We start from the raw sequence: 57,298 nt of genomic DNA, 5'->3' as shown, positions 1-57,298 counted from the left end.
CGCGGTGAGGCTGGACAACTCCACGCGCCGGGCGCAGGAGAGCATTTCGATGACCTCGCGGGTCTCGGGAGTTTCCCGCGACCAGCGGGAGCGGACGATGTCATCAAGGCTGGCGGCGCCGTCGAGCACCACCTTGTCCCGCAGCGTCCAGACCGAATCGGAGAGGACCAGGTTTCCGGAGAGCTGCTGTTCGGTGACAAGGGCTTTGAGCAGCAGTGGATTTCCGCCCACCATCTGGTGGTAGGTGCTGACCAGGGAGGAAGCGACCCGGTGGCCCAGCAGGGACAGCAGCACCTGCCTGGTTTGCAGCTCGTTGAGGTTGCTGAGCCGTACTTCGGTCAGCTTCCGGTCCGTAAGGAGCCAGTGGAAATCAGCCGGAAGGTCGCTGGAGTTTGGGGCGACGGCAACGATCTTCGCCGTGCCGGTCAGCAGGACGTTCAGCAGCACGCCCGCGCTCATGTCGTCGATGCAGGCGGAGGTGTCCAGCGTAATAACGCATGGCCTGCCGGCGGCGTCGCTGCGGATCAACGAGGTGATGCCCCGGAGGATGGCGGTGGGCGAGCCCATGTAGGCCTGCGGGAGCCGGGCCAGCAGGAATGAGAGGCAACCGTACGGGGTGGCGGATCCCGAAGGCCCACTCCGGAGCTGCAGGGACCAGATATCCGGGCCGAGGTCCGCCACGGCGGCGCGGGCAAGGGAGGACTTGCCCACTCCCCTGGGACCGGTGATCACCACTCCCAAGGAGTTTTCGCTGGTCAGGGCGGTGCGGACGGCGTCGAGGTTGGCGCTTCGTGCAGGCATGGACCATTGCTGGCCCTCCGGTGCCCCGGAGGATGGCGTGGGCAGCCCGTCACCTTGCGGCGTTGACCCACGTCCCCAGCTGAGTGGCTCGATTGACATGAACTTTTCCCCTACATCCTGCAATAGCGGGATGTAGCCCCATTGCTCCCCCGCATAGGAAGAAGAGTACCCCGTGCCACAGACAGGGAAACAGGGCCAGAGGGAACTTTTACGATTCCGGCTGGCGTATTTCCGTTTTGGCAGGGTGGAACTTCTGCTGCGCCGCCGTGAGTCCCTCCCGGAGCAGGGACTCTACGGCGTCGGCGGCATCGTCCAGCAGGAAAGGTAATTCCTTGTGTTCCGCGGTGCCGAAGTCGCGAAGGACAAAGTCGGCGGTGTCCATCCGTCCGGGCGGCCGTCCCACCCCGACGCGGACCCGCAGGTAGTCCTTGGTGCCGAGTGCCTTGGAGATGTCCCGCAACCCGTTATGGCCGCCTTCCCCGCCACCGAGCTTGAGTTTGACCGTGTTGAAGGGGATGTCGATTTCGTCATGCACCGCGACGACGTGGTCCGCGGGGATGCCGTAGAAGTTGGCCAGGGCCGAGACGGGGCCTCCGGATACGTTCATGTAGCTCATCGGCTTCGCCAGGACCACCCTGGGGCCGCCGATGCCAAGCCGGCCTTCGAGGACCTGGGCGCGGGCTTTATGGGTTTTGAAGCCGGACCCAATGCGGCCGGCGAGTTCATCGAGCACCATCTGGCCCACGTTGTGCCTGTTGCCTTGGTACTGCGTGCCGGGGTTGCCGAGGCCAACGATCAGCCAGGTGTCAGTCATGGATTCAATCCTAGGGGGATGGCGTGGACAGGATGGCAGCGTCCGGAAGGACGCCCGCCTGCGGACATGGCAGTGGCCGGGCCCCTCGGGGGTCCGGCCACTGCGGGAACTGCGGAGTGGTTACTCTGCTGCGGCTTCTTCTGCTGCGGGAGCTTCCTCTGCTGCGCCCTCGGCGGCAGCTTCGGTTTCAGTTTCCTCGGCGATTTCGACGGCCTCGGAGATGTTCACCACGAGTGCCTCGGCGTCCGTCAGGAGGACGGTGCCCTTGGGCAGGACCAGGTCGGAGGCGTGGATGTGCTCGCCGGCGGCGCGGCCTTCAACACTGACCACGACGGCGGTGGGCAGGTGGGTTGCCTCGGCCTCGAGGGACACGACGGTCAGTTCCAGGTTGTGGACGGTGCCGGGGGCGGTTTCGCCTTCAACGTGGACCGGAACGTCAACCGTGACCTTTTCGCCCTGGCGGACGGTCAGGAGGTCGATGTGCTCGATGATCTGCTTTACGGGATCGCGCTGGATGTCCTTGACCAGGGCCAGGTGGCCTTCGCCGTTGATGTCCAGGGACAGCAGGGCGTTGGCGGTGCGGACCGCGAGGGTGGTGGCCTTGGCCGGGAGGGTGACGTGGATGGGCTCTGCGCCGTGGCCGTAGATGACGGCGGGGATCAGGTTGGCCATCCGGGCGCGGCGGGCGTAGCCCTTGCCGAATTCGGTGCGCAGTTCTGCTGCGAGCTTCTGCTCAGACATGGAAATCTCCTTGAAGACTAAACGGTGTTCAGCAAGGGCGGAGGTCTGGTGTGACCTTCAACGCCGGGCGGCCCGGAGGCGGCCCTTCAAGAAGGCGGTCCCTGCAAAAGGACCTGCAGACCCAGTCGATAACGGAGGCTATGCCCTCCCTCGCCAAGGTATCGCCTAAAAGCCTACCAGTGGGGGGACCATTTCCTTTAATCCGCACCGCCCCTGAGCTCGCAAGCTCAGGGGGCGGTGGGGCGCAGAGCCAGCCGGCTCCTGCCGGCGGGGTCCCGTCAAGTACTGTCCTAGGCCTTGCCGTCGAAGAGGCTGGTGACGGAACCGTCGTCGAACACTTCGCGGATGGCCCTGGCAATCAAAGGCGCGATGGAAAGCACCGTGAGCTGCGGGAAACGCTGGGACGAATTGAGCGGCAGCGTGTTGGTGACCACCACTTCGCGCGCGCCGGACTCGGAGAGGCGCCGGGCCGCGGGGTCGGAGAAGACAGCGTGGGTGGCCGCGATGATGACATCCTTGGCGCCGGCGTTCTTCAGGACGGTGACGGCGCCGGAGATGGTTCCGCCGGTGTCGATCATGTCGTCGATCAGGACGCAGGTGCGGCCCTCGATCTGGCCCACGACGGTCTTGGAAACGGCCTGGTTGGGGACGGTGAGGTCGCGGCTCTTGTGGACGAAGGCCAAGGGCGCGCCGCCCAGCCGTTCGGCCCACTGTTCGGCGACGCGGACGCGGCCGGTGTCCGGCGACACCACGGTGATGTTGTCCGAACCCACGCGGGTCCGGATGTAGTCGGCCAGCAGCGGGATGGCCATCAGGTGGTCAACCGGGCCGTCGAAGAAGCCCTGGATCTGGGAGGTGTGCAGGTCCACGCTCATGATGCGGTCCGCACCGGCGGTCTTGTAGAGGTCCGCCACCAGCCGCGCGGAGATCGGCTCGCGGCCGCGGCCCTTCTTGTCCTGGCGGGCATAGGGGTAGAACGGCGAAACGACGGTGATCCGCTTGGCGGAGGCCCGCTTCAGCGAATCGATCATGATCAGCTGTTCCATGAGGTGGTTGTTCAGCGGTGCGGGGTGGGCCTGGATCACGAAGGCATCGGTACCGCGGACGCTTTCACCGGCCCGGACGTAGATCTCACCGTTGGCGAAGTCGTAGGCATCCAGCGGGAGGAGTTCGGTGCCGAGCTCCTTGGCGATTTCCCTTGCCAGCTCAGGGTGTGCCCGCCCGGAGGCGAGCACCAGCTTCTTCTCGCCGTGCGCCGTAATTTCGCTCATTGTTACTTGCCCTCTTCTGTAGATGCCGGGGTACTTGAGGAGTCAGGGGTGGCCGCCTGGGCCAGTTCGGCGGACCGGGTCCCCGGGCGGTGCGCCGGGACCCAGCCTTCAGTGTTGCGCTGGGCGGCGATGCTCAGCGCCAAGGCACCGGCCGGTACGTCCTTGCGGATCACCGCGCCGGCGCCGCTGTAGGCGCCGTCCCCCACGGTGACCGGGGCAACAAAGACCGTGTTGGAGCCTGTCCGGACGCCCGAGCCGATCACCGTGCGGTGCTTCTTCTCGCCGTCGTAATTGGCTGTGATGTTGCCGCAGCCGATGTTGGTGTCCTCGCCGATTTCGGCGTCCCCGGCATATCCCAGGTGGGACAGCTTGGAGCCGCGGCCGATGGTGACGTTCTTGGTTTCGTAGAAGGCGCCGATCTTTCCTTTTTCACCCAGGACGGTGCCAGGGCGAAGGTAGGTGAAGGGGCCGACGGCGGCGCGCGGCCCGATCACCGAGCCGGAGCCGTGGGTGCGGACCACCGTGGCACCCTCGCCGACTTCGACGTCGGTCAGGGTGGTGTCGGGGCCCACGACGGCGTCCCTGGCCACCGTAGTGGTGCCGTGCAGCTGGGTGTTGGGCAGGAGCCGGACGTCCTCGTCGAGGGTGACTGACGCGTCGATCCACGTGGTGGCCGGGTCCACCACGGTCACGCCGGCACGCATCCATGCTTCCACGGTGCGGCGGTTCAGCTCGGCACCGAGGGCTGCGAGCTGGACGCGGTCGTTGGCGCCTTCCACCTGCCAGCGGTCAGCGGTGACGACGGCGGCAACGCGGCCGCCTGCCTCGCGTGCGAGTCCCAGCACGTCGGTGAGGTATTTCTCCCCCTGGGCGTTGTCGGTGGTCACCTTGGCCAGCGCCTCGCGGAGCACGGCGGCGTCGAAGGCGTAGATCCCGGAATTGACTTCCCGGATCAGCTTTTCGGACTCGGAGGCGTCCTTGTGTTCGCGGATGCCGGTGACGGAGCCGTCCTCACCGCGAAGGATGCGGCCGTAGCCGGCGGCGTCGTCCAGGACGGCCGTGAGGACCGTGACGGCGTTGCCTTCGCGTTCGTGGGTGGCAACGAGTTCCTTCAGCAGGTCGCCGGACAGCAGGGGCACGTCACCGTAGGTGACCACCACGGTTCCAGCCAGGTCCTCATCCGCGTGCAGGGCATGCAGGGCGGCTTCCACGGCGCGGCCGGTGCCGGGCACGTCGTCCTGGTCCACAATGACGGCGTCGGGGTCGAGGGCCGATACATGGCCGGCCACCAGGTCGCGTTCATGGCGCACCACAATCGCAAGGCGCTGGGGGGCGATGCTGCGGGCCGCGCGGAGGGCGTGGCCCACCATGGACAGGCCGCCGATTTCGTGCAGGATCTTGGGGGTACGCGATTTCATCCGGGTACCGGCGCCTGCTGCCAGAACAATTACAGCGGCCGGGCCGGCATTCTCGGGGATCACGTACGGGCTCTCCTTGCTTCGTTGTGCTGGCGCTTGGCGGAACCCCGCGGGCCAAGCCGCCGGGCACCGGGTGCCATCCTCATGATCGCGCCCCGCGCAGCAGTTCCGCCCATAGGATTCGAACCTATACTCCACGGCTCCAAAGGCCGGGGTGCTGCCGTTACACCAGAGCGGACCGTGCCGGAAGACTCAAGCTCCGGGCACAAGTCCCTATTTTGCCACGGGTTCAGGGCCCTGCGCGACACAGGGCGTCCGGCTGCCGTCCGTCCCGCTGAATCCTGCCGCCGGCGGTGGGGCATGATGGGAAGGTGAGCAACAACCTTCCGCGGATGCGGATGACTGGCCTGCAGCGCCGAAGCCAGCTGATCGACGTCGGCCGCGGCCTTTTCGCCGCCCGGGGGCTGGACGGAACCACCATCGAGGAAATCGCTGCCTGCGCTGGTGTGTCCAAACCGGTCATCTACGAACACTTCGGTTCCAAGGAAGGGCTCTACACCGAAGTGGTGGACTGCGAATTCCACATCCTGCTGGATGCCGTCAATGCCGCCCTGACCGAGCAAGCCAAACCCCGCGTCCTCGTTGAGCGGGCGGCCCTGGCCCTGCTCACCTACATCGAGGAACGCACGGAGGGCTTCCGTATCCTGATGCGCGACGCTCCCCCGTCCCAGCCTGAGGGCGCGTTCTCCACCCTGCTCTCCCACGTCACCGCCCGCGTGGAGCACATCCTCTCCGACGAGTTTTCCCGCCGCGGCCTCAGCGGCGAGGACGGAGCCATGTACGCCCAGATGCTCGTGGGCATGGTGGCCATGACCGGCCAGTGGTGGCAGGACAGCCGCCAGCCCGACAAGCAGACCGTGGCCGCGCACCTGGTCAACCTGGCCTGGAACGGCCTGACCGGGCTCAAGAAGGACCCTGAGCTGCAGTCAGAGGGGTGAGTTGTCACCTTCGTGAGCGGGGCACCTGCGTCCGGTCCGGGTCCGCGGCACAGGAGCCCTTCGCCGTCGCTTAGACACAACGCATAGGGGCACCTGCGGTCGCTGGGCGACCTACGGCGCCCGATGCGCCGCGATGCGCGACTACACGAAGGCCTTCTGCACCGCTGGTGCCCGCGTCGCCTTTGTCAGTCGCCGAGGAGTTCGGAGGCTTCCAGCCACTCCATTTCCAGGGCGTCTTTTTCGTCGGTGAGGTTCTTGAGCTGTTTGTTCTGGTCGGCGAGCTTGTCGAAGTCGCCGGCCTCGGTGGTCTTCAGCATCAGGTCATGAAGCTTCTTTTCCTCCTGGTCCAGCTTCTTGATTTGCCGCTCGATCCTGTTGAGGGCCTTGCGGGCCTCGCGCTTCTCGGCCTCGGAGGGTCCGTTGCCAGCGCCACCGCCGGCCTGTGCCTGGCCTGCGCTGGTGACCGGGTTTCCGCCGCCTGTCACTGTTGAGCCGGCCAGTGCTGCTTCGCGCAGTTCGAGGTACTGGTCCACGCCCCCGGGCAGTCCGCGCAGCTTGCCGTCGCCGAGCAGTGCCATCTGGTGGTCGGTCACCCGTTCAAGCAGGTAGCGGTCGTGGCTGACCACCACCAGGGTGCCCGGCCAGCCGTCCAGGACGTCCTCAACGGCGGCGAGGGTGTCGGTGTCGAGGTCGTTGGTGGGCTCATCGAGCATCAGCACGTTGGGTTCGCCCACCAGCAGCCGGAGGAGCTGCAGGCGGCGCCGCTCACCGCCGGAGAGGTCGCGCACGGGTGTCCACTGTTTCTGGTTGGTGAATCCGAGCTGCTCCACCAGCTGGCCGGCCGTGAATTCCTTGCCACCCACGTTGAACGAACGCTTTTCCCGCTCGATGACCTCGATGACGCGCAGGTCAGCGACGTCGTCGAGCTCCTTGACTTCCTGGGTGAGCACGGCGGTGACAACCGTTTTGCCCTGCTTGCGCTTGCCGGCGTCGGGCGTGATCTCGCCGTTGAGCAGCTTGAGGAGGGTGGTCTTGCCCGCGCCGTTGACGCCCACCAGGCCCAGGCGCTCCCCCGGGGCCAGGCGCAGGGTGACGTTGTCGAAGAGCTTCCTGCCGTCGTCGCCCTGGAAGTTCAGGGACACGTTCTCGAGGTCCAGGACGTCCTTGCCCTGGCGGGCGGTGGCCATCTTGCTCAGCGCCATCGAGTCGCGCGGAGCCGGGACGTCCGCGATGAGCGCGTTGGCTGCCTCGATCCGGAACTTCGGCTTTGCGGTGCGGGCGGGGGCGCCGCGCCGCAGCCAGGCGAGCTCCTTCTTGACCAGCTGCTGGCGCTTGCCTTCCACCACGGATGCCATCCGGTCGCGTTCGGCCCGCGCCAGCACATAGGCGGCGTAACCGCCTTCAAAGGGGTCCACGATCCCGTCGTGCACTTCCCAGGTCTTGGTGCAGACTTCGTCGAGGAACCACCGGTCGTGGGTGACTACGAGGAAGGCGCCCTGGTTGGCCCGCCAGCGCGTCTTCAGGTGCCGGGCCAGCCAGGCCACCCCTTCGACGTCGAGGTGGTTGGTGGGCTCGTCCAGCATGATGACGTCGTGGTCCTCGATGAGCAGCTTGGCCAGGGCCACGCGGCGCTTCTGGCCGCCGGAAAGGGCGTGGACGTTGGCGTGCCAGTCGACGTCGGACACCAGGCCGCCCATGATTTCCCGGATGCGGGGGTTGCGGGCCCATTCGTAGTCCGCCTGGTCCCCCACGATCGCCGCACCCACCGTCAGGTCGCCGTCGAGCACGTCGCTCTGGTCCAGGTACCCCACGTTGACGTCGCCGCGTTTGGTGACCCGGCCGGAGTCCGGGGTGGAACGCAGGGACAGCAGGCGCATCAGGGTGGACTTGCCGTCACCGTTGCGGCCCACCATGCCGATCCGGTCCCCTTCCTCCAGTCCCAGGGTGATGCCGTCCAGGACGGTGCGGGTTGCGTAGGAAACCGTGAGGTTTTCGCCGCCAAGAAGGTGTGCCAAAGGGAACTGCTTTCTGCTGCCGGACTGGAAGTGTTAGAGGAGGGTGTCGGAGATGATTCGTGCGCCCGGGACGGGGCCGTGGACGGCGAGTGCTGTCAGGCCGTAGCGCTGCAGGTCCTCTGCGAGGGCAGCGGCTGCCACGGAGTCTTCGGCCAGCAAAGCCACGGTGGGGCCGGATCCGGAGACCATGCCTGCAATGGCGCCATGGGATTCACCGATTCCCAGCGTATCGCGCAGCGCAGGCGAGAGTTCAATGGAGGCACGCTGCAGGTCGTTCACCAGTACACGGCCCAGGGACTCGGCGTCGCCGCCGCGCAGCGCCGCGAGGATCTGTGGATCAACCCCGGCGGGTTCTTCGGCGTCGATTCCCCCGGCGCCGCGCAGGCGGTCCAGGGTCCGGTACACCTCGGGCGTGGAGAGGCCGTAGTCTGCCACCACCAGCACCCAGTGGGTTTGCGCCTTGGCCAGGGCCGGAGACAGTTCGTCGCCCAGGCCGAGGCCGACGGCGGTTCCGCCCAGGAGCGAGAACGGGACGTCTGCGCCCAGTTCCGCTGCGAGGTGTGCCAGTTCCTCACGGGACAGTCCGCTGTTCCAGAGGGCGTCGCAGGCCAGGAGGGTGGCTGCGGCGTCGGCGGAACCACCGCCCATGCCGCCGGCCACCGGTACCCGTTTGGTGATCTCCAGGTGCACGCCGGTGGCGTGTTCGGAAACGTCGGCCATGATGGCGGCCGCCTTGTAGGCCAGGTTGCTGCCGTCCAGGGGGATGTCGACGTCGTCGAGGTCCAGGGTGCTTTCCGGGCTGAGGCTGATGGTGATGCCGGGGGCAGCGGTACTGGTGGCGGCCACTTCCTCATACAGGGACACCGCGAGGTAGACGCTGGCCACCGAGTGGTAGCCGTCCGGCCGCAGCGGCCCCACTGCCAGGGAGACGTTGACCTTGCCGGGTGCCTTGACCCGGACTGTCCTGGCAGCGAAGCGCCCTGCCGCGCTCACGGGCGGTTTTCCCTGGCTTCGGCGATCCGGGCGAATGCTGCAATGTCGATGACTTCGCCGCGCGCGGTGGGATCCACGCCGGCCGCCAGCAGGCAACGCTCGGCTTCCGGCGCTCCCCCGGCCCAGCCGGCCAGTGCGGCACGGAGCGTCTTGCGCCGCTGCGCAAACGCAGCATCCACCACGGCAAACACCTGCTCGCGGGTGGCAGTGGTGGCCGGTGGTTCGCGGCGGGTGAAGGCCACGAGGCCGGAGTGGATTTTCGGGGCCGGCCAAAAGACGTTCATGCCGATCACGCCGGCCTTGCGCATCTGGCTGTACCAGGCGGCCTTGACGGACGGCACGCCGTAGGTCTTGGATCCCGGCCCGGCGGCCAAACGGTCCGCTACCTCGTCCTGCACCATCACCAGGCCGTGCCGCAGGCTGGGGAAATGCTGCAGCAGGTGCAGCACCACGGGAACGGCCACGTTGTACGGCAGGTTGGCCACCAGGGCAGTGGGTTCCACCGGCAGTTCGGTGACTTTCATGGCGTCGGCGTGCACCAGGTGGAATGCGTTGGCGGCGGCCGGCCGCCATTCGTTCACCGTTTCGGGGAGCTTCGCGGCGAGTACAGGGTCGATTTCGACGGCGACGACCGCGGCTGCGGCGTCGAGCAGGCCCAGCGTCAGGGACCCCAGGCCAGGACCGACTTCAAGGACCGTCTCGTCCGGCCCCACGCCCGCGGCCGCAACAATGCGGCGGATCGTATTGCCGTCAATGACAAAGTTCTGGCCCAGGGTCTTGGTGGGCCTGACCCCGATTTCCGCTGCCATCCGGCGAATGTCGGAGGCACCGAACAACGGTGCGGGCACGGCGGGGATCGGTTCAGTCACCTAGGTATCCTATCCCGCGCGGCACGCCGGCCCTTCCGGTTAACGGCGATGGCCGGCCCCGGAGTACCCGGGGCCGGCCATCGCCGTCAGCTGCGCGTTTGTGCCACGCGGATCAGCGGCTGGCCGCCCAGCCGCAGCCCCACGGCGACAGGCCGCGCTGCGCGTAGACGCGGTTGGCGATGTCGATCTGCTGGGCCTTGGTGGCGAGGCTCGCGTTCGGAGCGTAAGCACCGCCGCCGGCGCCGATCCAGGTCTGGATGTCGAACTGCAGGCCGCCGTAGTAGCCGTTGCCGCTGTTGATGCTCCAGTTACCGGTGGACTCGCACTGGGCGATCTTGTCCCACATGGCTTCGTTCATCATGGCCGGTGCTGCCGCGCCGGTGTTGGCACCGGCAGCGGCGGGGGCCGCCGCAGCCTGGACCGCAGGCTTGGCTTTGGTGCCCACGGTGACCTTCTCGGTGACCGGCTGGACTGCGACATTCTCCGACACCAGGGTGCGGGAGGCCTCCCGGCCATCCACGAGCACCAGCTTGAAGGTGCGCTCGATCTTTCCGGCGGATCCGGCCTGGGTCACCTGCTTCTCACCCTTGAGCATGTCTGCGCTCTCGGCGGTGACCGTATCGAAGGGGACGTCCTCGCTGGTAACGGCGGTCTGGCCGGTGTCCACCCTGGAGACCTTGATGACCATGTTGTTCACCACGTTGGCGTTGGCCGGCTGCGAAGACCGGTCGTTGGCGCCGAGGGTCACTCCGGAGTCCTCAAGGACCTTGCCGACCGTAGGGGCGGTGGTGGTGGAGGTGTTGACTTTGCCGTCGGCAACGATGCTGACGGTCTTGGGCGTGGAGATGGAGACGTAGGAACCGGCCGGCGCGAGGGTGGCATCCTTGGGCGCTGACACGGAGGACGCACTTGCCACACCGAGTTCGGTCACCAGGTCCTCGACGTCCTGCGCCGTGGTGTTAACCGTCTTCTCGGCCCCGTCAAGGCTGACCTTGACTTCCTTGGCCTGGTTGATGTTGATGATGGTGCCGTCCTGGACGGTGGCGTCCAGGGAGGGCGAGACGCGGTCGCCGGGCTTCAGGTCCAGGTTGGCGCTCTTGACCACCTGTGCCACTGTTCCACCAAAGGACTGCACGGACGACGCTTGGCCGTCCACGTTGAGCGTGACTGTTTTGTTATTGCCCACGAAGGCTACGAGGCCTGCGACCAGGCCGCAAAGCACCAGCAGCTGGGCGCCAACCTTTATAAAGCTGAACTTGCCGTCCGATGTGAAGAACTTGATCACGATTGCCCGTAACTCTCGGTCCATCCGGGCACGGGGAACGCGCAATAAAATGCCCGGAGCAACCTCGAAAGGAGAGTCCGGGCACCCATGCGCCGCCACACTCCGCGCAGCGGCAAGGCCGATTATTGGTCAAGCCGGACCGGCTGCACGTGGAGTGAAATTACCCGTTGGCCTTCCCCGACCCCGGCTAATAGTTTTCCACTGTAACCGTAGCGTTATAAAGCAGCCAACATTTTTGCATACCAGGTATACAGTCAAGGGTTGAGGTTGAGACTGCGGTCAGGACCAGGATCCGTATGCCCGTGCGGTATTTTCGCTGATTTCGGTGCACAGGACGGCAAGGTCGGAGCCTGTCAATTCTGCCATGGCCCGCACGGTGTAAGGGACCATGTAGCTCGCGTTCGGACGCCCCCGGTGCGGGTGCGGCGTCAGGAACGGGGCGTCCGTTTCCACCATGACTAGCTGCCGGTCAGCGACCGCGAGCGCAGCCCGGAGGTTCGCAGCGTTCTTGAACGTCAGGGTGCCGGCAAAGGACATCCACCAGCCCTGCTCATTGCATGTCCTGGCAAGGTCCTCATCCCCGGAAAAACAATGGAACACCACCCGCTCCGGCGCCCCTTCCTCCCGGAGTACCCGGACGACGTCCGCGTGGGCATCCCGGTCATGGATCTGCAGGGTCAGGTCCAGCCGCTTTGCGATATCGATGTGGCGCCGGAACGAGTACTCCTGGTGCCGCAGCCCCTCGCCTTCCGTGCGGTAGAAGTCCAGCCCGGTTTCGCCGATGGCCCGGATGCGCGGATGCGCGGCCAGCTGTTCGATCTCGGCAAGGGCCGCTTCCAGTTCACCCCGGGCGGCGTAGTGCGGAGCATCGTTAGGATGCAGCGCTACCGCTCCGAGGAGCCGTTCGTCCAGGTCCACCGCTTCCACTGTGAACCGCGAGGACTCCAGGTCGCAGCCAACCTGGACAGCCCCCTGCACCCCGACAGCCGCTGCAGCGTCGAGGGCAGCCTTGATCCCTACCGGCCCCTTTCCTTCCGGGAAGTCCAGGTGGGTGTGGTTGTCCATGACCGGGACCGGCAACGGTTCCGGTGCCGGCGGGAAATCCCTGCGGCGTCCTGCGTCAGGATCGGTGGTTGCCTCTGCGGCAGGCGCCCGGTAGGCGGCGGGAATGGACGAATCGCACATCCAATCAGCCTAGCGGCCCCAGGCTCCCCCATATTTGCCGGAACTCTCTGTCAGGCAGGGCAGTTGTGTTAGTAGTCTGGAACGAACACACGCGCACGCCCACCGAGGGGCGAAGGCAGGCTTGCTGTCACGTCCAGGTGAAACCCGGGCTGAAAGGTTGCCGATGGAACCCCACCGACGCACTGCCAACGATGGAAGCGCACCGAACCTCAACCTGGCCGGCGTCGCCGATCCTGTCAGCCACCTGAACGGCCACAGGCCGGCAGCCATGGAGTCCGGAGCCTTCCACGCAGCCGCGCAACGTATCCTGACCACCGTCAACACGGTCATCGACGGCAAATCCGATGCCGCCAAGCTGGCGCTCACCGTCCTCCTCGCCCAGGGCCACCTGCTGGTGGAGGACGTGCCCGGCGTCGGAAAGACCCTGCTGGCAAAAACCCTGGCCCGAACCATTGACTGCACTGTCAACCGAATCCAGTTCACCCCGGATCTCCTGCCCTCCGACGTCACGGGGGTGTCCATCTACAACCAGGCCTCGAGGCTCTTCGAATTCCGGCCCGGGGCGGTGTTCGCCAACATCGTCATCGGCGACGAAATCAACCGGGCGTCCGCCAAGACCCAGTCCGCCCTCCTCGAGTGCATGGAGGAGCACCAGGTGACGGTGGACGGCACATCCTACAAACTCGATGAGCCGTTCATGGTAGTGGCCACCCAGAACCCCATCGAAATGGAAGGGACGTATCCTCTGCCCGAAGCCCAGCGGGACCGCTTCATGGCCAGGATTTCCATGGGCTACCCGGACAAGGACGCCGAGATCGAGATGCTCGAGACCCACCAGGCGGTCTCGCCGCTGGCGAATGTCTCCCCCGTGGTCACGGCCGCCGATGTCGCCGCCATGATTGCCACCGTCCAGCAGGTGTTCGTGTCGGGTCCCGTGAAGGAATACACGGTGTCACTGGGCAGGGCCACACGGGAGAGCCCGCTGCTGAGGCTCGGTGCGAGCCCCCGGTCCATGCTGCAACTGCTGCGCGCCGCCAAGGCCACGGCAGCCCTGGACGGACGCGATTTTGTCCTCCCGGACGATGTGGCTGACGTGGCGGAGGCCGTCCTGGCGCACCGGATCATTCTTGACCGGAAGGCTGCCGGCGCCGGCGAAACCCCGCACAGCGTCCTGCGGGGCATCCTGTCCCGGCTGCCCGTGCCGCAGGCTGCCGCCGGACAGCCCGACCGGGCCGGGGCCGCCGCCGGCAGCAGGAACCGCTAGGCGAATGCCATGGCCCTCCTGGACAAGCTCCCGCGGCACCTGTTCACCAGGCGCGGGTGGGGCATGCTCGCGGGCGGCGCCTCCGCGCTGGCTGCGGCCCAGGTCATGGGACGCCGTGACCTCCTGACCCTGGCACTGCTGCTGCTTCTGCTGCCCCTTGTCTCCCTCGCGGGCGTCCGCCTCGTCAAACCGCGCTTCCGGGTCTACCGGGAGTTCAACCCCTCACCGGTGGAAACCTCAGCACCCGCCGTGGTTTCCCTCGCGGTGGCCAGGACCGGCCCGGGCAGCGGGCGCGTCGTCATGGACGAGCGGCTCCCGGCCCAGTTCGGCCACCCACCCGCCTTCCGGTTCCCGTCCCGCGCCGCCACCGGCGGCACCAGCCGCTACGAATACCACCTCACCTCCAGGTATCGCGGACAGTTCAGGATCGGACCGGTCACGGCCGAGTTCACCGACCCCTTCGGTCTCTCGCTGCACCGGCGGTCCATTGACGACGGCGACGTCCTCACCGTGACGCCTGCCGCCGTCGTCCTGCCTGCCACAGGATTGGCAGGGGCCCGGGGCAACGACGGCGTGACCGCCACCCGGGTGCGGGCAAACCCCAGCGATGACGACGTGATGACCCGTGAATACCGCCACGGCGACCCGATGCGGAGGGTCCACTGGGCGGCCACGGCCAGGCACGGGGCCCTGATGGTCCGGCAGGAAGAATCCGTGACCACGCCGGAAGCGACCATCATCCTGGACCACCGTTCCGGGGCGTTCGCAGGCGGGCCGGGAACCTCGTCCCCGGGGCTGCGGAGCCACGACGGGCATGCACCGGCCACCAGCGACACGTTCGAATGGTCGGTTGTTGCTGCCATGTCCGTCAGCGCCCACCTGGCAGAACGCAATTACGGCCTTCGCCTCCTGGATGCCGGAGGCGAACCGGCGTTCCTGCACTCGCCGTCGTCCACAGAGCCGGCGGCCGAGGAGTACAACGGCCCGTCCGGCCTGCAGTCAATCGCCGAAAGCCTGGCTGCGATCCACCTCTCCGGCCCGCTCCACCCACGGCGGGACGGCGGGCTCCTGGACAAAAGCGGCCGCGCCGCGGAGCACCGGGCCGCGGGAACGCGGACGCACCCTGGCATCGACCAGGGGCCGCCGGCGTTTGACGACCACTTGATGGACAAGCTCTCCGCGCACCGGATGCGGGGGCCGCTGATTGCAGTGCTGGGCAGGATTACCGGCGAGGAGGCGGCGGCCCTGGCTCCGGCTGCCGCCTATGGCACCGACGCGTTCGCCCTCTTGGCCGTGGAACGTCCCGCGGAGTTCCAGCATGTCCTGGAGGTGCTGCGGCAGGGCGGCTGGCGGGCCGTGGCCGCGGGGCCGAATACCCGGCTTTCTGCAGTGTGGGGCCAGTTCGGCCAGGATCCGGCCCTCCCGGTGGCACCGGCGTCGGAGGTCCGCCGGGGAGCGGGGGTGGCCAAATGACCATGGCACCGGCCCGGCCAACAGGGGCCGGGCAGCAAGCGCACGGCAATCCCGGGGTGCCCGCAGGACGAACGGGCGCGGGCGCCTATCCCTGGGCCATGGCGGCAGCCATCGCGGCGGCAGCCTGCGGAGCTGCGCTGTCCCTGAACGGCGTCCTTCGCGGCTGGAACTGGTACTGGGCCGCCATGACCACGGTGGTGGCGGTGGCCTTCACCATGGCAGCACTACGTTCCGTCCGCGCCCAGCCCCTGCTGGTGACCACCGGCGGGTTCGTGGCCCTGGGCGGTGTGCTGACCCTGACGTTCTTCCGCGGTTCCAGCTTCCTATGGGTCGTCCCCACCGGGGCCACACTGCCGGAACTGGACCGGTTGATCCAGCGCGCTAGCGAAACGGTCCTGGCCGAGACAGCGCCCGTGGCGCCGAACGCCGGAATTGTCATGGTGGTCTGCGCCATACTCGGCCTGGCCGTCATCCTGGTCGATGCCCTCGCAGTGCCGCTGGCCATGCCCGCAGCTTCCGGCGTCGGGCTGCTGGCCCTGCTGGTGGTCCCGGCCATGATCAAACCCCAGAGCGTGGGCGTCGGAAGCTTCGTCGCCACGGCGGCGGGGTACCTGATCATCCTTGCCTGCAGCCAGTGGTTCGCGCCGGACGGCAGGGTGCAGGGCGGATCGGCGCGCAGCCCGGGGCTGATGCGGCGGGCCGCCGTAACCGGCGCCGTGGCCCTGGCCGCCACCCTGGTGTTGCCCCTGGCCATCCCCGGCTTCGACCGTGGCACCTTCCCGCAGGGTTCACGGCTGAACCCATGGGGCGGCTCCACCGGCCTCAACCCGATGATCACCCTGGGCAGCAGCCTGCGCACCCCGGACGGAAGCGGCAGGATCACGTACGCCACCAACTCGCCCGTACCCCTCTACCTGCGCTCGGTGACGGTGGACAATTTCGACGGCGACTCCTGGGGCCCGGATGACCGGACCGGCTCCAGGGTGCCGCTGGACGGCCGGATCGACCCCGGCTATCCGGTCCTCACCGACGAGCAGGTGCGCCTGGTCACCGCCATCGACGCCGGGTCCTTCACCAGCCCGTACCTCCCGGTCCCCTATGCGCCCGAAACCGTCAGCGGCCTCGGCGGACAGTGGACCTGGGATCCTGCCACGCTGAGCATCAAGGCCACTGACACCACCACCCGGCGGCAGGAATACCTGGTGACCTCTGCGGTGCCCAAGCTCACCGCAGCCCTGCTGGCCCAGTCCTCGGGTCCGGCCCGCGGCATCGCCGATGTGTTTACCAGGGTCCCGGGCAACGTGCCGGACATTGTGAAAACCACGGCGCAGAACGTGGCGGGAGGCGCGGGGACCCCCTACCAGAAGGCCATGGCCCTCCAGAAGTACCTCCGGTCCTCCGAGTTCACCTACTCGCTTCAGTCACCGGTGCAGGGCGGCTACGACGGCAACGGGCTCTCCGTCCTGGCCGACTTCCTGCAGCAAAAGAGTGGGTACTGCATCCACTACGCCTCCGCGATGGCGGTGATGGCCAGGCTGGAAGGCATTCCGAGCAGGATTGCCGTGGGTTACGCACCGGGCAGGCTGACGGGGGCCAGCATCACGGTGGCCGGGCAGGGCTCCCTCCCGGAGTACGAGGCCGATGCGCGCGACGCCCATGCCTGGCCCGAACTGTACTTCCAGGGGCTGGGCTGGGTGGCCTTCGAACCGACGCCTTCCCGCGGAGTTGTCCCCGACTACGCCACCGAGGCTTCGGCATCATCCGGTGCCGAGTCCCTGGGCAACAACGACGGACTCATTCCTGACACCGTCCCCGCACCCTCACCGGCTGCCACGGCAACTGCGCAGGCCGTCCCCGGCGCAGGCGGCAGCGGCACCGGCGACGGCGCGCAGTTGATGCCCTGGCTCCTCGGTACCGCCGGAGCCGCCGCCCTGCTGCTCCTGGCCGGAGCCCCGCATATGGTCCGGACCGGCACCCGGTCACGCAGGCTGCACCCCAAACGTCCGGACCTGGCAGTGCCCCTGGCGTGGAGCGAACTGAGGGACCTTGGCACCGATTACGGGCTGCCACCCGGAGAGAGCGAGACGCCGAGGACCTATGCGGCCCGGTTCCGCAGCACGCTGCTGGGCGAGCCCGGCGGCATGGACCGGGACGCCCACGAGGCAGTGGCATCCCTGACCGCGGCCTTCGAACAGCACAGGTACGGCCGTCCCGGCAGTGAAGGTCCAGCCGGTGCGTTGGGCCCGGACCTTGCTGCCGGAGTTGCCGCCGTGGAGGAGTCCCTCCAGGCGAACGCTCCCCGGTCCAGGCGGTGGGCTGCCTCCTGGCTCCCCCGGTCCGTCACGCGCCGCCTGGGGCTGCTGCTGGGGATGCCGTTCAGCGCCGCCGGCCGCGCCATCCGGCGGCTGCCGCGTGCCAGGGCCCAGGTGGGGCCGGCAGCGGACGACGGCGGCAGCAGGTCGCGCGGGGGCTGAACGCAATGTGCCGGCCGGGAAATTTCCCGGCCGGCACATGCAGGTTTCTTGCCGGAATCAGCCGGCGTAAGGGTCAGCGATACCGATGTACTGCGTGTAGAGGTACTCCTCGATGCCTTCCAGGCCGCCTTCACGGCCCAGTCCGGACTGCTTCACTCCACCGAACGGCGCCGCGGCGTTGGAGATGACGCCGGCGTTCAGGCCGAGCATGCCGGTCTCCAGCTTTTCGCCCATCCGGATACCCCGGTTGATGTCCTTGGTGAAGACGTAGGCCACCAGGCCGTATTCGGTGTTGTTGGCCAGGCGGACAGCTTCGTCCTCGCTGCCGAAGGTGATGATCGGGGCCACCGGGCCGAAGATTTCCTCGGACAGGATGCGCGTTCCCTCGGAGACTCCGGACAGGATGGTGGGCTGGTAGAAGTAGCCCGGGCCCTCTACCGGTCCGCCGCCCAGGACGGCCTTGGCGCCGGAAGCGACGGCGTCGGAGACCAGTTCGTGGACCTTGTCCCGGCTCTTGGCGTCGATCAGCGGCCCCACCTTGGATTCGGGCTCAGTGCCGCGGGCGGTGGTCATTTCCTTCATTTTCGCGGCGAACTTCTCCGCGAATTCGGCGGCGACGGACTCGTGGACGATGAACCGGTTGGCAGCGGTGCAGGCCTCGCCCATGTTGCGGAGCTTCGCCGCCATGGCGCCGGTAACGGCGGCGTCCAGGTCGGCGTCCTCGAAGACCAGGAACGGGGCATTGCCGCCGAGCTCCATGGAAGTGCGCAGCACGTTTTCGGAGGCATCGGCCAGCAGGCGGCGTCCAACTTCGGTGGAGCCGGTGAAGGACAGCTTCCGGAGGCGGGAGTCCTTGATCAGGGGTCCGGTGGTAGCTCCGGCCGTGGAGGTGGGAATGACGTTGAGGACACCGGCGGGCAGGCCGGCCTCCTGCATGACGGCGGCGAACAGCTGGGAGGTCAGCGGGGTGAGGTTCGCCGACTTCAGCACCATGGTGCAGCCCGCCGCGACCGCCGGGGCAATCTTGCGGGTGGCCATGGCCAGCGGGAAGTTCCACGGGGTGATCAGCAGGCACGGACCCACCGGTTTCTTGGTCACCAGGAGGCGGGACTTGCCGTCGGGGGAAACGGAGTAACGGCCAAAGGCACGCACTGCTTCCTCGGAGAACCAGCGCAGGAACTCAGCGCCGTAAGTCACCTCGCCGCGTGCTTCGGCCAGCGGCTTGCCCATTTCCAGGGTCATCAGGAGGGCGAAGTCTTCAGCCCGTTCCGTCACCAGGTCGAAGGCCCGGCGGAGGATTTCGCCGCGTTCGCGGGGCGGGACCTTCGCCCAGGACTCCTGGGCTGCCGCGGCAGCATCCAGGGCCGCCGCGCCGTCCTCGGGGCCGGCGTCGGCGATGCTCAACAGCACCTTCCCGGTGGCGGGATCCTCGACGTCGAACGTCTTGCCGGAAGCGGCGTCGCGCCACTCCCCGTTGATGAGCAGCCCGGTGGGAACGGAGGCCAGAAGCCGGGTTTCGCGCTCGGCGGTAACGGCCGGCTGTGCAGTGACAGTCACGATGACTCCCTCGTCGGTAGGGTTTTGGCAGCCCTTCGCCGCGGCCGGAGTGACCGGGATCATGGGGCTGATTAACAGCCAGACTACTGCGGGGCACTGCCATGGTCTACGCCGTTGCGCACTGCGGAATCGCTGCTGCGCTGTGCAGCTGCACAGCGCAGCAGCACAGCGCAGCAGCACGGTTCCGGGAGTGCGCCGGGCGGGCCCTGCGGACCTTAGCGGGCGGCGAGGACCGCGGAGTAGAGTTCCCGCTTGCTGACGCGGACGTCCTCGGCCACGGCGGCCACCGCTTCCTTCAGCCGGATGCCCTGGGCCACCAGTTCGTTGACGGCCGCCACGTGGTCTTCCGGGGTCCCTGCTGCCTGTTCGGGAGCGCCGCCCAGGACCACGGCGATCTCGCCGCGGACCTCGTTGTCCTCGGCCCACTGGAGGAGTTCGCCCACGGTGCCGCGGATGACTTCCTCATATGTTTTCGTCAGCTCGCGGCACACTGCGATCCGGCGGTCCGGGCCGAACCTTTCCCGCAGGGCCCGCAGCATTGCCTCGAGCCGGTGTGGGGCCTCGAAGAACACCATGGTGCGCCGCTCCCCCGCCAGGTCCGCCAGGCGGGAGGCCCGCTCGCCTGCCTTGCGCGGCAGGAATCCTTCGAAGCAGAACCGGTCGGTGGGCAGGCCGGAGAGCGCCAGTGCGGTGAGGACGGCGGATGGCCCCGGAACAGCGGTGACGGGGAGTCCCGCCGCGATGGCCCCCTCCACCAACCGGAACCCGGGGTCCGAGACCGCAGGCATCCCGGCGTCGGTCACCATCAGCAGCGTGCTGCCTGCACGCACCTGGTCCAGGAGCTCGGCCGTCCGGGTGGCCTCGTTGTGCTCGTGGTAGCTGATGATGCGGCCCGCAACGGCGACACCCAGGCTTTGGACCAGGCGGTGGAGGCGCCGGGTGTCCTCCGCCGCCACGATGTCCGCCGTACCCAGCAGTTCCACCAGCCGGGCGGAGGCATCGCCCGTGTTACCGATGGGAGTGGCGGCAAGGACAATCCGCCCCGCCGTCGCAGGGCCGGGCTCGGGAAGGGTGCTGGGGTTCGGGTCCACCCACCAAGCCTACTGCCGCCGGGTCTTCCAGCCGCAAAAGGTAGCATGGGGCTCGTGACGCAGACCTCGACGCGGCCCGCCGGGGCCGGGAAACCCAGCCCGGCGGCATCTTCCGGCGGAACCGCCACCACTGCGGCAGGGCCCGCGGGGACCGCTGCCAGGGCCTGGATCAGCCGGCCGGACCAAGCGTTCACCGTCGAAGCGCTCACGGCGAGGCTCATCGGCACCGCTACCTTGTGGCGGGAATATCCCGCATCACTCCGGCTCTGGTTCATCCTGGTTCCGGTCCTCACGGCGGTAGTCGCCGGCCTTCTCCGCTTCATCCGCCTCGAAGTGCCGCACAAGCTGGTCTTCGACGAGACGTACTACGTCAAGGATGCCTATTCCTACCTCATCAGCGGGTACGAACGCAGCTGGCCGGACAAGGCCAACGATTCCTTTAACGCCGGAAATCCGGACGTCCTGCTGAACACCCCCGAATATGTGGTCCACCCGCCGGTGGGCAAATGGATGATCGCGGCCGGCATGTGGCTCTTTGGGCCGGAGAACCCCTTTGGCTGGCGCTTCGCCGCGGCCCTCACGGGCACCCTGACCGTGCTGCTGGTCTCACTGATCGCCCTGAAACTGTTCCGCTCGCTTCCACTGGCCGGCGCCGCAGGGCTGCTCCTCGCCGTCGACGGCCACCACCTGGTGATGTCCCGCACCTCGCTCCTGGACGTCTTCCTCACGTTCTGGGTCCTGGCTGCCTTCGGGGCACTGCTGATGGACCGCGATGACGGGCGCCGCCGCCTGGCCCACCGGCTGGCCCGCGCCGCCGCCGCGAACGGCGGCCAGCCCCCGGCCCGGGCGCTGCTGTCCGGACCATGGCTGGGCGTGCGCTGGTGGCGGGTTGCCGCCGGGGTCTGCATGGGACTGGCGGTGGGAACAAAATGGTCGGGCCTGTTCTTCCTGGCCGGCTTCGGCATCCTCACGGTGCTGTGGGACCTCAACGCCAGGCGTGTGGCGGGCGTCCGCGGCTGGATCAGCGGCGGAGTCATCCGGGACGGTATCCCTGCCTTCCTTGGGGTGGTCCCCGTGGCAGGGATCGTCTACTCGGCCACCTGGACAGGCTGGTTCCTGTCGGACAACGCCTACTTCCGCCACTGGGCGGAAAGCAACCCGTCGGCGGAATGGGGCTGGCTCCCCGACTCCGTCCGGTCCCTCATCCACTACCACCTGGAAGCGTACAAGTTCCATCAGGGCCTGAGCTCCGAGCACCCCTACCAGGCCAGCGCCTGGAGTTGGCTGGTGATGGGGCGGCCCACGTCATTCTTCTACGAGTCCCCGCCCCAGGGCACCCCCGGCTGCGACGTGGAGAAATGCACCTCTGCCATCCTGTCCGTGGGAAACCCGCTGGTCTGGTGGCCGGCCGCCATTGCCTTGGTGGTCCTGCTGTTTTGGTGGGCCGGACGCCGGGACTGGCGTGCCGGAGCGGTGCTCGCCGGCGTCGCCGCGGGCTACCTGCCGTGGTTCATGTATCCCGAGCGGACCATGTTCTACTTCTACGCGGTGTCCTTTGAACCGTTCCTGGTCCTTGCCCTGGTGTATTGCCTGGGACTGGTCCTGGGCCGACCGTCGGATCCCCCGTGGCGCCGGCGTTCCGGGCTGTACCTGGTGGTCCTGTTCCTGGCAGCGGCAGTTCTGCTGTCGGCCTTCTTCTACCCGATCTGGACCGCCGAAGTGATCCCATACGTCGACTGGAAGGTGCGGATGTGGATGCCATCCTGGATCTAGGGCAGGATGGCAAGGGAGACCTGAAGGAGCCGCTGCCGCGGCGCGGCAGCGGAAACGGAGACCTGCTGTGAGAGAAGCGAGCACGGAACTGCTGGTTGAGCTTGACGCCAACAGCAATGTGACTGACCTGCTGCTGGAGCAGCACGCCGCCAACCCGGCCCACGCCCTGTACCGGCGCAAGGGGCCCAACGGCTGGGTGGATGTCTCCGCGCAGAAATTCCTGCAGGACGTCAGCGCGCTGGCCAAGGGCTTGATCGCCGGCGGCCTGGAACCCGGCGACACCGTGGCGGTGATGTCCCGCACCTCCTACGAGTGGACGCTGGTGGACTTTGCCATCTGGTTCGCCGGCGGCGTGACCGTACCTATCTATGAAACATCGTCCGCCAGCCAGGTGCAGTGGATCATCCAGGACGCAGGGGTCCGCCGGGTCTTCGCGGGCGATCGCGCCACTGTGCAGCTCGTCAGCGGCGTGGTGGCCGGTTCGGCCGAGCTTAGGGACCGCCTGGTCAACGTGGTGCGGATGGATTACGACGGCGAGGCCCCGGACCTTGCCAGCCTCGCCGCTGCGGGCACGGGAGTCAGCGACGCCGAGCTGGAGCGCCAGCGGAGCCGTGCAGCGCTGGCCGACCCCGCCTCGCTCGTATACACCTCGGGCACCACGGGCAAACCCAAGGGGTGCGAGATCACGCACGGAAACTTCGCCCTGGTGGCCAAGAACATCGTTGCGTTTTTGCCGGAAATCCTGCAGAAGGACCAGGCCCGCACCCTGATGTTCCTGCCGCTGGCCCACGTGCTGGCGCGGGCCGTCCAGGTGGTCTGCCTCGCAGCCGGGGCAACACTGGGGCACACCCCGGGCGCGGCGCAGCTCCTAGAAGACCTTGGGACGTTCCGGCCCACCTTCCTGCTGGTGGTGCCCCGTATCTTCGAAAAGGTCCGGGCAACGGCAGCGCACAAGGCCGCCGTGGCAGGCAAGGGCAAGTTGTTCGATGCCGCAGCCGCCGCCGCCATCGAGTACTCCCGGGACCAGGACCGGCAGAGCCGCGGCGACGGTCCAGGCCCCGGCCTGCTCAGCAGGGCCCGGCACGCGGTGTATGACCGCCTGGTCTATCCCCGGCTGCGCCAGGCTTTGGGCGGAGAGGTTGGATATACCGTCTCCGGCGCCAGCCCCCTGGCCTCCGATGACGCACACTTCTTCCGTGGCGTGGGCATTCCCGTTCTCGAAGGTTACGGACTGACCGAGACCACGGCGCCCTGCACGGCCAACACCCCGTCCCGGACCAAAGTGGGAACCGTGGGGATCCCCGTCCCCGGCACCACCATCCGGGTCGCCGAGGACGGCGAAATCCTGGTCAAGGGAATTGGCGTGTTCAAGGGCTACCACAACAACCCCGCAGCCAATGCTGACTCGTTCGTGGACGGCTTCTTCCGCACCGGTGACCTGGGCTCCCTGGACAGGGACGGCTTCCTGACCATCACAGGCAGGAAGAAGGACCTGCTGGTGACCGCCGGCGGCAAGAATGTAGCGCCGGGACCCTTGGAGGAGCAGATCCGCACCCACCAACTGGTGGGCCATGCGGTGGTGGTGGGCGACGGCAAGCCCTTCATTTCAGCCCTGCTGACCCTGGACCCGGAAGGGGTTGCCAACTGGCGGTCAGAGCGGGGACTGCCCCCAATCCCCCTCACTCAAGCTGCCGTCGACCCCCAGGTACTGGCCGCCCTCCAGGAGGCGGTGGACCTTGCGAACCGGATGGTGTCAAAAGCCGAATCGGTGAGGACCTTCAGGCTGCTGGATGCCGAGTTCACCGTGGAGTCCGGGCACCTGACGCCGTCCCTCAAGTTGAAGCGGGCCGCCGTGGTGACGGAGTACCAGGCGGAGATCGCCAAGATCTACGGCTGATCCACCATTTCCGGCTCCGCCGACGCCTTCCTGGCCTCCGGCGCAACGCCGCGGCGGCGCCGGGTGGGCCACGTAAGCACCAGCGTCACGATGGACGCCAGGAGGACCAGGCCCGCGATGGCGATGCCGGCGTCGATCCAGAACTGGCTGGGGAAGAGCCTGATCAGCGTGTCGTCCAGGCTGAAGGTCCAGGACCCGTCGGCAAAGAAGACGCGGTGGAATTCGGTGAAGAACTGCTGCCAGCCCAGGGCCGCCAGTGTGCCCAGGCCCAGGATCAGGACCAGCGTGATGATGGATCCCGCGAAGAGCCCGCGCCGGATCCCGCCGGTGCTGCGCCGGCGCAGGTACAAAATAGCGATCAAGGCCAGGAGCAGCAGCAGCGCACCCGCGCCGAAGGTGGAGAGGATGACCGCCTTGACGTCCGCCATGTGGCTGACTTCGCCGTCCTTGAAGAGCTTTTCCCCGCTGCGCTGCACCAGGTCGCCCAGGTACCTGGGGCCGGCCCAGTTGAGGAGGTAATCGACGGCGTAGGAGCCGTAGGTCATCCGGTCGTCGGTGCTGAAGCCGTAGCCGTCGCCGGGGAACCCGGGACGGTTGTACTCCACCCAGAGGAAGAGCGGGGTGGTCACCGCACGGACGGCAAGGATCAGGAGGATGAACGGGTAGATGATGGCGAGCAGAACCTGCATGAAGCGCGGTGCTACGGGCTTGGCGTTCGCGGCGCTTTCACGCTGCGCGTTGCGGCGCTCCACTTCCTCTTCGGGGGGACGGACGTGCAGGGCGGAGGTGGGAAGGGGTTCCTTGAACACCGGCGAGCCGGGGCTTCCGGCCGGCTCATCCGCTGAAGAGGCGGCAGCCGGAGACGCGGCCGGACGTCCGGCTGCGTTGCTTCCGGGGGCGGAGGATTCGACGGCGGCCTCGGCGGCCTTGCGGTGGGCCCGGGTTTCCGGCTGCGGGGCTTCGCCCTCTGCCGCAGGTTCCTGGCGTCCGGCCTTGTCCCGGCCGGCTTCTTCCCCGCGGGGTTTGTCACCGCGGGGTTCTTCCCCACTGTTCTTGTCCCCGTCAGCAGGCGTCAGCCAGGAGAACGCGGGCTCGTCGGAATCCCCGGACGTATCCAGCAAAGGCTCCGGCTGCGGCGCAGCGCTTTTGGCGCGGACCGGTGTTTCGTCATTCACAGCAGCGTCACTTCCGTTGGGTTCCGCACCGGTTCCATTCCGCCGGCACGATTGATTCTGCTGACGAGCCTACCGTCCGGAACTTCTGCTGGGCGAGGAACCACCCCGGCAGGATTACAACGATTCAGGCAGCGATTTCCGTGTAGCCGGCATCTTCCCGGCGGAGGTCTCCGCGTTCCCCGGCGAGGAAAGCGCGCCTGCCCCACACCAGGACGTATGTCCAGTACGCCGCGAGAACTGCCGCGCCGATGCCAATCCTGGCCCAGGCAGGGAGCGGACTCGGAGTGACAAACCCCTCCACCAGCCCGGAAACGAACAGGACCAGGACCAGTCCCAGTGCCACCGTTACCAACGACCTGCCTTCTTCCGCCACCGCCCGACCCCTGGTCCGTGGACCGGGGGCGACCATGGCCCAAAAGATCCGCAGTCCGGCGGCAGAGGCGACAAAAACGGCGGTCAGCTCCATCAGCCCATGAGGCAGGATGTAGCTGAAAAAGACGTCGGACTTACCGGCGGCGGCGAAGATTCCGGCCGCAATGCCCACTCCCTGGGCGTTCCCGAACAGGATCATCGGTACCCAGACCCCGGTGATTCCCAGGGCCACGGCCTGCGCGCTGATCCAGGCGTTGTTGGTCCACACGGCGCCGGCGAAGGACGCTGCGGGGTTTTCCGAGTAGTAGTTGATGAAGTCCTGGTCCACGTACTGGGCGGCAGCGGACTCGGATGCCACGGCCCTCAGCGCGTCCGGCGACGTCCCGATCCATGCAGCGTAGGCGGCGGCGCTGAGGACGAAAGCCGTTCCGCAGGCCAGGGTGAGCCACGTGAGCCGGTACAGCGCGGCGGGCAGGGCCGCCACGAAGAACCTGGCGAGGTCGGCCATCGCGTTGGAACGTGCCCCGGTAAAGCGGGTCCTCGCCTGGGCCAGCGTGGCAGAGAGGGAAGCGGAGAGGCCGCCCTCCGGGGCCATGGAGCGGACCAGCGACAAGTGGCCGGACGTTGACTGGTACAAGGTCAGCAGCTCATCCGACTCGGCGCCGGTGAGCCTCCGTTTGCCCGCAAGCTCCTGCAGCCGCGCCCACTTGTCCGCATTAACGGCGGCGAAGGCATCCATGTCCACGGCTACAGCCTAGCGGGCGGCACTAGACTTTGACCGTCCGCACCGTCGGATGGTCCACATCATCAGCCTCGGAGGGCAGGGACGCAGTATGAGCCAGATCATCACCGGCGAGGCCGTGGTCCTCGAGCTTCGGCCCGCGGGCTTTGCCGCCCGGGCACTGGGCCTGGCCATCGACGTCGTTTTCCACGTGGTCCTGCTCGTGCTGATCATGCTTGGCCTGGCCGCCGCCGGCAGGGACCTGGACGATGCAGCCGCGCGTGCCCTCGGCCTGGCCGCCGTCGTCTTCTGCCTGGTGGTGGTGCCCGTGGCAATGGAAACGCTGACCCGGGGCCGGTCGCTCGGGAAACTGGCCACGGGCCTGCGGGTGGTGCGTGAGGACGGCGGTGCCATCCGGTTCCGGCATGCCGTGATCCGCGGGCTGACCGGATTCCTCGAAATCTACCTGACGTTCGGCGGGCTTGCCCTCGCCGTGGCACTCTTCAACGACAAATCCAGGCGGCTCGGCGACCTGCTCGCCGGCACGTACGCCGTGCGAAGCAGGGTTCCCGCCGAAGCGGCCGTCCAGGTTTTCGTGCCGCCCTACCTTCAGGCGTGGGCGGCCGCGGCGGACATCGGGCGGATTCCCGACGCCACTGCGCGCAGGGCCGCCCAGTTCATCCGCCAGGCGGGCCGGATGGCTCCGCTTTCAAGGGCCGGCATGGCGCGGGCTATCGCCGAGGAACTGTCAGCCCACGTGGCCCCGCCGCCACCGCCGGGGACGGGTCCGGATGACTACGTGGCCGCCGTCGTCGCTGAACGCCGGAACAGGGAATTCACGAGGTTGCTGCAGTCACGCCGGCGGAACACGGAGACGGGACGGCGGCTGCAGCGGTTGCCGTTCGCCGAGTGACTCAGTTGTCGTACTCGCTCCAGGGAATGTTCCAGTCGCCATACCCGTCGGTATTCGCCGCGTAGTCACCCTCTGTGTTGATGATCTGGACGACGTCGCCGGTTCCCATGTTGTCGAACACCCAGGCTGCCCCGTCCGGAAGGAACCCGATGCAGCCGTGGGAAACGTTCGCGTTGCCGATATACGGATAGGCGGACTCCAGCGCCTGGTGGATGTAAGCCCCGCTGAGGGTGAGGCGAATGGTGTATTCGACGTCGGCCTCACCGTAGTAGGCGGGATCGTCCGGCTTCAGGCCGATGCTTGCAGCCCTGAAGTGGTCAAACCGGTTCTTCTCCATCAGCACGGCATATCCCTTGGCGGAGGGGAAGCGTTTGTCCCCCATGCTCACGGGCAGCGTCTTGATGGCCTGGTCGTTGACGCTCAGCGTAAACGTGTGGGCCGTGGCGTCCGCGATGGCCACCTTCTTGTCGCCGATGTTGACGTTCACTTTTTTATTGAAGTTGGCGATCTGGCCGTTTCCAAGGTCGACGCCGAAGAGCTGCATGTCCATGGTGATCGTGGAGTTCGCCGCCCAGAAGTTCTCGGGACGGTAGCGGACCATCGTGTCGCTGTACCAGTGGAACGCCCCGGCCTGTCCCGACGTCGTGGTGATCTTGATGGCCTTCTCCACGGCGGCGCGGTTGGTCACCGGCTCGCTGAAAATGATCTGCAGGGGCTGGCCGACGCCCACCTTCATGCCGTTCAGGGGGTAGATGGCGGCGTCCGCCTCATGTGAGCTGGAGACGGTGTTGAAGGACTGGGTGGTGCTGGTCTCCCGCCCTGCACTGTCCTTGACCACGTAGGTGTAGCTGTACTCGGTGTTGAACTCCAGAGGCGCGGTGGCGGACCATGAGGTCCCGCCGGCGTCGATGCTTCCGTCGATGCTCTTCCCCGCGATGCTGGCCAGGGTGACGCGCTGGATGATCCCGTTACCCACCTTCAGGGAAACGGGCGCGGCGGGATTGACCTGCTTGGCGCCGTCGACAGGTGCGGCGTCGACCTTAACCGGCGGGACGACGGGCGATGCGATGCCCGGCGATGTGCGCAGCGCGGAGCCTGCCTCCGATTCAAGGGGCCCACCTGCAAGTCCCGGAGCGACCGCGGCAAAGACCCCGCCCACGGCAGCCAGGATACAGACGGCAGCCACGGCAACGATTTTCTTGGCAGTCCCCCGGCGGCGGGGCTTTACATCAGGCTCCATGTTTTCGATCCTACGTGCAGAAAATAACAGGCCCGGGCACGTTGCGTGCCCGGGCCCTTACGTCTCAGTAACGATAATGCTCGGGCTTGTAGGGGCCCGCGACGTCAATGTCCAGGTATTCCGCCTGGTCCTTGCTCAGTTCAGTGAGTTCAACGCCCAGGGCGTCCAGGTGCAGCCGGGCTACCTTCTCGTCGAGGACCTTGGGCAGGACGTAGACCTTATTCTCGTACTCGTGCTGGTCCCGCTTGGTCCACAGCTCGATCTGGGCAATGGTCTGGTTGGCGAACGAGTTGCTCATGACGAACGACGGGTGGCCGGTGGCGTTGCCGAGGTTGAGCAGCCTGCCTTCGGAGAGGACGATGATGGAGCGCTCGGCGTCCTGTCCCCCGTCGAAGACCCACTCGTGGACCTGCGGCTTGATCTCAACCTTCTTCACGCCGGGGATCCGGGCAAGTCCCGCGATGTCGATTTCGTTGTCGAAGTGGCCGATGTTGCCCACGATGGCCTTGTTCTTCATGCCGGCCATGTGTTCGGCCAGGATGACATCCTTGTTGCCAGTGGTGGTGATGAAGATATCGCCCTGCGCCAGGACGGACTCCAGCTTGGCCACCTGGTAACCGTCCATGGCTGCCTGGAGTGCGCAGATGGGGTCGATCTCGGTGACGATCACGCGCGAGCCCTGGCCGCGAAGGGCCTCGGCGGCGCCCTTTCCGACGTCGCCGTAGCCGCAGACGACGGCGACCTTGCCGCCCATGAGCACGTCCGTGGCCCGGTTGATGCCGTCGGGCAGGGAGTGGCGGATGCCGTACTTGTTGTCGAACTTGCTCTTGGTCACCGAGTCGTTGACGTTGATGGCGGGGAAGAGCAGCTTGCCCTGGTCTGCCAGCTGGTAAAGGCGGTGGACGCCGGTGGTGGTTTCCTCGCTGACGCCCTGGATCGTGGCGGCAGTGCGGGTCCACTTCTGCGGGTCTGCGGCGAGGGATCGGCGCAGGACGTCAAGGAAGATGCCGTATTCCTCCGAGTCCTCGGGGTCCGCGGAGGGAACATTGCCCACGGCTTCGAACTCCACGCCCTTGTGCACCAGCATGGTGGCGTCGCCGCCGTCGTCCAGGATCATGTTGGGACCAAGCTCGGGGTTGGCCTCCGCGCCCGGCCAGGTGAGGATCTGTTCGGCGGTCCACCAGTATTCCTCAAGGGTCTCGCCCTTCCAGGCGAACACGGGCACGCCCTGGGGATCCTCGACGGTGCCCTTGCCCACCACGACGGCTGCGGCGGCTTCGTCCTGGGTGGAGAAGATGTTGCAGGATGCCCAGCGGACCTCGGCGCCCAGCGCAGTGAGGGTTTCGATCAGGACGGCGGTCTGGACCGTCATGTGCAGGGAGCCGGCAATCCGTGCGCCCTTGAGCGGCTGGGACGCGCCGAACTCCTCACGGAGGGACATCAGGCCCGGCATTTCGTGCTCGGCAAGGCGGATCTGGTGCCGGCCGGCTTCGGCCAGGGAGATGTCGGCAACTTTGTAGTCAAAAGTCATGGGTGGTCCTTTGCTTGGTCCGGGTCCTGGTCCAGTCCCCGTGCTGCTGTTTCTGTGCGTGCGGAGGCGGCTGAACTAGTGCTCTGCCGCCTCGGGGTCGTGCTGGTCGGAACCTGCCGAGGCTGCTGCAGCCAGCAGCTCCGGAGGCAGCAGCAAAGGGATCCCGTCCTCGATGGCGTACCGGTTCCTGACGCCCGTATCCCCGGCGGCAGTGGCCACCAACTCCTCCCCCTCCTGGACCAGGGGCGAGCCGGTCACGGGGCAACGCAGGACGGACAACAGCTCGGGACTGATCTTTGGCATTTGTTCATGCTCCCTGGCGGGCGCGCTCGCGCCGGTAGCGGAAAAGATGTGCAGCCTCCAGCCTACCGCCAGATGGGGCTCAGGAAGGTTCCCGGAGGACCCGCAGGTGCCCCCGACGTGCGCCTTCAGTGCCGGCCGGAGCTTCCAGGGCGGAATGGTGTGCCCGCTGGGCGGGGGCCTGGGGCTCCCGAGGGAGGGCGGCGGCGTCGCGGACAGCGTTGGCCAGCGCCAGCAGGTCATCGGGTCCAGGCTGCTGCGGGGTGGACGGCATGGCCAGCCTTAGTACTTCCCAGCCGCGGGGCACCGTCAAAGAGTCAGCGTGCTGCTCGCAGAGGTCGTAGCAGTGCGGTTCGGCGTAGGTGGCCAGCGGACCCAGGACGGCGGTGGAATCGGCATACACGTACGTCAGGGTGGCTACCGCCGACTGGCGGCAGGCAGACCTTGAACATTGACGGATAGCTCCCACGACATCACAGACTACCCCTTCCCCGGCGAAAAGCCGCGCATTGCCGCCCAGGCCGACGCGCCCCCAGGGAACAGCGGATGTATCGCGTAAATCCTTCCCCGGGTTTACAGTCGATGTATGCAGTCATCGAACCATGAATCAGGTTTTTCGGTCCGGTTGGCTGACCCGGATGCCCCTGTGGCAACGGGTACGGAGACCAGTGGCAGGAGCTTCTCCCGGCGGCGCCGGAACCGCCATGGGCGTGGCCTCCGCGGCGAGGTGATGCTGCCCACCCACCCCGGATACCGGACCCGCGCCGACCGCTTTGACGACATGGTGCTGGACTCGGCCCAGCGGCTGCACGACATCTGGGGCAAGACCCTGGACGGCGTGCGGTTCGGCGTGGATGAAATCCCACCGGAGCTGGAACAGCTTGCAGCGACTGCGTCCACTCCGCCCATGGGCTCCTACACGCCGGCCGCCGATGGGGACGGCCCCACGATCACGGTGTACCGGCGGGTGGTGGAGCAGGCGTGCTCCAGCGTCGAAGAACTCCAGGACCTGGTCCACGACGTGGTGGTGGAACACACGGCGGAGATGCTTGGCGTTGCGCCGGAAACATTGGATCCGGTCTACCGCCGCCGCTACTGACGCCGCGGCCCGCACGACGGGCTGCCCTGCATCGCCCTTGCTAGTAGCCCAGGCTCACAGGGACGGTTTCCTGCCCGGCTGCAGCAGCCAGGAATGCCAGGGCCGAAACGTCGTTTCGGCCTTCCTGCCCCACGAGCACCGATCCGTAGGCGGCATCCCCGGACGCAGACACCGCATAGCCAACCACGTCCGCTCCGTCAGCCTGGTCGGGAATGCTGATGGAAGCTGTGGTTCCCCCGGCGATGTCGGCAGTGGCCGCGGCACGCACCTTTCCGTCGGCTGTGATGGGCGAGTACGTGATGGTGGCCCTGGAGTCCAGGACACCGAACACCAGCTGGCGTTGGCCGCCCTTGGGGACCGGCACCACATGCTGGCTGCCCAGCCGCACGGCCGATGCCGCCCAGGCCACATCCGAAGGCTGACCGGGCTGGAGGCCGCGGCTCATCCGGGCGGCGGCAAGGAAGGAGACGTCGGAAGAGGCGGCCACCGTGTACTGGCCGGCGGGTACCCCCGCCAGGGAAACCTCAGTTGTTGAACCGGCTTTTGCGGTAATGACGCCGCCGGACGGAAGCGCGTGCTGGCCGTCGCGTCCGTACAGCTTGATCTCCACCACAGCATCAGAGGCGCCGGGCACTGTCAGTTCCAGGGCGGGGCCCGCGTCCCGGTAGCCGGGCTGTGCCGTCAGGGAAGCCAGTCCGGCAGGGTCCTGGATGTCCACTCCCGTCATCACCTGGCGGACGCCGGGGGCGGTCCCCGGGCTGATGTAGTCCACGCCGCCGGGAGTGAGTCCGCGCAGGAAGCTCTGCTGGATGGAAGCTGCGACCGGACCACCGGCGCTGCGGACGTGGACGCTGAGCTGGGACTCGTTGGGGGCGAGCCCGGCGAGGACCACGCTGCGGGTGGTGCCGGGGGCAACCAGCAGGCCACGGCTGCCTGGTGCCTGGATCTGGCCGCGGCCGCCGAACAATTCAAGGCTCACAGTGGCTGGCGTGCTGGAGGGGTTGGTCAGCGCGAGCACGGAGGTGCGGCCGACCGTGGTGCTGGCACCAGCCAGCCACTGGTCATTCGAGGGTTGCCCGCAGGTTGCGGCGGCACTGCCCTGCAGGTCGCCGTCAGTGGCCGTATATTTCATGGCGCCGGCGGCCGAGGCGTTCTGGTTCGCGACGGCGTTCGCACTCAGGACGTTGACCTGGTCCACGGTCCGGTCTGCCACCACTCCGGCGAGGAGCTCCTGCGGGGCCGCGGCAGTTGGGGCCGGCCCCGGGTCCTTGGCAATTTCGACGGCGGCCGTCCCGTCCAGGTGCGCCAGCCGGCTCCCCGGCAGCACGCCGCCGGCGCTCAGCACCGCGGCGCTGACCCTGGTGGCGGCGGTGGCCGACTCCGGCCGGAACTGGGCATCCGTCCCTGCATCCGTACCTTCCAGCAACCGCGCAGGGCCGGGGCACACGCCGACGCTGGCCCCCGCGGGGACGGCAGCTTTGGCTACGGGCACCGTGCGGCTTGAAGCAGGCTCTGCCACGAGCGAGCCGGCCGCGACCACGGCCCCGCCGCCCGCGAGGATCAGAACGCCTGCGGCCACCCCGGCGATCGCGGCTGCCCGGCTTTTCCCGCCCGGCAGTCGCGTGGCGCCGCGGCCTGGGCTTTTCCGCACCTTGCCGGTCCCGGGCACGCCAGCGGTGGCTTTGCCGGCTGAACCGGGCTTTTCCGCGGACGGCTCCTGTCCGCCGGCCTGTGGCTGCCCGGCAGTGTCCGGTGTCCCGGCGTCGGGAATTCCGGCCTCCGCGGCCTCCGGGATTCCGGCGCCTTCCTTGGCCTTGGCCTTGCCGGCCGGTGGAGTGTGCTCATGCATGTTGGTGTTCCTTACGCAGGGAGCCCTCGTCCCGTGAGAGGCCGGTCCGCGGCCGCCGGGCCGGCATGGGGATTGCCAGGATGACGGTCAGCCCGATCACCGTGATTTGTCCGGCGGCCGCCCAGAACGACCAGGGGTTCTCGTACCGGACCGTCAGTTGGCCCGTAGACGCAGGCAGGGTGAATGCCTGTGACCAGCCTGAGGTGGTGGAGGTCAGTTTCCGCCCGTCGAGCCAGGCGGTCCACCCGGGATCGGCACGCTCGGCGAGGACCACCAGCCGGCCTTCAGGCCCGGCGGGGACGGCTGTGTCTACGCCTTCGGCACCGGACGCCACCAACGCGGTGGCCGTGCCGCCTGCATCGACAATGCGGACCCGGTGGGCGACGTCGGCGGCCTGGGTGCCGCGCTGGTTCAGCGGGCTGATGCGCCACAGCCAACCGACGTCGGTCTGTCCCACGGCCACCATGCCAGGGACAGCGTCCATGCGGCTCGCAGTCAGCTGGGCTGCGGTGTCGGCGGAGCGCAGCACCACGAAGCCGACGCCGAGTTGTTCGAGGTCGGAACGGGGGTCCACGCCCTGGCCTGCCACCATGGTGGCCACAACGCGGCGGACGGCTGCGGTGACGTCGTCGTCGTCGCGTACTTCTTCTGAACCGGGGCCGCCGATGATGTTCCTGGCGGAGGCGATGGCGGAGAGACTGTCCAAAGTGGTGCCTGCCCCGCGCATCAGAGAGGCGTTGAAGGTCCCGTCGTCACTCGTACTGAGGAGGAGGGTCCGCGTTTGCTCGGGTCCGGTACCGCGGTCGACGGCGGTGGCGGGAAGGGAGCGGCCGGTGGCAGCCTCCACCAGCCGCGGAACGCCCAGCGCTCCCCCCTCCGGGGAAGCTGCCGGAGTTGCGCCGGCGGCAAGGCCCTGCGTTGCCGGCGCGGCGGCCGGGGTGGCCGGACGCAGCAGGTTCTGCGCGGACCAAACGGCCATCCCTGCCAGCGGTCCGGCCAGCACCAGCACCAGGGCAACTGCCAGGCCGGCGCGGGCCGCGGTCCTGGTTTTCACCCCGGCACCGGAGGTCCGGTCCGCAGCGGCCAGGAGCTGCTCCCACCCCAGCAGTGCCGCGGCAAGGAGGGTAAAGGAAGCGGCGGACACGGCAGGTCCCGGGAACGGCGCCACGATGACATTCTGGTTCAGTCCGGTGGCCACGTGGCCCGCGAACCAGCCGCCGGCCAGGGCAATCATCGAAGCGGTCCAGAACCACCTGGCAGTCCGGGCCCGGCGTCCTGCGCTGAAAATCCCCACGACGGCAAGGACCAGCACCGGCCCGGCAATGAGCACGGCGAGCAGCAGGGCCCAGGGCACCGGCCCGCCCGCAAAGGCCGTGAGTCCGTGGAGGCCGCCGGCGGGAGCGAACGACAGGGGTTGGCCCATGAGCTGCTGCCACAGTGGCGCTGCCTCGAATCCCAGCGGGAGGCCCGGGTCTGCCAGAAGGGCACGTGGCCTGTCGAGGGTGGACAATGCGAACGGGACGAACAGGGCTGCGCTGGGCAGCAGGGCCCACCACACCGTTCGTCCGCGCCGCCCCAGCAGGACACCGCACAGCACGATGACGAGGGTCGCGGGAAGAAGGAGGGAGGGCGCAGACGCGGTGGTGACCGCCAGTGCCAGGCCCGCAGCGGCAGCGGCTGTCCACGACGGCACACCGTTGATGCCCGCCTTGGCCGGGAGCTGCTCGGGGGCCGGGTAGCCGGGCGCCGCGGTGGCGCTGAACCGTCCGTGGCCAACGGCCGAGCCCGTGGCCCGCAGCAGGCCAAGCACCACCAGCGGCAGCATGATGTGGGCCACCAAGGCACCTGCCCGGCCCTGGTTCAGTGCGGCCTGGAGTGCCGGCGCGGCAGCCCAAAAGAGGGCGGCTGCGAAACGGAGCCGCCGGCGTTCGGTGACGCCGCCGGCGGCGAACCAGCCGGTGAGTCCGGACAGCGGAGCACCGAGCAGGAGCAGCCAGGCCATGGCAGCGTTGGCATCTCCTCCCCCGGCGAGGCCGATAATCCAGAGGACGTAGTCGAAGGGATCGCCGTGGCCGGGAAGGCCCGCTCCGAGGCTGATCCACCAACTGGAGGCGTTGTGCCAGATGTCCCCGAGGCCTGCCGAGACCGGAATCAGGGCACCGCCGGAGACGGCGCCGGCACGGAACAGTCCTGCCAGCGCCAGAAGCGAGGCCACTGACGCGATGATGACGGCGGCCAGGGCACCGTTGCCTACCCAGCCGCGCTTGCTGGTGGCCAGGGCCGCGAAGTCGTCCGCGGCGTCGCCGGTGGGCTGGTGTGCGAGCGGATCCTGGACAAGGTGGTCCGCGCCTGCCCCGTCCGATCCCAGCGCCTCCATCAATGACCGGCGGTGGCTCCACACCTCCCGGCGGGGGGTCTGGAGCTTGCGGATCACGGACCGGCGGATGCGCCGCGTGCGTTTTGCCGTCCTCCGGGCCTTGGCCACGGCCCGGGGCCGGCCCAGTGCCGCGCAGGTGGCGAGGAGCTGGGAAATGCCATGCCCGGGATCTTTGACCACGATGCTCAGGACAAGCTTGAAGAGGCTGCCGAGCAACGCGCCGATGCCGTGGACAGGCACCATCCAGAGCGGGCTGTGCTTCAGGCGGAGGTGGACCTGCGCTTTTCGGGCGGCTGACGGGTTCCCCAGTGCATGGGGCCGGTGCGCCACGTGGAACATCCGGGCCGCGGGAACCACCACCACGCGGTGGCCGGCAAGCCGGTTCCGCCAGCAGAAGTCGACGTCGTCTCCGCTGCCCGGCAGTGCGGGGTCGAAGCCGCCCAGTTGTTCCCAGACATCCCGCCGCACCAGCATGCCGGCAGAATTCACCGCGAAGGTGTCCGTTCGGCCGTCGTACTGGCCCTGGTCCATCTCATCCGCGTCGATGAGGGTAAGCCTCTCGGCCCAACGGCTGGTGGAAAGGCCCACATCCATCAACTTCCGCGGCGAATGCCAGTCCAGCTGCTTGCAGCCGGCGACAGTAACCGATGGGGCCCGCTCCACGGCGCCCAGGAGTTCCGCGAGTGCTTCCGGCGCCGGCGCCGCGTCGTCGTGCAGGAGCCAGATCCACTCGGTCCTGCCGGAGCCGGCATTTTCATCGAAGGGCACGAGTGCGGCGAGCGCGGCGGAGACAGCGGAACCCATGCCGCCCTTGCCCCGGGCATGGCTGACAACGGCGGCCTCCCCTAAGGACCGGCTGAGCAGGCTGTACGAATCGTCGCCGGAACCAGCGTCCACGCCGACTGCGCGGTCAACCGGGCGCGTTTGGGCGGCCAGTGCCGAAAGGGTTCTGGGCAGATAGGCACTGCCGTTGTGGGCAACCACAACGGCAGTGACATGGACATCCTGAAGAATTAGATTGCTCGCTTCCTAAGCCGCCGGCGCTCACGCTCGGAAAGGCCTCCCCAAATGCCAAACCGTTCGTCATTGGCCAGCGCGTATTCGAGGCACTGGGACCTCACGTTGCACGCGCCGCAAACCTTCTTGGCGTCGCGTGTTGAGCCGCCCTTTTCGGGAAAGAAGGCTTCCGGGTCGGTCTGGGCGCACAAAGCGTCCGTCTGCCAGCCGAGCTCGCCTTCGTCATCGAAGTCCTGTTGCAGCGGCAGTCCAATCCATACTGGCTGGACAGTCCCGGCGGCGGCCAGTTCCATGGGCGGATCAAGGTCGTCCTCCGGCTCGGCGCCGCCGTCCAGGAGGGCTTCATGCGCCGCGAGGAACGCGGTGGCCTGGTCCTCGAGGACACTGGTGGAATTCCTGTTATACCTCTCCGCAGCATCAGGATCTGCGGGATCCACGTACCAGTCACTGGGCACCCCCCGCGCACGGTACTTTGCCGTTGCCTGACCGGCCACGACGGCATCTTCCTGGATACGCTCTGCTTGCCCCACGGCGACCCTCCTGATGTTTCAGCCATTGCCTGGATACGTGGACACTCGGTTGTGTGCCGGTATTTACGCAATTGCTTTAGTTACCTAATTACACGTGTGTAACTAGGGCTAGTCAAGCCGTTGCCGGGATAATAGACAGTCGCTGTTCAGAAGTTTGCGCACGCCACGCCCGGGATTTTTGCCGGCCCGGGCGTGGCGGGAGCCGGGACCGGTCCGGGGTGGGCCGAAAACCCGTCAAACGCACGGCCTGGCGGGGAAAATACCCGGTCTTGGGTAAAATAGCAAGCAAACTTAGCAACGGCAGTGATTAACATCACTTTGGTTGCCGCGCCGTTCAACCGAAGCGGTCGACGGGTGACCCTGTCATGGCGGAGTGGCAGGATGAACCCATGACGACAACCCCCGCAATTGACTTGATGGGCACCCTGCGCTCGGGCAACTCAACGGCACCACGGCTTACCTGGTATGGACCCGATGCAGAGCGGGTGGAGCTCTCGGGACGGGTCCTGGACAACTGGGTCGCCAAGACCAGCAACCTTCTGCAGGACGAGCTGGACGCCGAGCCCGGCATGCGGCTGCGGCTCGCTCTTCCGGCGCACTGGAAGGCGATGGTGTGGGCGCTGGCGTCCTGGCAGCTCGGCCTGGAGACAGTGTTCGACGGCGGTCCGGCGGATTTCCTTGCCACGGACGACCCTGCGGGGGCCACTGGACAGTACGACGCCGTCATTGCCGTTGCACTTCCGGCACTGGCGATGCGGTGGCCCGGAGACCTTCCCGCCGGCTGCCTTGACTACGCTGCAGAGGTGCGTTCCCACGGGGACGTGTTCATGGCGCACACCAACCCGGATCCGGAAGGATGTGCCGTCCGCACCAGCGAAGGACGTGCTGTCGCCCACCGGGACCTGTTGAGCGGCTTTGCCGTGAACCACGAGGAGGGCGCCAGGGTGCATGTCGCTGCGGACCGGGGGCTTGAATCAGCGTTGTCCAGTGCACTGGGGGCCTGGCAGCGGGACGGCTCGGTGGTGCTGACCCATCCCGCCGTGGCGGTTACCGACAAACTGCGGGCGGACGAACGCATCCACGGCAGCTGACCGCCGCGTACGGCTAGGCTTGCGGGCCGCCGTCCACGCTGGTGGACGCTGGACGCTCCGCAGTGCGGGCGGACTCCCGGTGCGGGTGGGCTTCGATGATTTCGTGGTCGTGGGAGAATTCCGGCTCCTGGTCCAGCTCCTGGTTGAAGACCAGGAAGCGGTAGGCAAAGAAGCGGACAACCGTGGCTACCAGGATGCCCGCCACGCCCGCCAGGAACAGCAGGTTCTTGTTGTCGATGCCCATGCCGTACTTGGCCAGCGCCGTAAAGCCGGTGGAAATACCGATGCCTATGCCGTTAATGATGACGAACATGACAAACTCGCGGAGCACGTTGGCCTGGCGGCGGTGGCGGAAGGTCCAGAAACGGTTGGCCACCCACGAGAAGATGGTGGCAACGGTGGCACCGACAAAACGTGCCTTCGCCTCGCTGTCCGACATGGGGCCGTGCATGAGGTAGTAGGTCAAGCCGTTGTCGATGACGAACGCCACACCGCCCACCGCCCCGAACTTGGCCACTTCACGCCAAAAAAGTGAGGCGAGCCCCCGGATACGATCTGCAAGTGCGCTAAACATGACCCTCCATGGCCTGACGAACTGTGGGCCACGTGGCCAAAGCTCCATTTTAGCCCCCAAACCTTTGAGCTGCCCGGGAGAAGTTGGCCACCTGGGCTCCGCCGGGCGGAAATCGGGGTGGCCCGCCGGGTTGCAAAAGCGGGATTGGGCCCGTCTTCGGTAGTCTGGCACATGTGACTTTTCCAGTGATAGGCGTGGTTGGCGGCGGCCAGCTCGCGCGAATGATGGCCCCTGCCGCTACAGCACTCGGCTTTGAACTCCGCGTCCTCGCCGAGGGCGAGGACGTCTCGGCGGTGTCGGCCGTACCCGCCACTCCGGTAGGTGACTACAAGGACCTGCAGACGCTCCTGGACTTCGCCCAGGGCCTGGACGTCATGACGTTCGACCACGAGCACGTGCCGACCGACCACCTCCGCGCCCTGCAGGACGCCGGGGTCAACGTCCAGCCCGGGCCGGACGCCCTGGTCCATGCCCAGGACAAGCTGGTGATGCGTGCCGCCATCGACCGGCTGGAACTGCCCAACCCGGCTTGGGCGTCGGTGGCGGACGTTGCTGACTTGGTCCGCTTCGGCGACGAGACCGGCTGGCCCGTAGTCCTGAAGACCCCCAGGGGCGGCTACGACGGCAAGGGAGTCCGGATCGTCGCCTCTGCCGAAGAGGCTGCAGAGGCCGCAGACTGGTTTGCCGCCATGAGCCCCCTGCTGGCCGAAGCGAAAGTCGAATTTACCCGCGAACTCTCCGCGCTCGTGGCGCGGACCCCCGATGGCGAGGCACGGGCCTGGCCCGTGGTGCACACCATCCAAGTGGACGGCGTCTGCGATGAGGTGATTGCTCCCGCGCTCGAGATCCCGCTGGAAGTTGCCGCCGCCGCGGAGGATGCGGCACTGCGCATCGCCGCCGAACTGGACGTTACCGGCGTGCTTGCGGTGGAACTGTTCGAAACCCCTGGTTCGGGGGCGGGCTTCTTGATCAATGAACTGGCCATGCGGCCCCACAACACCGGCCACTGGACCCAGGACGGTTCCATCACCAGCCAGTTCGAGCAGCACCTTCGCGCGGTCCTAAACCTGCCGCTGGGCGCCACCGATGCCCTGGCTCCCGTTACCGTCATGAAGAACTTCCTGGGTGGCGACAACCAGGACCTGTACGCCGCCTACCCCATGGCACTGGCTGCCGAACCGGCGGCCAAGGTCCACTGCTACGGCAAGTCCGTGCGTCCGGGACGCAAGATCGGCCACGTCAACCTGACAGGCAGCTCCACGACAGAGGTTGATTCGGTCCGCCGCCGCGCCACGGCCGTGGCCGGCATCATCCGTGACGGGCGGGTCACCACCGACGAACCTTCCGCGATTTTCGAGGAGAACGCATGAGCGCCGAAGCCACCCCAGCAGCCGGTACCGCGGCGGGCCCCCTGGTGGGCCTGGTCATGGGCTCCGATTCGGACTGGCCGGTCATGGAGGCCGCGGCGGACGCCCTGGCCGAATTCGGCATCCCGTTCGAGGCGGACGTCGTCTCCGCCCACCGGATGCCCACGGAGATGATCCGGTACGGCCAGACGGCGCACGAGCGTGGCCTTCGGGTCATCATCGCGGGGGCAGGCGGCGCAGCCCACCTGCCTGGCATGCTCGCCAGCGTCACGCCACTGCCGGTGATTGGCGTCCCCGTTCCGCTGAAAACCCTCGACGGGATGGACTCCCTCCTCTCCATCGTCCAGATGCCGGCGGGCGTCCCGGTGGCCACAGTCTCCATCGCCGGAGCCCGGAACGCCGGGCTGCTGGCTGTGCGGATGCTGGCCGCCGGCACCGATGAACTCGCCGACTCCCTGCGGGCGGACCTCATCGACTTCGCCGCGGACCTGAACGCAGTGGCGTCCCGGAAGGGGGCGAACCTTCGGCAGAAGGTCAGCGAAGTCTTCCCAGGCGGCTCGAGCCCCCTTCGGGGCAGCCGTTAGGGCGCCCGGCATGGCCAGCAGCAGCAGCGTCCTCCACACCGGCTCCGGCCCGTCACTGTCGGACCCGGTCCGCTACCCCGTCAGCGCCTCACCCGAGGTCCGCACCAAGCGGGCTTTCGTCCTGGTCCTGCTGACGCTGCTGGTGCCCGGCAGCGCCCAGCTCGTGGCAGGCGACCGCAAGCTGGGCCGGACGGCGCTCCGCGTCACGCTCTCCGTGTGGGCGGTCCTTCTCCTGGCACTGGTCCTGTTGCTGCTGAACCGGAGCCTGGTCATCAACATCGTGACCAACCCCATCACGTCGCTGCTGCTGGTGGTGGTGCTTGCCGCGCTGGCCCTCGGCTGGGCCCTCCTGTTCCTGAATACCCTGCGGCTCATCCGCCCTGTCCTGTTGGCACCGCGGGCCCGCCCCGCCGTCGGCATTGCCCTGGTCCTGGCCCTGGTCCTGGGCAGCGGCTCGGTGGGGTACGCCGCCTACCTGCTGAATGTGGGCCGCAACGCCATCGGCAACATCTTTTCGTCCGGGCCCGCCATCGAGCCCGTGGACGGGCGCTACAACTTCCTCATGATGGGCGGCGATGCAGGCGATGACCGCACCGGCCGCCGGCCCGACAGCCTCTCCATCCTCAGCGTGGATGCCCAGTCCGGCCAGACCGCCATCATCTCCGTCCCCAGGAACTTCCAGAACGCCCAGTTCAGCGAAGGCTCCCCCATGCGGGCCCTCTACCCGGACGGCTACAACTGCGGTGACGAGTGCCTGATCAACGCCATCAACACCGAGGTGACCAACGAACACGCGGACCTGTACCCGGGCGTGGAGGACCCCGGCGCGCAGGCCACGATGGAAGCCGTCTCCGGCACCCTGGGCATGAAGATCCAGGCCTACGTCCTGGTCGACATGGAGGGGTTCTCCACCCTGATCGATGCCATGGGCGGCATCAAAATCAAGGCCGGCGGCTGGGTTCCCATGAGCGGCTACTTCGACGAGGCCACCAAGACCCACGGCATGCCCCTTGGCTGGATTCCCGCCGGGGACCAGACCCTCAACGGCGCCCAGGCCCTCTGGTACGGCCGGTCGCGCGAATACGTTGACGACTACTCCCGCATCCAGCGCCAGCAGTGCGTCCAGCAGGCCATGCTGAAACAGCTTGATCCCGCCACCCTGCTGTCCAAGTTCGAGGACATTGCCGGCGCCGGGACCAAGGTGGTGGAGTCCAACATCTCCTCCGCCCAGCTGGGGAGTTTCCTTGACCTGGCCATCAAGGCGCGGGGCAAGGACGTCAAACGGCTGACCATCGGGCCGCCGGACTTTGACGCGTCGTTTTCCACGAACCCCGACTTCGACCAGATCCACGAACGCGTTGACCAGCTGCTGGCATCGGCCTCCGCCAAGGGTTCACAGTCGGCCGGCATTGCCGACGACGTGATGGCCCTTGCCCAGGCAGGCGCCGGACACGTCCAGGCCGCCGGGCCCGTCCCGGCCACCCTGCCGGCCGCGGGCAACGCTGTCCAGCAGCCCTCGCCGTCGGACTTCACGCCTGTGACCACCACGCCCGACGGTGAGCCGATCACCGAAGAAATGCTGACCCAGCTCAAGCTGGAGGGCAACGAAGAGGCCATCCGCCAGCTCGTGGCCACCAACGGGCAGTGCGCCCCGCTGTAGCGGCCACCCGTCAGCTCGTGGCCACCAACGGGCAGTGCGCCCCGCTGTAGCGGCCACCCGCCATCTCCCACCCACCAAGGAACGGAACGGTTTTGTACGAGATTGAGAACGTCCTGCGTGACTACGCCTGGGGTTCGACGACGGCCATCGCCTCACTGCTGGGGCGCCCCGAGTCGGGGCGTCCGGAGGCCGAACTGTGGATCGGTGCGCACCCTGATTCGCCGTCGGTGGCGCACCTGCCCGGGGACGGAACCCCGAGCCCGCTCGACGCCCTGATCGCATCCGACCCGGAGCATTTCCTGGGCGCGGACTCCGTGGCCGCTTTCGGGCCCCGGCTGCCCTTCCTGGCCAAGATCCTGGCAGCCGCGCAGCCGCTTTCCCTCCAGGTGCACCCGAGCCTGGAACAGGCCCGTGAGGGGTTCGCCCGCGAAAATGGCGCCGGCGTGGATCCGCACGCACCGCACCGGAATTACAAAGACGACAACCACAAGCCGGAGATGATCTTCGCCCTCACGCCGTTCGAGGCCCTCTGCGGGTTCCGGCCGGTCGCCGAAACCCGGCGGATCCTGCAGCACATCGCAGATGCCTTTCGCAGGACCGCCCAGGTCCCCGCGCTGCTCCAGGCCCTCCTTGGGGATCTCGCCGCCACGGACGAAAGCGCAGGACTCCGCCGCGCCTTTGAGCGGCTGATCCGCGGCGGCCAGGGCGTTTCGGAGGAAACAGCGCTGGTGGTGGCGGCCCTGGTGTCCGGCGCTTCCCTCGAGCCCTTCCAGGCAGAGCTGGGCACCGTCATCAGCCTCAACGAAAAGTATCCCGGCGACCCCGGCGTCCTGATCTCGCTGCTGCTGAACAGGATTTCGTTGAAGCCGGGGGAAGCGGTCTACCTTCCGGCCGGAAACGTGCACGCCTACCTGCACGGCCTGGGCGTGGAGGTCATGGCGTCCTCGGACAACGTCCTGCGCGGCGGCCTGACCCCCAAGCACATCGATGTCCCGGAGCTCCTGAAGACCATCGACTTCCACCCGGTGGCCGTTCCAATGCTCACCGCGGAAAATTCCGTGCTGGACCAGGAACTGTTCCGGCCCCCTTTCGGGGAGTTCCAACTGCAGCGCATCGAGCTGGGGCCGGACGCCGGTCCCATCCCGCTGGCGCAGGCAGGCGCCGCAGTGGTCATCGTGGTGGCCGGCGCCGTGTACCTCGATTCCCCCAAGGGCGACCTGGAGCTGGCGCAGGGCGGCAGCGCGTTCATTGCCGCGGCCGAGGCCCCTGTCAACGTCCACCGGGTGGCTGGCAGCACCGGGCCGGCCCTGGCCTTCGCGGTGACCACCGGGCTCTAGCACCTCGGGCAGCCGCAACGGCAAAAAGGGCGACGGCGGCACTTCCGTAAGTGCCGCCGTCGCCCTTTTTTGGCCTTGCCCGGGCTAGCCCTGCAGCTGGTTGCCCGGACGCAACTTTCGAACCAATGGGCGGACCTGCCCGGCTGCGCCTTTGAGCAGCCGGCGCGCCTGCTGGAGGCCCTTGCGCGCCAGCGGCATGGCCTTGGCGTAGGCGGGGTAGAACGGCGACAGCGGCCGCTCCCAGGTCCCCAGGAGCATGTTTTCGTGCTTGGCGAACTGCTTCTTGAAATCGGAAATGCCGTCGTTCAGGAGGCCGTTGAAGTCGTACCGGCTGCAGCCGTCTTCCCGCATGGCCTGCAGGGCCGCCCACTTCACGCCGTAATTCACCCGCTGCTTCTGGCCTTCGGCGGAGACGCCGCCGTAGAGCTCGAACGCGGTGGCGGCACTGCGCGAAAGCCAGGTGAAGGCCAGCATCTGCTCGCCGTCGAACGCGGCGATGATCGGGGAAGAGTCGCCCAGGTTCCGGAAGATGTCCCGGTAGTACTGGTCCTCGTGGATGCCGAAGCCCGCGCGCTCGGCGGTCTGGTGGTAGATGGCCAGCACCTGGTCCAGCTCGGATTCGTTCTTGACCTTGCGGAACTCAACATCGCTGCGCATCGCCTTGCGGATGTTGGCCCGCGTGGACTTGGACATCTCCGCCATCAGCTCGTCGTCGGACCGGGTGAGGTCCAGGATGAGCGTGCGGGGAATGAGGACGGTGTTGGTGGACTCGCGGAAACCGGCGGCGGCCACGGCGCCGGCAAACGCGGAGTCCTTGTCCCAGTCCGGTTCGATGCTCAGGGCCACGCCCCGGTGGCGGAGGGCGGCGTGCTCGGCCAGCCGGTTCAGGACCACCTGCGCGTTCTCCACGGAGCACATGGGGCCCCGGGGAATGTAGGCCAGAGCGCGGAAGGGGACGGGAAGCCTGCGGACCAGGAGCTGGGCGCAGCCGATGGTTTCGTCGCCGTCCTTGACCAGGACCCGGTCCACGGACCAGCCGTGGGCGGCCTTGGTCTCGCCCCAGCCCCACAGCTGCTGCGGATGCCCCTGGAACCGGTCAACGTGCTCGTCCCAGAGGGCGCGGTCAGTACAGGGCACAACAGCAGGAATCATGGCTTAAACCCTATACCAAGGCTTAACGCCAAAGCCCCCGGCGCGTTTGAACTGGTCCCCGGAAGTTGGACTCGTAAATGTGCGAGTTCCACTTTAACGGCTGGCGTCGGCTGTTCGAGGAAGTCCCCGTCCGAGTCGGACGGGGACTTCTTCCTTATACTCTTCCCCGTTTAGAGGTCCTTTAGGGCGCCGATGAACGTGGCAGGCTAGCTGCCTCTCGTGGCAAGCCTTGGCTGTATCAATTGTTGTTGCGGACGAGAAAGTTCGGCGCCTGTCGGCTCCAGCCGGCCTCGTTCTTCACTGATTCCAAGCTGCTCTCTGCAGCCGCAGGAACTACTAACCAACCTGCCTCAGTTCTATCCGGGGTCTCGATTTTGAGGCCGTAGGACTCGAAGCTCTTCAATAGTGTGCATCCCAGCGATTTGCTTTCCCCTCGGGCATCGACGGGAATCATGCAGATCGTCTTGCCGGCGGTGGCGCCATTTGTGATCTGTTCCGGGGCGGGGGCACCGTAGTACCTGATCGTTGCGCTGTGTCCCAGGAGCCTGGTCTGGGACGGGTCAATACCTGTATTGGCTAGAACCGGCAGGGCTCCGGCAGGCAGCTTATCCACTTCCTGCTGAGCCTTGGTCAGTGATTCGATGATTCTCGAAGCGTCTTCCGATCGGTCCTCGGGTGTTAGAGCCAGTGCCAACGCACCAAGAACTAACCCACCCGCGAGAGCGCCGGCGCCTACCCGCAGACCCAGTCGTTTCCGAGTACTTGCCGATGAATCTTGCGGCCGCAGGTGTTGAAAGTGGGACCGCTGACCCTGAGCACGCTCGCGGTTCTTTACTGCCTTCGGCATTTCTATTAGCTGCTGTCGGAGCGCATCACTGCGGTCAGTCTGGAACTGTTGTGATCTCACCATGTTCTCCCCTCGTGAAGTGAGTGATCATGACGTGGCTCAGGTGAATCCAGTTGCCCGTACAAGGCACCGAGCCTGGTCTTCGCGCGGTGCAGGCGGGATTTCACGGTTCCCTCTGCAACACCGAGGGCCACGGCGGCTTGCCGCAGGCTTAACCCCTCAATCACACACAAAGTGATGACGTCGCGATCCTGAAGCTTGAGGCGCGAGAAAGCATCCCGCAAAGTCCTGGCCTCCGACTCGCGCTCGGCAGCATCAACAACTTCATCGGCGATATCCGCCGTCAGGGCCGGTGGCGGAAGCTGTTCCAAGAAGGACCTGTAACGTCTTCGCTGCCGATTGTGATTCCGGATCGTGTTATTTGCCGTGACCAGTAGCCAGGCAACGATGCTGCCGTTGACGATGCGCACGTACTCCCGCCGGCGCCAGGCTTCATAGAAGACGATGGCCGTGATGTCCTCCGCAGTATGGGCCGATCCAACGACCCGCATTGCATGCGTGAGCACCCTGTCCCGATGACGATCGAAAAGGGCCCCGAATGCATCACCATCACCGTTTACCGCGAGCAGCCACAAGGCCTCATCCGTGTCATCTGATCCCCCACTCATACTTCATAGTGTCCGGATCATCGGAATGGTTCCATCTTTTTGTGAGAGAAGGTCCTAGTCCAGCTGTGCTGACTGACCGGGACTTACGCCGCGATCGGCTCTTTACAGAAGTGCCCGTCCCCCTTGGGACGGCCACTTCTTCGTTGCTCGGTGTCGGCCTGGCCAACTTCGATGTACTTTGAGTCTGTCTCTTAGTCTTCATTTGACCTAAAGGGTGTTTGCGCGTGTGGAACGACTTTTTGACAGTGCCATCACCAGCCGGATTCGTCTTACTTCCTGAGAACGGGTGGGAAGCGCTGGTACTCGCCGTCGCTGGCCCTGGCTGTGGTGTCCGCAGTCCCAGACGCAGTGTTCAAAAGGTGCTTCCAGTTGTTGTGACAACCGCAGGCTCCACGACGACGACCAGGAGCGTCCCTTTCACGGATCAGGACCAAGAGATTATTGACGATTTTCTCGATGAGTACCTTGTGGCAGCGGGGTTTGAGCCTCGGCCGAGGGGCTATGACTGGTACTTGCGGTTGCCCAATGGAATCGCGTCTTTAGACGAACTAAGCGTTCTCCTCAACGCCGCTCTGGCTGCGGAAGATGCTGGCGGTCATCCATCCCAAGTCCGTTCTGTGTTTGAAAGAGTTATCGCGAAGCTTTATACGCAGTGAGGGTCCCTATGCGAAGCATCCCGTTCAAGTGTGCTGAAAAGGACCTATGCCGCAAGCATCTGAGCACGATACTGTACTGGGCTCCTGCCCTTCAGCTTGGTTGAAATTCTCTCTTCGTTATACCAGCGGATGTATTCGTGCAGTGCTGCTGTTAGGGCTTCGGTGTTGAGGAATCGGACACGGTGGAAGAGTTCTTCCTTGAGGTGTCCGAAGAAGTTTTCCATCACGGCGTTGTCATAGCAGTTGGCTTTGCGGGACATTGATTGGACTGCGCCGGCGTTCGCCAAGAGGCCCCGCCACGAGATGTGCTGGTACTGGAACCCCTGATCCGAATGCACGAGGGGTTGCTGCCCAGGATCCAAGCATGTCAGGGCTGCACGCAGTGAACTGTTAGTCAGATCCAGGTTCGGGGATGTGCTGATGCTGTGGGCAATAATCTGCCGGTCGAATAGGTCCATTACCGGCGAGAGGTAGAGCTTGCGGTCTCCGACACTGAACTCTGTCACGTCAGTTACCCACTTCTGGTTTGGGGCAGTGGCGTCAAACTTCCTGTTCAGGAGGTTGGGTGCGATGATGCCCGCCTCGCCTTGGTAGGAGTTGTAGCGCTTCCTGCGTCGGACTTTGCAGAATAGGCCGAGTGTCCGCATCAACTTCAGCACGGTCTTTTTTGCGACTGCCCAGCCGAGATTGAGCAGTTCACTGTGCACACGCCGGTGCCCGTATCGGCCATGGTTCTTCTTGAAGATGTCCCTGATCGAGGTCTTGAGCTCCTCTTGCGGGTCAGGGGCTTGAAGGCGCGCCTGGTGATAGAAAAACGTGGATCGTGCAAGGCCTGAGACCTGAAGAAGAAGCGGCAGCGGGAAATCAGCCTTGAGGGCGATGAGGGCCTGGACCTTCACCTTTGTTTTTGAGCCCTCAAGGCTCGCAATTTTCCCAGATATGCGACTTCGGCCCGTAGGCGTTCGTTCTCCCGCCGCAATTTTTCCAACTCGGATACCTCAGCCGGCGGCGGGGAATCGGGCTTCCGGGGTCTGCCCTCGGGCTTGGGACGTAAGGCGTCCACGCCTTCACGACGGTAGGTACGCACCCACGACTTGAGAAGCACGGCCGAAGATAAGCCGGCCTCTTCCGCCAAGGCCGGTGCAGTCTCACCAGCAAGGAACCGTTTCACCAAGGCGAGCTTGAATTCGAACGTGTACGACTGAGCAGGCTTCGTCACCAGCGCACCTTGACCATGGATCCTCCACCGCCGATACAGCCTCTTAACAGGCCCACTAGACTCACGAGACACACCCAGCATGGTGGCTGTCGCCGTGTAAGCAAGGCCTTTCTCAAACCACGCTACAGCCGTCGCGCGCTGATCGGCCGACAAAGAACTACTTGAACGCAAAACTGCTCCCCGGAAGTCGAAACTGAATTTTCAGTCCAACTTTCGGGGAGCAGTTCAGTTGTGCGCCAGGGGCTTTCAGTCAACGGGGACCGCGGGTCAGTTCTTGCGGGCGTAGCCTTCCCACTTGCTGGCCTGGTGCTCGCCGTCCACGAAGCGGATGGTGCCGGACTTGGAACGCATCACGATGGACTGGGTCAGGACCTTGTCCTTGGAGTAGCGGACGCCCTTGAGCAGGTCGCCGTCCGTGATGCCGGTGGCGGCGAAGTAGCAGTTGTCGCTGGAGACGAGGTCGTTGGTGGAAAGCACCCGTTCGAGGTCGTGCCCGGCGTCGATGGCCTTCTGCTTCTCTTCGTCGCTGGTGGGCCACAGGCGGCCCTGGATGACGCCGCCCAGCGACTTGATGGCGCAGGCCGCCACGATGCCTTCGGGGGTGCCGCCGATACCCATCAGCGCGTCCACGCCGGTGCCGGAGCGGGCCGCGGCAATGGCGCCGGCGACGTCGCCGTCCATGATGAATTTGGTGCGGGCACCGGCCTCGCGGATTTCCTCCACGAGCGGGCGGTGGCGGTCACGGTCGAGGATCATGACGTTGAGCTGGTTGACCTTCACGCCCTTGGCCTTGGCGATCAGGTGCAGGTTCTGCTTGACCGGCAGGCGAAGGTCCACCATGTCGGCGGCCTCGGGGCCGGTAACCAGCTTTTCCATGTAGAACACGGCGGAGGGATCGAACATGGAGCCACGCTCGGCGACTGCCAGCACTGCCAGGGCGTTGTTGATGCCCAGGGCGGTCAGGCGGGTTCCGTCGATGGGGTCCACTGCGACGTCCACCTCGGGGCCGGTGCCGTCACCAACGCGCTCACCGTTGAACAGCATGGGCGCTTCGTCCTTCTCGCCCTCGCCGATCACCACGACGCCGTTGAAGTGGACGGTCTGCAGGAAGGAACGCATGGCGTCGACGGCGGCGCCGTCGGCGGTGTTCTTGTCGCCGAAGCCAACCCAGTGGCCGCCGGCAATGGCCGCAGCCTCGGTGACGCGGACAAGCTCAAGGGCAAGGTTGCGGTCCGGCTCGTCGTGGCCCACGGCAAGCGACGGTGAAATCGTGGAGTACTTCTGGGTCATGGACGCTGGTGACACGTGAACCTCTTCTTCGAGTGGCGATCATTGAACCCGCCCGCCGGTGCAGCAGGACGGTGATTCCTCTGTTACCGATCATAGTCGCGGCACCGCGCCGGGGGCGGCCCGTGACGCAACCCCGCAATGTGCGTGGCAGCCCGGGGCGGACTGCCGGCCGGGCCCGAATGGAAGTCCCGCTCCGGGATGGGCGACTATAGAGGGGTGAACGACATGCAGGAAGCCACCAATCCCAGCTCAGGCCCAGCCCGGCCCGACGGCCGCCCGGGCGCCGCGGACAGCAGTGCTGATACCCCCGTGAAGCCCGTCATTCCGGCGGCAGCGGCCAAGCGCGCCAACGCTTCGGTGATCGGCATGATCATTGCTTTGGTGCTCAGCATCGCGGCGTTCCTGCCTGTTGTGCTCATGAACCCGCAGCCGAAGAGCGAGGGCTACCGCCCGGACATCGACGTGGCGTCCGTGGCGCGGAACGCGGCGGATGTGGCCGGATTCACACCCGTCGCGCCGGACACCGGCAACGCCTTCCGCGCGAATTACGCCCGGTGGGAAGCGGGAACGGGCAGCGGAGTCCCCACCTGGGAGGTTGGCTATGTCACCCCCAAGACGTCGTTCATCGCTTTGGTGCAGACCACGCACGCCAATCCCACGTGGCTGCTCCAGCAGACAAAGAACGCTCCTGTCACCGGCTCACGGAACGCCGGTGGCCAGCAATGGGAACTCCGGGACACCGGCAAGGGCGAAAAGGCGATGGTCCTGAACTACCGGGGCAGCACCGTCATCCTCTTCGGCGCAGCCCAACTGGACGAATTCGCAACCCTGGCGGCCGCCGTCGTCACTTCTCTCGACGCCAGCCCCGCCGTCACAGTTTCCCCTTCCACCACTGCCGCGCCTTAACGTAGTAAGCATGGCTACTAACCTCACACCTGCACTGGCGTGGCGCCGCCTGCGCGAAGGCAACGAACGTTTCGTAAACGGCGGATCCTCCCATCCGAACCAGAACGCGTCACGGCGCTCGGAACTGGTCGAGACCCAGAATCCGTTCGCGGTGATCTTCGGGTGCTCCGACTCCCGGCTCGCCGCCGAAATCATCTTCGACGTCGGCCTCGGCGACGTCTTCGTGGTCCGCACCGCCGGACAGGTGATTGACGACGCCGTCCTGGGCTCCCTGGAATACAGCGTCGCGGTGCTGGGGGTGCCGCTGATCGTGGTCCTTGGGCACGACAACTGCGGCGCCGTAACCGCCACCAGGGACGCCGTGGAGACCGGTGAAATGCCCGCAGGCTTCATCCGCGACCTCGTGGAACGCATTACGCCTTCCGTCCTGACGTCCCTGCGGAACAACCAGCCCGAGGTCAACGACATGGTGGTGGAGAACGTCAAGCAGATGTCCCATCGCCTTGCGGACAGCTCGCGTGTGATTTCCACCGCAATCGAGGAGGGCCGGACCGCGGTCATCGGCCTGTCGTACCGCCTGGCAGAGGGCCGCGCCGACCTTGTTTCCGGAATCGGCGAGCTCTAGGAACCCTGCGCCGGCGGCCCAGCCGGCCGCCGGCAATGCTCCCTTAACGGTTTTCGATGGGGCGCCCGGGAGCCATAAGCTAGCCCCATGACTTCCACTGAAGAGTTCCGCATTGAACATGACACGATGGGCGAAGTCCGCGTCCCCGTGAACGCACTGTACCGCGCGCAGACGCAGCGGGCAGTAGAGAATTTCCCCATCTCCGGCAAGACCCTGGAGCGCACCCACATCGAGGCGCTGGCACAGGTCAAGAAGGCTGCCGCCCAGGCCAACGCTGAACTGGGCGTGCTCGACGGCGAGCTGGCCAAGGCGATTGCCGATGCAGCCGATGAGGTGGCCGCCGGCAAGTATGACGGCGACTTCCCGATCGACGTTTTCCAGACCGGTTCCGGCACGTCCTCGAACATGAACACCAACGAGGTCCTGGCAGAGCTGGCCACGCGCGCACTGAAGGCCGCGGGCAGTGACAAGGTTGTCCACCCCAACGACCATGTCAACGCTTCGCAGTCCTCCAACGACGTGTTCCCCACGTCCGTCCACGTGGCCGCCACCTCCGCGCTGATCAACGACCTCATCCCCGCCCTGGGCTACCTGGCAGAGTCGCTGGAACGCAAGGCCGTTGAGTTCAAGGACGTCGTCAAGTCCGGCCGCACCCACCTCATGGACGCCACCCCGGTGACCCTGGGCCAGGAATTCGGCGGCTACGCCGCACAGGTCCGCTACGGCATCGAGCGCATCAACGCCTCGCTCCCCCGCGTGGCAGAGGTTCCCCTGGGCGGCACGGCCGTGGGCACCGGCATCAACACCCCTGCAGGCTTCCCCGAGCGCGTCATCGAGCTGCTCGCCACGGACACCGGACTGCCGCTGACCGAGGCCCGCGACCACTTCGAGGCACAGGCCAACCGCGACGGCCTGATCGAGGCGTCCAGCCAGCTGCGCAACATCGCCATCTCCTTCATGAAGATCAACAACGACCTTCGCTGGATGGGCTCGGGCCCCAACACCGGCCTGGGCGAGATCGCCCTCCCGGACCTGCAGCCCGGCTCCTCGATCATGCCCGGCAAGGTCAACCCGGTGATCTGCGAGGCCTCCATCATGGTGGCCGCACAGGTCATCGGCAACGACACCGCCATCGCATGGTCCGGCACCAACGGCGCCTTCGAGCTCAACGTCGGCATCCCGGTGATGGCCGCCAACCTGCTCGAGTCCATCCGCCTGCTGGCCAACACCAGCCGCGTCATGGCGGACAAGATGATCGACGGCATCACCGCCAATGTGGAGCGCGCCCGCTTCCTGGCCGAGGCCTCCCCCTCGATCGTGACGCCGCTGAACAAGTACATCGGCTACGAGAACGCCGCCAAGATCGCCAAGACCGCCGTCAAGGAGGGCCTGACCATCCGCCAGGCCACCGAGAAGCTCGGTTTTGTCGGCGAAGGCGAGGGCAAGGTTTCCGAGGCCGACCTCGACAAGGCACTGGACGTCACCACCATGACGGCCCCGGCACACAAGGCGTAAAGCACTCAGCGCCCGACGGCGGCCGGCACCTTTCGCACGAAAGGCGCCGGCCGCCGTCGCACTTTAAGGCAACATCAGCTCGGACTCCAGAAATTTGCACTTCGGGGTACTTAGTGCAAAAATTTACTTTGTGACTGATAGTGCAACTTCTGACGGCCTGCGCGAGCGCAAGCGGACGGCCACCCGGACCGCCATTACCTCCGCCGCCCGCGCCCTAACCTCCGAAAAGGGCCTCAACGGCTACACCGTGGAGGAAGTCTGCGAAGCGGCCGGGATTTCGCGCCGGACCTTCTTCAACTACTTCCCCACCAAGGAAGACGCCATCATCGGCCACGCCGAGGACGACGTTCCGGCCGATGTCATCGAGGAATTCGTGGCCGGTGCCGCCGGCTCCCGTGCCGGCGAAATTTCGCCCACCCTGTTCAGCGACCTCGTCCGGCTCTCCCTGCGCCTGGCCGAAGGAATGACGGAGTCCGAGGAAGAAACCCGGCAGCTGATCGGGGTCGTCAAAAAGGAACCGCAGCTCATCCTGAAAATCATCGGGGTCACGGAACAGCGCGAAGCCCAGTTCGCCCGGGACGTCGCCAGGCGTGAAGGCCTGGCGCCGGACCACCCAGTGGTGCAGATGGCAGTGGTCCTGCTCAGCACCATCGCGCGCAAAAGCAGCATGGCCTACTTCTCAGACGGCAATACCCGCAGCTACCCGGACCTGCTGCTGGAGAACATCTCCGCCGCCAGCCTCCTCTTCTCCCAACCATTCGACAGCACGGCCACCGCCGCAGAAGGACAATCATGAGTACCGCCACCACCAAGGCGCCGGCAGGGCCCCTGCTGCTGACCCAAAAGCGCATCTGGATCATCTTCTCTGCGCTGATCGCCGGCATGCTGCTTTCCAGCCTGGACCAGACCATTGTCTCCACGGCCATGCCCACCATCGTGGGCAAGCTCGGCGGGGTGGAGCACCAGGCCTGGATCACCACCGCCTACCTGCTGGCCACCACCATCGTGATGCCGATCTACGGCAAGTTCGGTGACATCCTGGGCCGCCGCAACCTCTTCCTGGTGGCCATCGCGCTTTTTACCCTCGCATCCGTGGGCTGCGCCCTGGCCGCCGACTTCTGGGGGTTCGTCATCTTCCGCGCCATCCAGGGCCTGGGCGGCGGCGGCCTCATGATCCTCTCGCAGGCGATCATCGCCGACATCGTTCCCGCCAAGGAGCGCGGGAAGTACATGGGTCCGCTCGGTGCCATCTTCGGCCTCTCGGCCGTGGCCGGCCCGTTGCTGGGCGGCTTTTTCGTGGACCACCTGACCTGGGAGTGGGCGTTCTACATCAACATCCCGGTGGGCCTTGCCGCCTTCGCCATTGCCTGGTTTGCCTTGACCCTGCCCAACAAGAAGGCCGAGAAGCGGATCGACATCCTTGGCGTTGTCCTGCTCTCTGCCGCCACCACCTGCCTGATCTTTTTCACCGACTTCGGCGGCAAGAAGGACGAGGGCTGGGACTCCCCCCTCACCTGGGCATTTGGTGCGGGGCTGCTGCTTTCTGCCGCCGCGTTCGTCATGGTGGAGCGCCGCGCCGAGGACCCCATCATCCCGCTGAGCCTGTTCCGGAACCGGATCTTCATCAATGCCACCGCCATCGGCTTCACCCTGGGCCTGGGCATGTTCTCCGCCATCGCGTTCGTCCCCACGTTCCTGCAGATGTCTTCGGGTACGTCCGCTGCAGAATCCGGCCTCCTCATGCTCCCCATGATGGCCGGCCTTATGGGCACCTCCATCTACTCGGGCATCCGGATCTCCAAGACCGGCAAGTACAAGATGTTCCCCATCCTGGGCGCCGTCTTCACCATGGCGGCCATGCTCTGGATGACCACCCTTGCCGCCAGCACCCCCATCTGGGTCATCTGCCTGCAGCTGTTCGTCTTCGGCGCCGGCCTGGGCCTGATCATGCAGGTGGTGGTCCTGGTGGTCCAGAACTCCGTACCTGCCGACCAGATCGGCACCGCCACCAGCACCAACAACTACTTCCGCGAAGTGGGGGCCGCCATGGGCGTGGCCGTCTTCGGGTCCATCTTCACCACCCGCCTCTCCGAGGCCCTGACCAGCGCCTTTACCGGCGCGGGGGCCTCCGCCGAGCAGGCCGGGCAGTCCACCCGGACCCTGGACCCGCAGGCACTGAACCAGCTCCCCGAACAGCTGCGGGACGCCATCGTGAATGCCTATGCCGACTCCCTGGCGCCCGTGTTCTGGTACCTGCTCCCCTTCATCGCCATCGCGCTGCTGCTGGCCCTCACGCTGAAGCAGATCCCTTTGTCGGACACCGCCGGTATGGTGGCCCGTGGTGAGGCCGTGGGCGGCGAGGAGGCAGAACGGCTCGCCGCCGGGCTTCCCGCCGCCGCTGCCGGGGACGCGGAAGCCGGACGTGACGGGGACGTTGTGAAGGACGACGACGGCGAGCTGGTTTCCCAAGGCCGCTGACCGGCGTCGGACGCCTTACTTGGCCCCTGGCCAGCTGTGCGCCAGGCGCACGGCGGGGCCGGCGGGAAGTGACCAACAGGGTCGCCGCAATCTTTGGGGGTTGCGGCGCCCCTGTTTTATTCAGGGTGTGCCGCTGCTGCGGCTAGGGCTCGAAGTGGACTGCTGCGGTGGGGGCCAGCGCCTGCCGGATGCTGGTGAGGTGCCCGGGCATCAGGTCGGGAAGGTCATCAAGGGTAAACCAGCCGACAGCAAGGGATTCGTCGTCGTTGACCCTGGCTTCGCCGGAGACGTAGCGGCACAGGAACACCACGTCCAGGAATTCGCAGACGTCACCGTTGGGATACGTGACCGGCCCCACAGCGCCAACCGACACCACGCGCTCTGCCTCGGCCACCACAGCCGTTTCCTCGAAGATCTCACGGACCAGCCCTCGTGCCGGCTGCTCGCCGGGGTCGAGCATGCCGCTGACCAGCGCCCATTGGCCGTTGTCAGCCCGCTGGGCCAGCAGGATCCGGCCGGCGTCATCCACCACCACGCCCCGCACGCCGGGAACCCAGATGGGATCGTTGCCAATCTTCTTGCGCAGCTTCAGGACGTATTCGGGTGCAGGCATAGGGCCAGCCTATCCAACCCCCGGGGGTCGCTTCCCGTGAGTCAGGCGGGAAGCAGCATGGCCCCGGCGGCTCCGGCAAGCATGAACGGCCCGAACGGGATGGACGACTTAAGGGTTCCCTTCCGTGCCGCGAGGAGGGCCAGGGACCACAGGCCGCCCAGCAGGAAGGCCAGGAAGGTTCCGGCGAACAGGTGCACCCAGCTCAGGTAGCCCAGGTACATGCCCAGCACTCCTGCGAGTTTGACGTCGCCGAACCCCATGCCGGGCGGGTATACAAAGCGGAGGACGAAGTAGAACAGCCACAGGATCCCCGCTCCCGCCACCACGCGCACGGCCGGGGTGGAAAGGAAACCGGCGCCGGCCCCCGCATCCGGGAGCGGGCCGGCCCAGGCGACGGCGGCTGCCGCCAGCAGGAGCACGCCGGCCACCGCATAGGACGGAAAGACGATCCGGTTGGGCAGGAGGTGGTGCCGGACGTCGATGACGGTCAGCCGGACCGCCATCACCGCGAAGTAGAGGCAGGCCGCCAGAACCAGCCAAAAGGCCAGCGGGGTGTGCTGCCAGAGTTCACCGAGTCGTCCGATCACCCCTCGGATGCTACTGGATCACACCATTCCCGCCGTAGCGCGCCCGCGTAAACTGTGGATATGTCGACCTGGGACTCACGGCGCAGCCCGGCTCCGGACCCTCCTGCCGCCCCGGCGGACCTTCCCGCCGTGTTCCGGAACCTGTGCCGGTCCTCTCCCTGGAAGTGGCAGTCGCTGCGGTTTGAGTACTGGGACCAGGCCTTTGCGTCGGCCCCCGCCCCGGGCGCCACGTTCGTCCGCGCCTGGCTGCGACGGCCGGGCGCTCTCCGCCTGGAAAGCCCTGAGCGGCTGGTCCTGCACAGCACCACGGGTATCAACGATTCCCGCGACGTTTTCTATGTAAGCGCCACACGCAAATCCTGGCTCCTCCCTCCGCACCTGGTCACCCCCGTCTATGACGACGGCGGGCTGGTACGCCGCCGTCCGGAGGCAGCCTACGGCGAGCCCGGCTTCGGCAACGGACGCTTCTCGGCGGCGCTGGATCCCGTGGAGCTCGCCGGCAACGCCCCGGTGCCCATCGAGTTTCCCGGCAGCAACGCGCTGGACATCCGGGAGGTGCGGTACTCCGACCACGAGGGCCGGACAGTCCTTGAAGCCGTGGTGGCCCCCAACGCCGCGTACCGCCCCGCCGATCCAGCCGCTCCCCTGTGCCTGCCCGGCAGCTCCCTCCTCCGCGTGGACGTGGACACCGGTGTCTGTGTGTCCAGCCAGTCGCTGGAAGCGGAAACGGAAGGATATGGCCACTGGATCCGGATCATCGCCGTGGACGAGTACATGCTCGATGACCTGTTCCTGGCCCAGTCCATGAACCTGACCGATGTCCGCCGGCACATCAGCTGGGACATACCGGCCTGAACGTGACAGGCTGCGTCCGCGCCCGTCGGCTAGGTGTATTGACCACGGAGGTTAGGAACATGCGGCGTGGTTAGGTGACAATAAGAAGACCTCCAAGTGGAGTGGGGCTTGTCTAAGAGTCCGATCCACAAGGAGGTCTTCAATGTCCCATGCTAACGCGCTTCTGACGCCGAAGGGACGGCTCCGGCTGGCCCGGTGCATCGTCGATGACGGGTGGCCGCTGCGCCGTGC

General features: G+C 66.8%; 50 protein-coding genes and 1 tRNA gene (1 of these 51 cut by a window edge). 20 read left to right on the top strand and 31 right to left on the bottom strand.

The features are described from left to right. The 6 genes from AC1DIP_RS15735 to AC1DIP_RS15710 form a co-directional block, all read right to left on the bottom strand. On the bottom strand, positions 1-900 hold the 5' portion of the coding sequence (locus AC1DIP_RS15735; RefSeq protein WP_477734271.1) for a helix-turn-helix transcriptional regulator. Its footprint begins 1,836 nt before the window's first position; only the first 900 of its 2,736 coding nucleotides appear in the window; the start codon lies at positions 898-900; the stop codon falls past the left edge of the window. Positions 901-1,009: 109 nt separating this feature from the next. Continuing rightward, entirely contained in the window at positions 1,010-1,615 is a 606-nt protein-coding gene (pth, locus tag AC1DIP_RS15730; RefSeq protein ID WP_476210067.1) for an aminoacyl-tRNA hydrolase, read from the bottom strand. Between the two features lie 120 nt (positions 1,616-1,735). After that, positions 1,736-2,356, bottom strand: coding sequence for a 50S ribosomal protein L25/general stress protein Ctc (locus AC1DIP_RS15725; protein WP_476210065.1), 621 nt, complete (start codon positions 2,354-2,356; stop codon positions 1,736-1,738). 290 nt (positions 2,357-2,646) lie between these two features. Then, the gene (locus AC1DIP_RS15720) at positions 2,647-3,627 is read right to left on the bottom strand and encodes a ribose-phosphate diphosphokinase (RefSeq protein WP_188569849.1); all 981 of its coding nucleotides are present in this window, start codon (positions 3,625-3,627) and stop codon (positions 2,647-2,649) included. 2 nt (positions 3,628-3,629) lie between these two features. Next, positions 3,630-5,108 carry a bifunctional UDP-N-acetylglucosamine diphosphorylase/glucosamine-1-phosphate N-acetyltransferase GlmU gene (gene glmU, locus AC1DIP_RS15715; RefSeq protein WP_476210063.1) on the bottom strand — a complete coding sequence of 493 codons (1,479 nt, stop codon included), beginning with the start codon at positions 5,106-5,108 and terminating at the stop codon, positions 3,630-3,632. A 103-nt stretch (positions 5,109-5,211) separates the two neighbouring features. Beyond that, positions 5,212-5,283: transfer RNA gene (locus AC1DIP_RS15710), tRNA-Gln, on the bottom strand. 133 nt (positions 5,284-5,416) lie between these two features. Between AC1DIP_RS15710 and AC1DIP_RS15705 the strand changes: the two genes are divergently transcribed. Beyond that, positions 5,417-6,043: a TetR family transcriptional regulator gene (locus tag AC1DIP_RS15705; protein WP_476210062.1), complete on the top strand. Its 627-nt coding sequence runs from the start codon at positions 5,417-5,419 to the stop codon at positions 6,041-6,043. A gap of 185 nt (positions 6,044-6,228) precedes the next feature. Here AC1DIP_RS15705 and AC1DIP_RS15700 read toward each other — a convergent pair whose 3' ends face one another. The 5 genes from AC1DIP_RS15700 to AC1DIP_RS15680 form a co-directional block, all read right to left on the bottom strand. After that, positions 6,229-8,058 carry an ATP-binding cassette domain-containing protein gene (locus AC1DIP_RS15700; protein WP_476210060.1) on the bottom strand — a complete coding sequence of 610 codons (1,830 nt, stop codon included), beginning with the start codon at positions 8,056-8,058 and terminating at the stop codon, positions 6,229-6,231. A 33-nt stretch (positions 8,059-8,091) separates the two neighbouring features. Then, positions 8,092-9,051 (bottom strand): 4-(cytidine 5'-diphospho)-2-C-methyl-D-erythritol kinase, encoded by a 960-nt coding sequence (locus tag AC1DIP_RS15695; protein WP_476210058.1) that lies wholly within the window; start codon positions 9,049-9,051, stop codon positions 8,092-8,094. Continuing rightward, on the bottom strand, positions 9,048-9,920 hold the full coding sequence (gene rsmA, locus AC1DIP_RS15690) for a 16S rRNA (adenine(1518)-N(6)/adenine(1519)-N(6))-dimethyltransferase RsmA (protein ID WP_477734270.1): 873 nt from the start codon (positions 9,918-9,920) through the stop codon (positions 9,048-9,050). Before rsmA ends, AC1DIP_RS15695 begins: the two co-directional genes overlap by 4 nt. 112 nt (positions 9,921-10,032) lie before the next feature. Continuing rightward, positions 10,033-11,229, bottom strand: coding sequence for a transglycosylase family protein (locus AC1DIP_RS15685; RefSeq protein WP_477734269.1), 1,197 nt, complete (start codon positions 11,227-11,229; stop codon positions 10,033-10,035). A gap of 255 nt (positions 11,230-11,484) precedes the next feature. Further along, positions 11,485-12,390, bottom strand: a complete 906-nt coding sequence (locus AC1DIP_RS15680) for a TatD family hydrolase (protein WP_477734268.1) — start codon at positions 12,388-12,390, stop codon at positions 11,485-11,487. A gap of 163 nt (positions 12,391-12,553) precedes the next feature. Between AC1DIP_RS15680 and AC1DIP_RS15675 the strand changes: the two genes are divergently transcribed. The 3 genes from AC1DIP_RS15675 to AC1DIP_RS15665 are packed head-to-tail and all read left to right on the top strand — an operon-like array spanning position 12,554 to position 17,601. After that, positions 12,554-13,654, top strand: a complete 1,101-nt coding sequence (locus tag AC1DIP_RS15675) for an AAA family ATPase (protein ID WP_477734267.1) — start codon at positions 12,554-12,556, stop codon at positions 13,652-13,654. A 9-nt stretch (positions 13,655-13,663) separates the two neighbouring features. Continuing rightward, a complete protein-coding gene (locus AC1DIP_RS15670) occupies positions 13,664-15,127 on the top strand; it encodes a DUF58 domain-containing protein (protein WP_477734266.1) in 1,464 nt (487 codons plus the stop codon). After that, a complete protein-coding gene (locus tag AC1DIP_RS15665; protein WP_477734265.1) occupies positions 15,124-17,601 on the top strand; it encodes a transglutaminase TgpA family protein in 2,478 nt (825 codons plus the stop codon). The genes AC1DIP_RS15670 and AC1DIP_RS15665 overlap by 4 nt, the downstream gene beginning before the upstream one ends. A 57-nt stretch (positions 17,602-17,658) precedes the next feature. Here AC1DIP_RS15665 and AC1DIP_RS15660 read toward each other — a convergent pair whose 3' ends face one another. Next, positions 17,659-19,158, bottom strand: coding sequence for an NAD-dependent succinate-semialdehyde dehydrogenase (locus tag AC1DIP_RS15660; protein ID WP_387559850.1), 1,500 nt, complete (start codon positions 19,156-19,158; stop codon positions 17,659-17,661). Positions 19,159-19,373: 215 nt separating this feature from the next. Then, complete coding sequence (gene rsmI / locus AC1DIP_RS15655; protein WP_476210046.1) at positions 19,374-20,249, bottom strand: 16S rRNA (cytidine(1402)-2'-O)-methyltransferase; 876 nt, start codon at positions 20,247-20,249, stop codon at positions 19,374-19,376. Positions 20,250-20,294: 45 nt separating this feature from the next. Here rsmI and AC1DIP_RS15650 point away from each other — a divergent pair, with 45 nt between their 5' ends. Further along, on the top strand, positions 20,295-22,022 hold the full coding sequence (locus tag AC1DIP_RS15650; protein ID WP_477734264.1) for a dolichyl-phosphate-mannose--protein mannosyltransferase: 1,728 nt from the start codon (positions 20,295-20,297) through the stop codon (positions 22,020-22,022). 67 nt (positions 22,023-22,089) lie between these two features. Beyond that, positions 22,090-23,919: an AMP-binding protein gene (locus tag AC1DIP_RS15645; protein WP_476210043.1), complete on the top strand. Its 1,830-nt coding sequence runs from the start codon at positions 22,090-22,092 to the stop codon at positions 23,917-23,919. Here AC1DIP_RS15645 and AC1DIP_RS15640 read toward each other — a convergent pair. Then, entirely contained in the window at positions 23,910-25,094 is a 1,185-nt protein-coding gene (locus tag AC1DIP_RS15640; protein WP_477734263.1) for a TIGR01906 family membrane protein, read from the bottom strand. The genes AC1DIP_RS15645 and AC1DIP_RS15640 overlap by 10 nt on opposite strands. Positions 25,095-25,218: 124 nt before the next feature. After that, the gene (locus AC1DIP_RS15635) at positions 25,219-26,211 is read right to left on the bottom strand and encodes a stage II sporulation protein M (RefSeq protein ID WP_477734262.1); all 993 of its coding nucleotides are present in this window, start codon (positions 26,209-26,211) and stop codon (positions 25,219-25,221) included. A gap of 88 nt (positions 26,212-26,299) precedes the next feature. Here AC1DIP_RS15635 and AC1DIP_RS15630 point away from each other — a divergent pair, with 88 nt between their 5' ends. Next, positions 26,300-27,100 (top strand): RDD family protein, encoded by an 801-nt coding sequence (locus tag AC1DIP_RS15630; protein ID WP_476210038.1) that lies wholly within the window; start codon positions 26,300-26,302, stop codon positions 27,098-27,100. Position 27,101: 1 nt separating this feature from the next. On the opposite strand, the gene AC1DIP_RS15625 is transcribed toward AC1DIP_RS15630, so the two are convergent. The 4 genes from AC1DIP_RS15625 to AC1DIP_RS15610 form a co-directional block, all read right to left on the bottom strand. Continuing rightward, on the bottom strand, positions 27,102-28,340 hold the full coding sequence (locus AC1DIP_RS15625; protein WP_476210037.1) for an Ig-like domain-containing protein: 1,239 nt from the start codon (positions 28,338-28,340) through the stop codon (positions 27,102-27,104). Positions 28,341-28,404: 64 nt separating this feature from the next. Continuing rightward, on the bottom strand, positions 28,405-29,871 hold the full coding sequence (gene ahcY / locus AC1DIP_RS15620) for an adenosylhomocysteinase (protein WP_477734261.1): 1,467 nt from the start codon (positions 29,869-29,871) through the stop codon (positions 28,405-28,407). A gap of 75 nt (positions 29,872-29,946) precedes the next feature. Then, on the bottom strand, positions 29,947-30,174 hold the full coding sequence (locus AC1DIP_RS15615; protein WP_476210034.1) for a Trm112 family protein: 228 nt from the start codon (positions 30,172-30,174) through the stop codon (positions 29,947-29,949). A gap of 79 nt (positions 30,175-30,253) precedes the next feature. Continuing rightward, positions 30,254-30,640: a DUF3499 domain-containing protein gene (locus AC1DIP_RS15610; protein ID WP_477734260.1), complete on the bottom strand. Its 387-nt coding sequence runs from the start codon at positions 30,638-30,640 to the stop codon at positions 30,254-30,256. Positions 30,641-30,757: 117 nt separating this feature from the next. Here AC1DIP_RS15610 and AC1DIP_RS15605 point away from each other — a divergent pair, with 117 nt between their 5' ends. Next, the gene (locus AC1DIP_RS15605; RefSeq protein WP_477734259.1) at positions 30,758-31,270 is read left to right on the top strand and encodes a metallopeptidase family protein; all 513 of its coding nucleotides are present in this window, start codon (positions 30,758-30,760) and stop codon (positions 31,268-31,270) included. 40 nt (positions 31,271-31,310) lie between these two features. On the opposite strand, the gene AC1DIP_RS15600 is transcribed toward AC1DIP_RS15605, so the two are convergent. From AC1DIP_RS15600 to AC1DIP_RS15590, 3 genes are read right to left on the bottom strand one after another with little or no spacing between them, the layout of a single operon-like run. Next, the gene (locus AC1DIP_RS15600) at positions 31,311-33,119 is read right to left on the bottom strand and encodes a DUF5719 family protein (RefSeq protein ID WP_477734258.1); all 1,809 of its coding nucleotides are present in this window, start codon (positions 33,117-33,119) and stop codon (positions 31,311-31,313) included. Beyond that, entirely contained in the window at positions 33,112-36,480 is a 3,369-nt protein-coding gene (locus AC1DIP_RS15595; RefSeq protein WP_477734257.1) for a glycosyltransferase, read from the bottom strand. The genes AC1DIP_RS15600 and AC1DIP_RS15595 overlap by 8 nt, the downstream gene beginning before the upstream one ends. A 29-nt stretch (positions 36,481-36,509) precedes the next feature. Beyond that, positions 36,510-37,043, bottom strand: a complete 534-nt coding sequence (locus tag AC1DIP_RS15590) for a WhiB family transcriptional regulator (protein WP_476210027.1) — start codon at positions 37,041-37,043, stop codon at positions 36,510-36,512. A gap of 389 nt (positions 37,044-37,432) precedes the next feature. On the opposite strand from AC1DIP_RS15590, the gene AC1DIP_RS15585 reads away from it, so the two are divergent. Next, the gene (locus tag AC1DIP_RS15585) at positions 37,433-38,134 is read left to right on the top strand and encodes a TIGR03089 family protein (protein WP_477734256.1); all 702 of its coding nucleotides are present in this window, start codon (positions 37,433-37,435) and stop codon (positions 38,132-38,134) included. A gap of 13 nt (positions 38,135-38,147) precedes the next feature. Here the strand turns inward: AC1DIP_RS15585 and AC1DIP_RS15580 are convergent, their stop codons facing one another. Continuing rightward, positions 38,148-38,708, bottom strand: a complete 561-nt coding sequence (locus AC1DIP_RS15580; protein ID WP_476210023.1) for a GtrA family protein — start codon at positions 38,706-38,708, stop codon at positions 38,148-38,150. A gap of 173 nt (positions 38,709-38,881) precedes the next feature. Between AC1DIP_RS15580 and AC1DIP_RS15575 the strand changes: the two genes are divergently transcribed. The 4 genes from AC1DIP_RS15575 (at position 38,882) to manA (ending at position 43,656) form a co-directional block, all read left to right on the top strand. Further along, positions 38,882-40,078 carry a 5-(carboxyamino)imidazole ribonucleotide synthase gene (locus tag AC1DIP_RS15575; protein ID WP_476210021.1) on the top strand — a complete coding sequence of 399 codons (1,197 nt, stop codon included), beginning with the start codon at positions 38,882-38,884 and terminating at the stop codon, positions 40,076-40,078. Continuing rightward, on the top strand, positions 40,075-40,659 hold the full coding sequence (gene purE, locus AC1DIP_RS15570) for a 5-(carboxyamino)imidazole ribonucleotide mutase (protein ID WP_476210020.1): 585 nt from the start codon (positions 40,075-40,077) through the stop codon (positions 40,657-40,659). Before AC1DIP_RS15575 ends, purE begins: the two co-directional genes overlap by 4 nt. A gap of 10 nt (positions 40,660-40,669) precedes the next feature. Next, a complete protein-coding gene (locus AC1DIP_RS15565; protein ID WP_477734255.1) occupies positions 40,670-42,319 on the top strand; it encodes an LCP family protein in 1,650 nt (549 codons plus the stop codon). Positions 42,320-42,411: 92 nt separating this feature from the next. Next, complete coding sequence (gene manA, locus AC1DIP_RS15560) at positions 42,412-43,656, top strand: mannose-6-phosphate isomerase, class I (RefSeq protein ID WP_476210017.1); 1,245 nt, start codon at positions 42,412-42,414, stop codon at positions 43,654-43,656. 84 nt (positions 43,657-43,740) lie between these two features. Here manA and AC1DIP_RS15555 read toward each other — a convergent pair whose 3' ends face one another. From AC1DIP_RS15555 to AC1DIP_RS15545, 3 genes are all read right to left on the bottom strand, one after another. Then, positions 43,741-44,808, bottom strand: a complete 1,068-nt coding sequence (locus tag AC1DIP_RS15555; protein ID WP_476210016.1) for a peptidoglycan bridge formation glycyltransferase FemA/FemB family protein — start codon at positions 44,806-44,808, stop codon at positions 43,741-43,743. Positions 44,809-45,046: 238 nt separating this feature from the next. After that, the gene (locus AC1DIP_RS15550) at positions 45,047-45,655 is read right to left on the bottom strand and encodes a hypothetical protein (protein WP_476206143.1); all 609 of its coding nucleotides are present in this window, start codon (positions 45,653-45,655) and stop codon (positions 45,047-45,049) included. A 56-nt stretch (positions 45,656-45,711) separates the two neighbouring features. Next, positions 45,712-46,323 (bottom strand): RNA polymerase sigma factor, encoded by a 612-nt coding sequence (locus AC1DIP_RS15545; RefSeq protein WP_285245880.1) that lies wholly within the window; start codon positions 46,321-46,323, stop codon positions 45,712-45,714. A gap of 224 nt (positions 46,324-46,547) precedes the next feature. Here AC1DIP_RS15545 and AC1DIP_RS15540 point away from each other — a divergent pair, with 224 nt between their 5' ends. After that, positions 46,548-46,979 carry a DUF5956 family protein gene (locus AC1DIP_RS15540; RefSeq protein WP_476206145.1) on the top strand — a complete coding sequence of 144 codons (432 nt, stop codon included), beginning with the start codon at positions 46,548-46,550 and terminating at the stop codon, positions 46,977-46,979. 44 nt (positions 46,980-47,023) lie between these two features. On the opposite strand, the gene AC1DIP_RS15535 is transcribed toward AC1DIP_RS15540, so the two are convergent. The 3 genes from AC1DIP_RS15535 to glpX form a co-directional block, all read right to left on the bottom strand. Continuing rightward, entirely contained in the window at positions 47,024-47,878 is an 855-nt protein-coding gene (locus AC1DIP_RS15535; RefSeq protein ID WP_477734254.1) for an IS3 family transposase, read from the bottom strand. Further along, the gene (locus AC1DIP_RS15530; protein WP_477734253.1) at positions 47,875-48,198 is read right to left on the bottom strand and encodes a transposase; all 324 of its coding nucleotides are present in this window, start codon (positions 48,196-48,198) and stop codon (positions 47,875-47,877) included. The genes AC1DIP_RS15535 and AC1DIP_RS15530 overlap by 4 nt, the downstream gene beginning before the upstream one ends. Before the next feature lie 267 nt (positions 48,199-48,465). After that, positions 48,466-49,488 carry a class II fructose-bisphosphatase gene (glpX, locus tag AC1DIP_RS15525; protein ID WP_210411426.1) on the bottom strand — a complete coding sequence of 341 codons (1,023 nt, stop codon included), beginning with the start codon at positions 49,486-49,488 and terminating at the stop codon, positions 48,466-48,468. Between the two features lie 225 nt (positions 49,489-49,713). On the opposite strand from glpX, the gene AC1DIP_RS15520 reads away from it, so the two are divergent. The 5 genes from AC1DIP_RS15520 to AC1DIP_RS15500 all read left to right on the top strand — a co-directional run bounded on the left by AC1DIP_RS15520 (position 49,714) and on the right by AC1DIP_RS15500 (position 55,012). Further along, a complete protein-coding gene (locus AC1DIP_RS15520; RefSeq protein WP_477734302.1) occupies positions 49,714-50,394 on the top strand; it encodes a DUF4245 domain-containing protein in 681 nt (226 codons plus the stop codon). A 10-nt stretch (positions 50,395-50,404) separates the two neighbouring features. Further along, the gene (locus tag AC1DIP_RS15515; protein WP_476210014.1) at positions 50,405-51,019 is read left to right on the top strand and encodes a carbonic anhydrase; all 615 of its coding nucleotides are present in this window, start codon (positions 50,405-50,407) and stop codon (positions 51,017-51,019) included. An 87-nt stretch (positions 51,020-51,106) separates the two neighbouring features. After that, the gene (locus AC1DIP_RS15510; protein ID WP_476210012.1) at positions 51,107-52,534 is read left to right on the top strand and encodes an aspartate ammonia-lyase; all 1,428 of its coding nucleotides are present in this window, start codon (positions 51,107-51,109) and stop codon (positions 52,532-52,534) included. Positions 52,535-52,664: 130 nt separating this feature from the next. After that, positions 52,665-53,330: a TetR/AcrR family transcriptional regulator gene (locus AC1DIP_RS15505; RefSeq protein ID WP_477734252.1), complete on the top strand. Its 666-nt coding sequence runs from the start codon at positions 52,665-52,667 to the stop codon at positions 53,328-53,330. After that, positions 53,327-55,012, top strand: coding sequence for a DHA2 family efflux MFS transporter permease subunit (locus tag AC1DIP_RS15500; protein WP_476210009.1), 1,686 nt, complete (start codon positions 53,327-53,329; stop codon positions 55,010-55,012). Before AC1DIP_RS15505 ends, AC1DIP_RS15500 begins: the two co-directional genes overlap by 4 nt. Positions 55,013-55,154: 142 nt before the next feature. On the opposite strand, the gene AC1DIP_RS15495 is transcribed toward AC1DIP_RS15500, so the two are convergent. Beyond that, positions 55,155-55,625 carry an NUDIX hydrolase gene (locus AC1DIP_RS15495; protein ID WP_477734251.1) on the bottom strand — a complete coding sequence of 157 codons (471 nt, stop codon included), beginning with the start codon at positions 55,623-55,625 and terminating at the stop codon, positions 55,155-55,157. Positions 55,626-55,666: 41 nt separating this feature from the next. Beyond that, positions 55,667-56,212, bottom strand: coding sequence for a prepilin peptidase (locus AC1DIP_RS15490; RefSeq protein WP_476210006.1), 546 nt, complete (start codon positions 56,210-56,212; stop codon positions 55,667-55,669). A gap of 60 nt (positions 56,213-56,272) precedes the next feature. Here AC1DIP_RS15490 and AC1DIP_RS15485 point away from each other — a divergent pair, with 60 nt between their 5' ends. Further along, the gene (locus AC1DIP_RS15485) at positions 56,273-57,067 is read left to right on the top strand and encodes a hypothetical protein (protein ID WP_476210005.1); all 795 of its coding nucleotides are present in this window, start codon (positions 56,273-56,275) and stop codon (positions 57,065-57,067) included. Positions 57,068-57,298: the final 231 nt, after the last annotated feature.

This window comes from Pseudarthrobacter sp. 05T312, from assembly GCF_056396685.1.
This window is presented reverse-complemented; position numbering and strand designations above follow the sequence as displayed.

What these genes read in the sequence shown, in the direction of transcription:
- AC1DIP_RS15670 (WP_477734266.1), top strand. Translation starts at nt 13,664, where the DNA reads ATGGCCCTCCTGGACAAGCTCCCGCGGCACCTGTTCACCAGGCGCGGG.
- AC1DIP_RS15520 (WP_477734302.1), top strand. Translation starts at nt 49,714, where the DNA reads ATGCAGGAAGCCACCAATCCCAGCTCAGGCCCAGCCCGGCCCGACGGC.
- AC1DIP_RS15685 (WP_477734269.1), bottom strand. Translation starts at nt 11,229, where the DNA reads ATGGACCGAGAGTTACGGGCAATCGTGATCAAGTTCTTCACATCGGAC.
- AC1DIP_RS15720 (WP_188569849.1), bottom strand. Translation starts at nt 3,627, where the DNA reads ATGAGCGAAATTACGGCGCACGGCGAGAAGAAGCTGGTGCTCGCCTCC.
- AC1DIP_RS15565 (WP_477734255.1), top strand. Translation starts at nt 40,670, where the DNA reads ATGGCCAGCAGCAGCAGCGTCCTCCACACCGGCTCCGGCCCGTCACTG.
- AC1DIP_RS15625 (WP_476210037.1), bottom strand. Translation starts at nt 28,340, where the DNA reads ATGGAGCCTGATGTAAAGCCCCGCCGCCGGGGGACTGCCAAGAAAATC.
- AC1DIP_RS15495 (WP_477734251.1), bottom strand. Translation starts at nt 55,625, where the DNA reads ATGCCTGCACCCGAATACGTCCTGAAGCTGCGCAAGAAGATTGGCAAC.
- AC1DIP_RS15630 (WP_476210038.1), top strand. Translation starts at nt 26,300, where the DNA reads ATGAGCCAGATCATCACCGGCGAGGCCGTGGTCCTCGAGCTTCGGCCC.
- ahcY (WP_477734261.1), bottom strand. Translation starts at nt 29,871, where the DNA reads ATGACTTTTGACTACAAAGTTGCCGACATCTCCCTGGCCGAAGCCGGC.
- AC1DIP_RS15550 (WP_476206143.1), bottom strand. Translation starts at nt 45,655, where the DNA reads ATGCCGAAGGCAGTAAAGAACCGCGAGCGTGCTCAGGGTCAGCGGTCC.
- glpX (WP_210411426.1), bottom strand. Translation starts at nt 49,488, where the DNA reads ATGACCCAGAAGTACTCCACGATTTCACCGTCGCTTGCCGTGGGCCAC.
- AC1DIP_RS15650 (WP_477734264.1), top strand. Translation starts at nt 20,295, where the DNA reads ATGGGGCTCGTGACGCAGACCTCGACGCGGCCCGCCGGGGCCGGGAAA.
- AC1DIP_RS15600 (WP_477734258.1), bottom strand. Translation starts at nt 33,119, where the DNA reads ATGCATGAGCACACTCCACCGGCCGGCAAGGCCAAGGCCAAGGAAGGC.
- AC1DIP_RS15665 (WP_477734265.1), top strand. Translation starts at nt 15,124, where the DNA reads ATGACCATGGCACCGGCCCGGCCAACAGGGGCCGGGCAGCAAGCGCAC.
- AC1DIP_RS15545 (WP_285245880.1), bottom strand. Translation starts at nt 46,323, where the DNA reads ATGAGTGGGGGATCAGATGACACGGATGAGGCCTTGTGGCTGCTCGCG.
- AC1DIP_RS15680 (WP_477734268.1), bottom strand. Translation starts at nt 12,390, where the DNA reads ATGTGCGATTCGTCCATTCCCGCCGCCTACCGGGCGCCTGCCGCAGAG.
- AC1DIP_RS15725 (WP_476210065.1), bottom strand. Translation starts at nt 2,356, where the DNA reads ATGTCTGAGCAGAAGCTCGCAGCAGAACTGCGCACCGAATTCGGCAAG.
- AC1DIP_RS15605 (WP_477734259.1), top strand. Translation starts at nt 30,758, where the DNA reads ATGCAGTCATCGAACCATGAATCAGGTTTTTCGGTCCGGTTGGCTGAC.
- purE (WP_476210020.1), top strand. Translation starts at nt 40,075, where the DNA reads ATGAGCGCCGAAGCCACCCCAGCAGCCGGTACCGCGGCGGGCCCCCTG.
- AC1DIP_RS15555 (WP_476210016.1), bottom strand. Translation starts at nt 44,808, where the DNA reads ATGATTCCTGCTGTTGTGCCCTGTACTGACCGCGCCCTCTGGGACGAG.
- AC1DIP_RS15500 (WP_476210009.1), top strand. Translation starts at nt 53,327, where the DNA reads ATGAGTACCGCCACCACCAAGGCGCCGGCAGGGCCCCTGCTGCTGACC.
- AC1DIP_RS15580 (WP_476210023.1), bottom strand. Translation starts at nt 38,708, where the DNA reads ATGTTTAGCGCACTTGCAGATCGTATCCGGGGGCTCGCCTCACTTTTT.
- AC1DIP_RS15515 (WP_476210014.1), top strand. Translation starts at nt 50,405, where the DNA reads ATGGCTACTAACCTCACACCTGCACTGGCGTGGCGCCGCCTGCGCGAA.
- AC1DIP_RS15675 (WP_477734267.1), top strand. Translation starts at nt 12,554, where the DNA reads ATGGAACCCCACCGACGCACTGCCAACGATGGAAGCGCACCGAACCTC.
- AC1DIP_RS15615 (WP_476210034.1), bottom strand. Translation starts at nt 30,174, where the DNA reads ATGCCAAAGATCAGTCCCGAGCTGTTGTCCGTCCTGCGTTGCCCCGTG.
- AC1DIP_RS15510 (WP_476210012.1), top strand. Translation starts at nt 51,107, where the DNA reads ATGACTTCCACTGAAGAGTTCCGCATTGAACATGACACGATGGGCGAA.
- pth (WP_476210067.1), bottom strand. Translation starts at nt 1,615, where the DNA reads ATGACTGACACCTGGCTGATCGTTGGCCTCGGCAACCCCGGCACGCAG.
- AC1DIP_RS15585 (WP_477734256.1), top strand. Translation starts at nt 37,433, where the DNA reads ATGACGACAACCCCCGCAATTGACTTGATGGGCACCCTGCGCTCGGGC.
- AC1DIP_RS15485 (WP_476210005.1), top strand. Translation starts at nt 56,273, where the DNA reads ATGTCGACCTGGGACTCACGGCGCAGCCCGGCTCCGGACCCTCCTGCC.